The following is a 57,210-nucleotide window of genomic DNA, read 5'->3' as shown; positions in this document are numbered from 1 at the left end:
TTTCACTTTTGTCTCATATGCAGGCCAACCATACAGAGAAGGCCGAAAGAAAAAGGCCGGGGGGGGCTTTGGAAATCTTGAAGCGAGAAATGCTTAAGGAGAGGTGAGCGAAAGGAAACGGGACTCCGAAGGGACTATTTACGACGGCGGGGGTCACTTTTGCCGGAAATATTTCTAGCCGATTGTCGCCGCGCGATGGTCGGCTTTTTCATTAGCCGTTGACCAACCGACATCGATCTACCATTCCAGCCACAGAAGGAGAACGAACATGAACGACACCTCGTAGCCCGGAACCACACCCCCCACAACAGTCGTCATACCGTCAACACGAGAGGCACTTTCCATACCGGAGGGTGCCTTTCGTCGTTTCATCAAAGGAGGCAATAAAATGGACATCTATCAGACCGTTACCGACCGCATTCTCCAACTGCTCGAAGCCGGAACCTGTCCCTGGCGTAAGTCCTGGTCGGGAGGCAGCGGAATCGCACGCAACCTCGTAAGCAAGAAGCCTTACCGGGGAATCAATCCTTTCCTCCTGGCAGCATCTCCGTATTCGTCGCCATATTGGCTCACCTACCGCCAAGCTGTTTCCCTCGGTGGACACGTGAAGCGTGGCGAGAAGTCTTCGATGGTCGTCTTCTGGAAGATGCTGGACAAGAAGACTGCGGACCAGGAGGCCGAGGAGACAACGAAGCACGGGAAAATCCCCATGTTGAAGTTCTACAACGTTTTCTCAGTGGAGCAGTGCGAGGGCCTTTCCGTGCCACCGGAGCCAGAGGAGGTCGTTAACGAGTTCACCCCCATTGAGAAGGCTGCGCAAGTCCCGAAAGGATACAGAGGAGCACCGACTATCCGCCACGGAGGCAACAGAGCCTTCTACCGACCTGCCGATGACATCGTACAGATGCCCCACCCGCATACGTTCGACCAGAGCGAGTCTTATTTTTCAGTTCTCTACCACGAATTAGGCCACAGCACAGGTGCTGCACATCGTCTTGCCAGAAAGGAGGTAGTGGACCTGAACGGGTTCGATTTACATGACCGGCAGGTCGAGGAACTCGTGGCGGAGTTCACTGCATCGTATCTCTGTGCCCATGCGGGGATCAGCCCCCAGACAATAGACCTGAGCGCAGCGTACATCGACAGTTGGATGAAGGTGCTTCGGTCGAAGGAAAACAAGAAGATGCTCGTGATCGCAGCAGCGAGGGCACAGGCAGCCACAGACCACATCCTTGGGAAGCAGTTTGGATCCGAGGAGACAGACCCGGAATAGCCACACTCACCATCTCGGACAGACGATTGCGACGAATAGGACGGCGGCCACCAGGCCAAAGTCCTTTCACCGTTTAAGGAGGACACATGCAACAGCTTACCAACCCAATCATCAATCTCCACACCATTAACAGGTACGAGGGGGCATATATCAGCGCCTTGGTGCTTACCCACGGAGACAACAAGTACCACATCCAGGGTGCCACTTCCGACACCATTCACGTATTCACTCAAGGCGTCGCCATCTACATACTGGTCACGAACAAGGGCCGTGGCTACATCGGAATGCACAGTTTCATGGCCCCAGAGAGTGACCCGATCAACACCGTGATTTTCCACACCCCCCAGGAGCTAATAAGGGTTCTCGGAAAGACCTGGGAGAAGCTATCTCCTGTAACGATGGTCTCCAAGTTGATCGACTACCTGATTTAGGAGGGACTATGGCGCTTTTCAGATGTAACAGATGCTACCCGATTTACGAGGACTACTACCCGACAGACGATACCTGTCTCAAAGGTAAGAAGGGAACAGTAAGGATTATCCAGGAGGATGTATGCGGTGCAGATGTGAGAATTGTGGAAGGAAGATCGGAAGGATGGAGCTAGTTCACGGTATCAGACATGGGACGTTAGACCCTGCATCAGACATGTTCATACCAGCCAAAGATAGCGCCGCGACCATTCTTTGCAGCAAGTGTTCGGAGATGTTGTTAAATCTCGTCTACGCAAAGCTCAACAAGCCGGTTCAACTTAGCAAGCCACGTTACCACTACAGATAAACCAACTACTTACAATTAAAACGACCAGACAGAAGGGGCCAACCACAAGGCCCCTTTGCTCATTTCTGACAGGAGAAAGCACCATGACAGTAGACGGACTCTTCGGACCCATCGAGATAGCAGACCCCAAGCCACGTAGCATTAAGTTCAAGCAGATCAAGGCTGTATATGAAACCCTAACAGTTAATGAGGGAGCAGGTAACTATCTGTCACCAAAGATCCGGTTCACGTCGCCAACACAGATATTTGACACTTTCAGTTTCCTCAAGGACGAGACCAAGGAGTATTTTATCGCCTTGCACCTGGACGGTAAGAACAGAATATTGGCGGTGGACATATGCAGCGTTGGCAGTTTGAACCAGAGCATCGTCCATCCTCGTGAGGTATTCAAGACAGCACTGTTGTCATCTGCGGCGGCAGTGATCCTTATGCACAACCACCCAACGGGAGACCCGACACCCAGCACTGAAGATTTGGAAGTAACCAGACGGCTCAGAGAGGCGGGTGATCTTCTCGGTATAAAGGTGCTTGACCATATTATTGTCGGCTCAAGCTACTATTCGTTCGTGGAAAGGGGAGTCATCTGACTTGTGGCTAATTTGCACACCGGCAATCATGAGAGTGGTCCCGCAGGAAAGATGATTGCTGGAGATTCGTAAAATGGCGGGGGCGAAGGTGCCCTCGCTTTTTTTAGAGCTAACGACGCTGTGGGTACTGTGGCACTGCGTTTCTCGGGTTTTGGGTGTTGTTTCGGTTAATGTAATGGTAGGGGAATCGGTAGTCGGCGGTTGAGGAGTGAATCCGCAATCTGTATGCCAACGAAGTTGCCTGTAGCCTAACGCGCTTCGCTTGTTACCTCTGCTCCTCAAAGCAAACAATGAGGCCGTTTGCATTTCGTCGCCGAGGGTGATCTCCTGTGACCTTGACACGGAGGGGTTCCCGGCTCTATCGGGTTTTACGGGCCTCAATTGCCGCAATCTGCTACAATATTGCTACAAAAAAATAAAAAAGGCTAGCCAGAATCGGCTAACCTATTGTTTTTATGGAGCGGGAAACGGGATTCGAACCCGCGACCTTCAGCTTGGGAAGCTGACACTCTACCACTGAGTTATTCCCGCTTGATGGAGCGAACTTTATACCTCAGCATCGTGCAGCTGTCAATGATTTTGTACATTACCTCACAAGGGTGAGAGGGATGGATGCCGGCTCCCCTTCTACAAGGAGCTCGGCATCACTATCTTGGAAAGCATCTTCTCGGCAACGGCACGACCGGGTACCTGGTAGGTCCCCGCCCCTATCTGCGCCTTGAGATCTTCGATCTTGTTCACCCTCATGTCCTGGCGCTGACGTGAGCTCGCAACCGGCATATAGGGAGAGAGATCGACTTTGTCAGCGGTCGCCTGCTGCTTCGCGGCCCCGTCACGGTGAGTATCGGCAGTTTCCGGCTGCTTGTTGTCGACCCGCTGGGTACCAACGTATGCGACTGCCGCCTGCTGATTCACATCTTCAATTTTCATTTGCAATATCCCCCAGTAATAGCTTGTACCTTCCCCTAGTCGGCGTTTGCAACAATAACTTTAGGCCTTTTTCATGGCTCGGCGCATTTTTTCTTAGCAACCCCATCCTCACCCCCGCCCTCCCCTTGAAGGGGAGGGAGCAGTTCAGAGGGGAGGGAGGAGGTTATGGAAGGCTCTTAGCTCAAGACCGGAAGATTCAGCAGGGAGGGGAACTCCTCTACCTGGAAATCGGCTCCCGCCAGCTCAGACGCTTCTCCATAACCGTAACGGCATCCGATCGTTATCACTCCGGCCCCTTCGCCCGCGGCCATGTCGTTGATGCTGTCCCCGATCATCGCGCATTCGCGGGGATCGAGCTCGAACTTCTTGACCAGGGCCAGAACCGGCTCCGGGGACGGCTTCCTGAAGGGAAGCGAGTCGGCCCCCAGGACGGTCGGGAAGAAACGGTCCAGACCGAGCTTCGCGAGCACCTCGCGGCAGAGAGCCACGTTCTTGTTGGAAACGAGGGCCATGGTGAAGCCACGATCGTGGAGTGCCTGGAGCGTTTCGGCGACGCCCGGGTAGGGACGGGTTTTGTCGGCGATGTGGGCAAGGTTGTAGGCGAGAAAGATCTCCAGTCCCTCTTCGACCTGCGAATCGGAGGCGCCCGGAAGCGCCCGCTCGACGAGGGAGCGCGCCCCCTGCCCGACCAGCTTGCGGACATCGGGGATGGTGAAGGGGGAGAGCCCGAAGTGCTCGCGCATGCGGTTGGCGGCGTCGGTCAGGTCCGGGAGGGAGTCGATCAGGGTTCCGTCCAGGTCGAAGATGAGGAGTTTTAACGCGGGCATCTGGGTCCTTCTTAGTTCACCCCATCCTCACCCTGCCCCTCCCCTTGAAGGGGAGGGAACCGAGGCGGAAGGAGTTGCCGAGAGGATAAAAGAAAATCGCGGCGGCCGGTTGTACCGGCGCCGCGATTCGCACTGCAAAATGGGGTCCAAGGGAGGGGATATTTACCTATTCCCACTCGATGGTTGCGGGGGGCTTCTGGCTGATGTCGTAGGCCACCCGGTTGACGCCCTTCACTTCGTTGATGATTCGCGAGGAAATACTGCCGAGTATCTCGTAGGGGAGCTTGACCCAATCGGCGGTCATGCCGTCGAGGGAGTTCACGGCGCGCAGTACGCAGGTGTATTCGTAGGTCCTGGCGTCACCCATGACCCCCACGGTCTTGACCGGGAGGAGTACGGCAAATGACTGCCAGATCTCGCGATATAACCCTGCCTTGCGGATCTCTTCGATGACGATGGCGTCGGCCTCGCGGAGGATGTCGAGCTTCTCGGCGGAGAGTTCGCCTATGCAGCGGATGGCGAGGCCCGGTCCCGGGAACGGCTGACGGTAGACCATCTCGTCGGGCATGCCGAGCTCTTTGCCCAGAAGCCGCACCTCGTCCTTGAAGAGCTCGCGGACCGGCTCCAGGAGCTTCAGGTTCATCTTCTCGGGGAGGCCCCCCACGTTGTGGTGGCTCTTGATGACGGCGGAGGGGCCCTTGGTGGAAACCGACTCGATCACGTCGGGGTAAAGGGTACCCTGGGCGAGGTAGTCGACCTGGCCGAGCTTCTTGGCCTCTTCCTCGAAGAGGTAGATGAACTCGTTGCCGATTATCTTCCGCTTCTGCTCGGGATCGGAGATGCCGGTCAGCTTGTTCAGGAAGCGCTCCTCGGCCTCGACGTAGTCGAGGTTGATCTGGAAGTGCTTGGTGAAGAGGTTGACCACCTTCTCGGCCTCGCCTTTGCGTAAGAGGCCGTTATTGACGAAGACGCACTGGAGCTGGTCGCCGATCGCCTTGTGGATGAGGACGGCGACGACGGCGGAGTCGACCCCGCCGGAGAGGGCGCAGAGGACTTTGCCGGTGCCGACCTTGGCGCGGATGGCGGCGATCTCGGTCTCGATGAAGTTGGCCATGGTCCAGGTGGGCTTGGAGCCGCAGACGTTGAAGAGGAAGTTGCCGATCATCTCGTCGCCGCGCGGGGTGTGCACCACCTCGGGGTGGAACTGGACGCCGAAGAAGCGGCGTTTCTCGTCCTTCATGGCGGCTATGGGGCACCCTTCGGTGTGGGCCATCAGCTGGAAGCCGGCGGGCATCTCTTCGATCCGGTCGCCGTGGGACATCCAGACTTCGGCGCCCCCTTCGAAGCCGGTGAAGACGTCGCTCTTGCCGTCGAGGAGCAGGGTGGCGCGGCCGAACTCGCGCTTGTCGCATTTCTCGACCCGGCCGCCCAACTGCTGGGTCATGAGCTGCATGCCGTAGCAGATCCCGAGGATGGGGATGCCGAGGTCGTAGATGCCGAGATCGGAGTGCGGGGCATCCTTGTCGTAGACGCTGGAGGGGCCGCCGGAGAGGATGATCCCCTTGGGGGCGAACTCCTTGATCCTGGCAAGGGTCATGTTGAACGGGTGGATCTCGCAGTAGACGCTCTGCTCCCTCACCCGGCGGGCGATCAGCTGGGTCACCTGGGAGCCGAAGTCAAGGATCAGCACCTTTTCGGAATGGATGTCGATGGTCATCGTTTTTCCTCTATAAAAACGTTTGCCACGGAGACCTTTACCCCATCCTCACCCCTGCTCTCCCCTTGAAGGGGAGGGTGAAGTGGTAAAGTCTCCGTGGCTGATTAGGGCCTATTTCTCGACGCGGTAGTTCGGTGCTTCCTTGGTGATCATGACGTCGTGGACGTGGGACTCTTTCAGACCGGCGCCGGTGATGCGGACGAAACGGCCGTTTTCCTGCAGATCGGCGATGGTCCGGCTCCCGGTGTATCCCATGCCGGCCCTCAGGCCGCCCATCAGCTGATGGACGTTGGCGGAGAGCGGTCCGCGCAGCGGAACCATCCCCTCGATCCCTTCCGGTACGAGTTTCACGTCGGCATCGACGTCGCTCTGGAAGTAGCGGTCCTTGCTCCCCTGCTTCATGGCGCCGATGGAGCCCATGCCGCGGTACCCTTTGTAGGCGCGCCCCTGGTACAGGATGGTGTCGCCCGGGGACTCCTCGGTCCCTGCGAAGAGGGAGCCGATCATGATGACGTCGGCACCGGCGGCGACCGCCTTGGTGATGTCGCCGGAATACTTGATGCCGCCGTCGGCGATCATCGGGACGCCGTACTTCTTGGCGATCTTGGAGCAGTCGGCGATGGCGGTGATCTGCGGTACGCCGATGCCTGCCACCACGCGGGTGGTGCAGATGGAGCCCGGTCCGATGCCGACCTTGATGGCGCTGACGCCGGCCTTGATGAGGGCTTCGGCGGCGCCGGCGGTGGCGATGTTGCCGGCAATCAGTTCGAGATTCGGGAAGGAGCCCTTGATGCGGACGATGGCGTCGAGCACCCCCTGGGAGTGGCCGTGGGCGGTGTCGATGACCACCACGTCGACGCCGGCTTTCATGAGGGCGTCGATGCGGGCTTCGGCATCCGGGGTGGGGCCGACAGCGGCGCCGACCCTCAGACGGCCGAGGGCGTCCTTGCAGGCGTTCGGGTACTTCTTGATCTTCTCGATGTCCTTGATGGTGATGAGACCCTTGAGGTTCTTCTCCTCGTCGACCACCAGGAGCTTCTCGACGCGGGTGTGTTTCAGGTGTTCCTTGGCCTGCTCGAGCGTGGTGCCGACCGGGACGGTGACCAGGTTCTTCTTGGTCATCCTTTCGGAGATCGGGAGGTCGAGGTTGGTCTCGAAACGAAGATCGCGGTTGGTCAGGATCCCCACCAGCTTCCCGTTGGCCTTGGTGATCGGCACCCCGGAGATCCGGTACTTGGCCATCAGCTCGAGGGCCTCGCGGATCTTCTGGTTCGGGCGCATGGTGATCGGGTCGACGATCATCCCCGACTCGCTCTTCTTCACCTTGTCGATTTCCATGGCCTGTTCGGCGATGGTGAAGTTCTTATGGATGAAACCGAGTCCCCCTTCGCGAGCCATGCAGATGGCCGCCCGTGACTCCGTTACCGTGTCCATGGCAGCGCTCACAAGCGGTATGTTCAGATGGATGTTGCCGGTGAGCCTGGTGGTGAGATCTACATCGCGGGGGAGGATGAGGGAGTGGGCGGGGAGGAGCAAAACGTCGTCGAACGTGAGCCCTTCGGGGATGCTGCTTTCTAACATAAGGGAGACTCCTTTTGTTTGTGCCGCAAAGGATATTAACCGGAAAACCTAATACAGGGGGATCGCCAAGTCAACTAAAAATAGACTCATTGGAGAGCGCGCAGTGACGGGAAGTGGTTGATATGTATACAAAACAGCGTTACACGCCCCTCGCCCTACGGGAAGAGTGGCCGAAGGCCCACACCCCATCCCCTCTCCCTTCGGGAGAGGGTGGCCGAAGGCCGGGTGAGGGTGGTTCTATATCTTCCCGCACCCCCGCCCCTCTCCCGGAGGGCGAGGGGGGGGGGGTGTTAAGGGCGGGGAAACGCTAATCAGCTCGGGATGAAGGCCTCTTTGTTGGTGATCCGCGACAGGGTGAAGACGATCAGCTTGACGGCGTTTTCCAGGTCGGAGAGGGACAGTGTCTCGACCGGGGTGTGCATGTAACGAAGCGGGATCTTCACCAGCGCGGTGGCAACCCCTCCCCGTGAGATCTGCATGACGTTGGCGTCGGTGCCGGTGGCCCGGGCGATGCCGGTGTACTGGACCGGGATCTCTTCGCTCTGCGCGGTGTCGGAGAGGAGATCGAAGAGCACCGGGTTGATGTTGGCGCCGCGCGGAAGGATCGGCCCCTTGCCAAGGCCGACCTCGCCGTTATGCTTCTTCTCCACGTCCGGCTGGTCGGTGGCGAAGTCCACCTCGACGCAGATGCCGACGTCGGGATTGACCGAGTAGGCGCTGGTGGTGCCGCCCCGCAGGCCGACCTCCTCCTGGACGGAAGAGACGCCGTAGAGGTCGATGGGAAGCCTGTCGGGGAGCGCGGACACGCAGCGGAGCACCTCGGCGACCACGAAGCTTCCGGCCTTGTCGTCGAGCCCCCGGGAGGTGACGCGGTCGCCGGCCAGGCGCTCCAGCGACAGGGCGAAGGTGATCGGATCTCCCACCCGTACCATCTCCAGGGCCTCTTTCTTGTCGGCGGCACCGATGTCGATGTACTGCTTGTCGAGCTTGATGACGCTATCACGCTCCTTGGGCTCGATCAGGTGGATCGGCCGTTTGCCGATCACGCCGTTGATGCTCCCTTTGGAGGTGTGGATGTGGACGCGGGTGCCTGGGGTGATGTGGGGGTCGACCCCCCCGATGGGGGCGAAGTAGATAAAGCCGTTGTCGTCGATGTAGCGGACCTGGAGGCCGATCTCGTCGGAATGGCCGACCAGCATCACTCTCGGGCGGTTCTCCCCTTCCCCCTGGATCATGCCGAACACGTTGCCCATGACGTCGGTGCCGACTTGGGCGAAGGAGGAAATGTAGGAGCGGAAGACCCGCTGGGCCGGCTGTTCGTACCCCGAGGGGCTGGGCGCGGCCAGAAGCTGCTGAAGGAATTCGAAGGAAGCTTCGCGCATGATTGTCACTCCGTATGGATTAAATAGAAATAGAGCAGAGTCTATGACTCTACCCTACCCTGTAAAGCGATCGAGTTCAATACTACCCAAAAAACAATGGAACACGGATGACACGGATAAAGGCGGATTAATCTAGAACCTGTCAAATCTTAAAATCTAAAAACCTTAGAACGCGGATGACGCGGATTGAACGGATTTACACGGATCAATCAAAGGCCAAGCCTTTGGGGTAACCCCAAAACCTTAAAAACAAAACCTGAACCTTGGAACGCGGATGACGCGGATTTGACGGATGAACGCGGATTGATCAAATACTAAGTCTTCGGGTTAACCCTAAAAGGCTTAAAGACTTTAAGGTTAATCCGTGTAAATCCGTTCAATCCGCGTCATCCGCGTTCTATTGCTTTTGATTTACATGGGATACTTTCCCATGTCGGAGGGATCGAGCTGGTCGAGGAAGTCAACGAATCGGCGGGCGTTGTTCTCCTGGTTCAATCCCTCCTCGGTCAGATCCAGGCTGGAAACCTGGGTCATCAGGTCGCTGTTGACCATGACCGGGATCCGATACTTAAGCGACATGAGCATCGCTTCGCTCACGTGGAGATCGACGGTGATCTGCTCGCCGTCGGCGGAGAGAAGCGAGACGTAGGAGGCAAAGACGCCGTCCTTGAGGCTCTCGATCACCACACTGGTGAGCTTCATCCCGAGCTTGTCGACCAGTAGACTGAAGGCGTCCTTGCGGCCGTTTTTGAGGGAGAGTTCACGGCCGACGAACTCGGCGGCGAAGGAGACCGACTCGTTGGTGCTGATCCAGACGGGCACCGCGTTCTTCTCCTCGGCGTCCTTCAGAATGATCACCGGCATCTGGGCGATGCCGTCCAGGGCGAACCCGAATACCTTCATCTCAATGTACATGTCTCATTCCCTCCCCGGGGGGTCAAGGATCTCACCCTTTAGAAGCGTCTGCAAACCTTCTACGATCTTCACGGGGACCACCTTCCCCGCACCCGCCTTCGCCAAGGCTACGGTGGGTTCACCCGCCGAAGCCTTGGCGAAGGTGGGTGCACCCGCCGAAGCCTTGGCGAAGGTGGGCGCATCCGCGATAATGACGCCACGGTTGCCACCGGTCCTGCCGAAGAGGGAATCCTTGCTGTCGCTTAAGCCCTCGATCAAGACTTCCTGGATCGTCCCGACCATCTCCTGGTTACGCTCCAGGGTGGTCTTCTTCTGCGCCGTCTGGAGCCGCTCCAGCCGCGCCTGCTTCTCCTCTTTCCCGGTGAGGTCGGTGAACTCGGCGGCCTTGGTACCGGGACGGGCCGAGTAGATGAAGGAGAAGAGGTCGGCGTAGCCGACTTCCTTCATGAGCGCCAGGGTCTCCTCGAAATCGGACGCCTCTTCACCCGGGAAGCCGACGATCATGTCTCCGGTGATCTGGATCCCGGGGCAGGCGGCCTTGAGGGCGGCTACCTTGGAGAGGTACTCGGCGCTGGTGTAGCCACGGTTCATCGCCTTGAGCACCCGGTCGCTCCCCGACTGGGCGGGAAGGTGGATGTGAGGCGCCAGCTTCGGTATCTCGGCGAAGCAGGCGATCAGCCGCTCCGAGATGTCCTTCGGGTGCGACGTGGTGAAGCGGAGCCGCTCGATGCCTTCCACCTCGGCTACCATCCTCAGGAGATCGGGAAAATCGGGCTCGCCGGGACTTTTCGAGCTGTACGAGTTCACGTTCTGACCAAGGAGCGTCACCTCGGTGACACCGGCGGCGGCCAAGGCGGCGACCTCCTCGACGATCTTGCCGGCGCTCCTGCTGATTTCGCGGCCGCGCACGTGGGGAACGATGCAGTAGGCGCAGAAATTGTCGCACCCCTGCATGACGGTCACGAAGCGGGTGACGCCGCTGTCGGTGTCGGCCGCGCCGTAGAGATCGAAGCGCTTCTCGTCGTCGAGGAAGTCGGTCTCGATCCGGCGCTTGCCGGTTTCCGCGGCGGCGACCATCTCCTGCAACAGGTGCAGATTATGAGTGCCAAAGACCAGGTTGACAAAGGGAGCCTTCTCGAGGAGCCGCTCGCCTTCCTGCTGGGCGACGCACCCCCCTACCCCGATGATGAGGTGGGGCCTTTTGCGCTTGATCGACTTGAACTTCCCCAGGTGGCCGTAGACTTTCTGCTCGGCCTTCGCCCTGATGCTGCAGGTATTCAACAGTATGAGGTCAGCGTGGGTGGGGTCCGGCGTCTGCTGGTACCCTATCCCTTTCATCAGTCCTACGATCTTCTCGGAATCGCTCACGTTCATCTGGCAGCCGAACGTTTCGAGATAGAGCTTTTTTTCCTGTATCACAACTTTCTTCCCGTTCTTTAAATGGTTGGATAATACGTGACTCAGCCGGTAGACGTCAATGCATATTAAATGAATGATTTTTCGGAGAAGCTGGCGGCGGGATGAGAGACAATCTCCCACCGGAGGTGACTTCTTGCTGGAAGACCAGCGGGCGCCTTGTCAGTGGGTGCGCGGTCTGGTATAAGAAAAAAATTCTTTTTATACTCTAACAGAGAATTGAGAGGGAGGGATTGCCATGTTCGGAATCGGGATGCCGGAACTGATTGTGATTCTGGTGGTGATAGTACTGGTGGTGGGACCGGGGAAACTGCCGCAGCTGGGGGCTTCGCTCGGTGAGACCCTGAAGAGCTTCCGCAAAGGCGTCAAGGACGAGCCCCGGGTGATCAATCCGAAGGAGGAGAAAGAGGGGAAATAAGGTCCGGTGCCGTCTTGACTATACCCTCGCCCTTCAGAGGGTAGCCGAAGGCTCTCTTACTATACCCTCGCCCCCTTGGGGGAGAGGGTATAAAGGAATGGTGAATCCCCGTTATCTCTTTCCGACGCAGAGGACGACCGGATAGCGGCGGATGGTGCCGTCGGCCTGGGGCTTTTCGATTTCTGCCGCCGTGACGGTCCGGACCTCGCTCAGGCCGTTTTTCGCGAACCCGCCGGACAGGAAAGCGGGATCGAAGCCGTGGTGGAAGACGCCGGTGGTGTCGTCGTGGAAACTGCCGTCTTCGCTCTGCAGGTCGGCCAGGGCCAGCCAGCCACCCGGCTTGAGCGAGGCGGCCAGCGACTCGATCAGCTTGGCGACGTCTTCCACGTGGTGCATGGTCATGCTGCTGACGATCAGGTCGTACCGCTTCTCAAGCTTCACCTCTACTTCCAGGTCGAGCAGCATGCCGTCCACGTTGGTCAGGCCCGCCGCTTTCACCTTCCCGTCCAGGACTTCCAGCATTCCCTTCGAGCTGTCACCGCCGGTGATGTGCTGTACGTACGGTTGAAGGCCAAGGGTAACCAGACCGCTACCGCAGCCATAGTCGAGGGCGACCATCCGGCTGTCGAGAGGGACTTCCTTCCTGATGGTTTCCACAATATCCCTGCCGAGTTTCACCCGCCGCGGCTGCTCGTCCCATTGGGCGGCGGCTGCATCGAAGTCGCGTCTTCCTTCCTTGGACACCGGAAACCTCCTGAAAAGCAGTTCTAGGTTCTACGTTCTACGTTCTAGGTTAACAGCCGAAACCGCGACGCCTAGCAAGCTCGCCAGAGGTTTTCAACATAGAACGTAGAACCTAGAACGTGCTTCACACAATAGTATTCAGGAATATGAATGTCAAGGTAACGGAGGCGGAGGGGGAGAAAAAATTCCGCAAGGGGGGCGACGCTGACCTGATCATCCTGTTTTGTACGGGGTCAGGATGATCTGCCAAAGGAGATGCTCATTCTTCTTCGGCACAGGGTAGATTGCTTGCGTCGGGAGGGAATCCCCCTTGCGGCATTGCAACTCTATTTTGGCAAGAACTGCCCCTCCCCTTCATCGGGAGGGAGCTAGGGGAACTGTCTCAGTTGATCAGGACTCCAGGGCGAGATACTCCTGGACGGTGTTGATGTTGCGGAAGGCGCGCAGGGAAGGATCGTGCCGGGCAGTCTGCTCCATCGGGAAGACCTTCACCCGCACCTGGTCAAAGAAGGAGACCACCCTTCTTCTCTCCTGCTGCAGCATCGCTTCGATGGCGGGGAGGCAGTCGCGGGAGTAGAGCGCGTGCAGAGGCTCCATGCCGTGGTCTCCTTCCGGAATGACGACGTCCCAGCCGCGGGCCTCGCGGGCCAGCGCCCGGAAGAGCGCGGGGCTGATCCAGGGCATGTCGCAGGCGACGGTCAGGATGTAACGGGTACGGCTGTGGGTAAGGGCGGCGTGGATGCCTGCCAGGGGCCCCATCCCCGGGTAGAGGTCCTTCACCTTCGGGCAGGGAAGGAAAGGATAGAGCTCCGGCGTGTTGGTCACCACCACGGTGTCGGCGCAAAGTTCGTTGACCTGGCGGTAGATCCTCTCGATGAGGGGGACGCCACCATAGGGAAGGACGGCCTTGTTTCGCCCCATCCGGCGCGACTGCCCGCCGGCCAGGATGACGGCGGTGACGTCGGGGAGAAGGGCGGGCTGGCCTCCAACGTGAAGTGGGGCGGCTACGTTCTCTGCAAACAAGCTCTCGTCTATCAGATTTGCGATTGCTTTCATCGGTTCTCTCTCGATTGGCGCCCTTGTAGCCGGAGGCCATCCTCATTTTACCCTCGCCCCTTCAGGGGAGAGCATGGCCGGAGGCTTCCCACTATACCCTCGCCCCTTCAGGGGAGAGGGTGGCCGGAGGCCGGGTGAGGGTGGATTTAAAAACCTCCCTCACCCCTGCCCCTCTCCCCTAAAGGGGCGAGGGGATATGGAATGGCAGCCCCTCTCCCCTAAAGGGGCGAGGGGATATGGAGTGGCTGCCCCTCCCCCTCGAGGGGGAGGGAACTTAATATTACGCGCTCGCCTCGCTGCCGGCGGGCTGCTTGGTGCCGTGGTCGATCCGGCGCATGCGGTCGGGGATGCTGTAGTCGACGGTCTCCGGATGGTGCTCGAAGATCGGGAAGTACTTCGCGATGAGCACGAAGAACAGGATGTGGGCGGCGATGATCCCGATGGTAACCAGCGACTCGATCAGCGACGGGGCGTAGATCATGTTGCCGGGCTGCTCCATCCCGAACATGGAGACGTTGAAGCGGTTCATCACCAGGCCGAAGATGACAAGACTGGCGGCTCGCAGCTGAAGCTTCTTGTCGGTCTTGATCTTCTTGGTGAAGTACATGCAGAGCGGGGTCACCACGCCCAGGCCGACTTCCAGCACGAACAGGGCCAAGAGCACCGGACGGTCGAAGAGCGGGCCGTTGGTGAGGAAGGCCAGGGCGGAGAACTTCACGCAGAGGTAGACGACCATGATCCAGGGGATGATCTTGGTCAGGGTCGCAAGAAGCTCCGACTCGTCCGGCTGCCCCATGTACTTGTGCACCAGGCTCGCCTCGAAGATGACGATGGAGAGGCCGGTGAAGATCGCCGAGAGCCAGAACTGCAGCGGCAGCAGCGGGTTGTACCACAGGCTGTGCAGCTTGTCGACCGCGATCAGGAAGAAGGTCCCCAGGGTGGACTGGTGCAGGGTGGAGATCATGGCCGCCAGGATGGCGAACGGGAGCTCCAGGGTACGGAGAAGCCTCAGCGGCAGGTGCCAGCCGAACTTCTCGGCCACCGGGTGGAGGAACTCCAGGGTGAGCACGGTGGTGTAGGCCATGACGCACATGGAGACCTCGAACATCGGGGAATGGATGTTCCAGTAGCGGAGCACGTTGATGCCGCGCTGCGGCTGGCCGAGGTCGAGGAGGAGGCCGACGCAGACGAGCGAATAGCCGAGGAAACCGGTCACGATGGCGGGACGGACCAGGGGCTCCAGCTTCTTGATGTGGAAGACGTGGGCCACGATGCCGATGGTGAAGGCGCCGGCAGCGAGCGGTACGGCGGTCACGACGTCGAAGGAGATCCAGAGTCCCCACGGATAGGTGTCGTTCAGGTTGGTGGTGACACCCAGGCCGAAGATGAAGCGGACCAGGGAGGCCAGGGCGCCCAGGCCCACGAGGACCATCATGAACTTGATGAACCGGTGGTACCCCTTGATTTCATTGATGACGATCTTGGCGGCGGTCATTGGTGGTCCTCCTTCCTGGTATCCTCCGGCCGCTTACCGGCGCAGAGTGCCTGCTCCTGTTCCTCCCTCGCGATCCGGTCTTTCCTTTGCTGGAACCAGGAGACCATGGAGAGGGTGCCCCCCACGCCCAGGAAGATCCCCGGGACGAAGCGGAGCGCCTGCCAGGTGTAGGAGGGGAGCGCACGCTTGGTGACCGGCTTGAAGCCGAGCTCGTCCAGCGGCTGGTGGGTCAGGTAGAGGACGCTGGTGCCGCCCGCCTCTTCCTTGCCGTAGATCGCCTTGTAGTAGCGGTCGGGGCGGTTGGCCAGGCGCTTCTCGGCTTCCTTGAGCATATCCTCCCGGGTGCCGTACGCTATGGCGGTCGGGCAGGCGGTGGCGCAGGCGGGCTTCATCCCTTCCTTCACCCTCGAGTAGCAGCCGGTGCATTTGCGGACCAGCGGGAAGGCCTTGCTCCACTCGTACTTGGGAACGCCGAACGGGCAGGCCATCATGCAGAAACGGCAGCCGATGCAGCGCTTGGAGTCGTAGACGACCGGCCCTTCGGCGGTCTTGTGGAAGGCGCCGACCGGGCAGACCGAGGCGCAGGCCGGGTCGTTGCAGTGCATGCACATCTCTTTGTAGAAGGCGAACTCGTTCTGGCCGTGCTTCTGGTAGTCCTTGAACTTGATCCTGGTGAAGGTGTACTCGCTCATGGCCGGCGGGTTCTGGTACCCTTCCCCGCTGAAGAAGTGGGTGGTCTCACCCTTCAGCTGGTTCCACTGCTTGCACGCCACCTGACAGCCGCGGCAGCCGGTGCATTTCGTGGTGTCGATCAGGAAGGTCTTGGTCTTGTTGAAATCGATCTTCTCGCTGCTCATCCCTTACGCCCCCCTTTCTCGATGTTGCACAGGAATGCCTTGAATTCGGGAATGGCGGTGTTGGCGCATCCCACGGTGGGGGTCAGGACGTTCGCGCTGTCCCCGGTGACCATGCCGGCGTAGCCGAAGTGCCACGGCATGCCGACCTGCTCCACCAGCTTTCCTTCCACATGGAGCGGCTTGAGGCGAGCGGTGACCAGGGCCACAGCCTCGATGGTGCCGCGCACGGTGACCACGCGGACCTTGTCGCCTTTCTTGATCCCCTTCTCTTTGGCGAGGGTCTCGCTGATCTCGACGAACATGTCGGGAACCAGCTCGGCGAGCCACGGGAGGCTCCGGGTCATGGCGCCTGCCTGCCAGTGCTCGGTCATCCGGTAGGTGGTGCCGATGTACGGGAACTTGCCGAGGTCGCTCGAGACGTTCTTGGGAACCGCGACCGCCGGGTTGTTCTGGCGGGTGGACATCTGGTTCTTGACCGGGCTCTCCATCGGCTCGTAGTGCTCGGGGAACGGGCCGTCCTTGAGGTCGAGCGCGTAGAGGCGCGCATGCCCTTCCGGCAGCATGATGAAGGGGTACTTCCCTTCCTTGGCATCGGACATCGGCGGCCAGGGACCGTCGGGCACGTCGCCCACCCACTTCTTCTCCAGCGCGTTCCAGGCGATGACCGGACGCTTCGGGTTGAACGGGGTGCCGTCCTTCTGTACCGAGGCGCGGTTGTAGATGATGCGGCGGTTGATCGGCCAGCACCAGGCCCATTTCGGGAACATCCCCAGCCCGGTCGGGTCGCTTGCGTCGCGGCGTGCCATCAGGTTCCCGTCCTTCGTGTAGGAGCCGGTGTAGATCCAGCACCCGGAGGTGGTGGAGCCGTCGTCGGCGAGGAACTTGAAGAGCGGCACCGGGTCGCCGGCCTTGAACTCCAGCACCTTGTCCTTGTCCTTGATGGTGGTGTCCTTAAGGAAGTAGCCGTTGATCTCCTTGGCCACCAGGTGGACGTCCGGCTCCTCGCCGTTGCCGTAGTTCCAGGCGAGCTTGGTGATCGGCTCCGGGAAGACCCCCTTGTCCTTCTTGTAGAGGGCGGAGACCCGCTTGTAGAACTGGTCGATGATCCAGAGGTCGCTCTTGGAATCCCCGACCGGCTCGACGGCGCGGTAACGCCACTGGGCCCAGCGGCCGGAGTTGGAAATGGAACCTTCCTTCTCTACCGAGGAGGCGGCCGGCAGCATGAAGACCTCGGTCTGGATGTCCTTCGGGTTCACCCCGGGGCGCTTCCAGAAGATGGAGGTCTCGGTCTCCCATAGATCGACGGTGACGAGCCACTTGAGCTTGCCGAGCGCGTCGCGGGCGGCACCCGAGTCAGGGCCGCCCATGGCGGGGTTCATCCCCATGCAGACGAGGCCTTCGAGCCCCCCCTTGCCCATCTTCTCCATGATCTTGCCGTAGGCATAGCTCCCCATCCTTTTCGGGAGGTAGGAGTAGCAGAAGTCGTTCTCCTTGGTGGCGTTGTCGCCGTACCAGGCCTTCAGGAGGCTGGTGATGTACTTCGGCGTATTCCCCCACCAGTTGGCGCTCTTGGGGTCCTTGGTCTTGGGAGTCCACTTCTCGTTGTAGGCCTTGAGATCGACGTTATCGAACTCGGGGGACTTCAGGTAGCCCGGCAAAAGGTGGAAGAGCAGACCGTAGTCGGTGGAACCCTGGACGTTGGACTCGCCCCTGAGGGCGTTGACCCCGCCGCCGGCGATGCCGATGTTGCCCAGGAGCATCTGCAGCATGGCCACCGCGCGGACGTTCTGGGTGCCGTGGGTTGACTGGGTGATCCCCATCGCGTAGAGGATGGTCCCCGACTTGTCGGCGCGCCCGGTTGAGCAGAAGGCCTGGACGGCCTTGAGGTACGCTTCCTTGGGGGTCCCGGTGATGTTGCAGACCGTGTCGACGTCGTAGCGGGAGTAATGCTTCTTCAGGAGCTGGTAGACGCAGCGCGGGTCCTTCATGCTCGGGTCGGTCTTGGGGTTCCCGGCGCCGTCGAGCTCGTAGGCCCACGCCTTCAGGTCGTAGCTCTTCTCCTGGTCGTCGAAGGCGCAGAAGAGACCGTCCTGGAAATCGTACTTGGCGTTGACGATGAACGCGGCGTTGGTGTAGTCGCGCACGTAATCGTGGTGGATCATGTCGTGCTTGAGCGCGTAGTTGATCATGCCGCCCAAAAAGGCGATGTCGGTGCCCGGACGGAGCTGGGCGTAGATGTCCGACTTGGAGGCGGAGCGGGTGTAGCGGGGATCCGCCACGATCACCTGGCCGCCGTTCTCCATCGCCTTCTCGATCCACTTGAACGAGATGGGATGGTTCTCGGCCGGGTTGCAGCCGATGATGAAGATGCAGTCACTGTTTTTCAGGTCAACCCAATGGTTGGTCATGGCACCACGACCGAACGAAGCCGCCAGACCGGCGACTGTGGAGGAGTGTCATAATCGGGCTTGATGTTCGAGCTGACCAATCCCCATGGCACGGGAGAACTTGGTCCAGAGGTAGCACTCCTCGTTGTCGAGGCCGGCGCCGCCGAAGAAGGCCATCCCTTCGGTGCGGTTCACCACGTACTCCTTGTTGTCCTTCTTGTTGAGCTCGGAGACCTTGAAGCTCTTGTCGCGGGTATCCTTCATCCGCTGGGCGATGGTGGCCAGCGCCCAGTCCCACGACTTCTCGACGAACTTGTCGGAGCCGGGGGCGCGGTACATCACCTTCTGCAGGCGGCGCTCGTTGTTGGCCACCTGGAAGAGCGAGCTCCCTTTCGAGCAGAGCGCACCCTCGTTGATCGGATGGTTGGGGTCACCCTCGATGTTGATGATCTTGCCGTTTTTGGTGTGGACCAGCAGGCCGCATCCAACCGCGCAATAGGGGCAGATGGTCGTACTCGACTTTACCCCTTTGATCCTGGTTTCCGGCGCGTCCGCACTCGCTTCGGCAGGGGTGTTGTTGAGCGCCACGGCACCTGCCGCGAAGGCTCCCCCCTTCAGAAACGCCCTTCTTGAAATTGCCATAAAATCTCCTTTTCCTTCCCTATTACAGGCTAATTGCCGTATGATGGTCCGGGTTTTGCCGGGGTGTATACAGCAACGGGTGTGCCACCGTTTACAGGAAGGTGGAGGAGATGGACCCGGGGCGGGTGAAACCGGCGCGATTGCTGGAAGTGGCGGGGATAGTGGTGTTTGCGGCCAATTATTAAAAGCCGGACGAAATTGTGCATTGCTGACGAGAGGTGCGTCATTCTGGCCGGGTTGTTGGTTACATCTAATCTTTCCCTCTGTATCCCCTCGCCCCTTTAGGGGAGAGGGGCGGGGGTGAGGGAGGTTTTAAAATCTACCCTCACCCGGCCTTCGGCCACCCTCTCCCCCAAAGGGGGCGAGGGGATATAAGAGGAAGCCTTCCAGCATGCCTCCTATCCGGAGGCGAGGGCATAACTCTCGTTGATAATTCCTTCTTGGCGAGGAGATGCATGGATACTAAACCGACGGTGCTGGTCTGCGACGACGAGGTCGAGATCCTCCGGTACCTGAAGAAGATTCTTTCGGCGGCCGGGGTGGAGGCGGGCATTTTCAGTTCCGGACAGTCGCTCCTGGACTACCTGGAGAAGACTCCGCCGGTGAGCTGCAACCTCATCCTGTTGGACGTAAAGATGCCCGACCTGGATGGGATCGAGATCCTGAAACGGGTGAAGAAGAGTTTTCCGGAGCTGCCGGTAGTGATCATGACCGCCTTCGGTTCGATCGGTGCGGCGGTGGAGGCGATAAAGCTCGGGGCGTACGACTACGTCCTGAAGCCGTTCCCGAAGGAAAAGGTGCTCGGCCTCATCGACAAGGTGATGGAGAGGGAGCGGCTTCTCAAGGAGAACACCGCCCTCAAGGAGGCACTCGGCCAGGGGATGGGAACCATCGTTTATTCCTCCCCGAACTTCGGCAAGGTCCTCGAACTCGCCCACCGGGTCGCGGCCAGCGAGGCAACCTCCCTCATCATCGGGGAGTCCGGGACCGGGAAGGAGCTGGTGGCCCGCCTCATCCACTACGAAAGCCCCAGGAAGGGGAAGCCCTTCGTGTCGCTTAACTGCGCCGCCCTTCCCGACAGCCTCCTCGAGAGCCAGCTCTTCGGCCACGTCCGCGGGGCCTTCACCGGCGCCCTCACCAACCACCGCGGCCTGCTCGACGAGGCGGACGGCGGGACGCTCTTTTTGGACGAGATCGGGGACATAAGCCCGGCCACCCAGGCGAAGCTTTTGCGGGTGCTCCAGGAGCGCGACTTCATCCCGGTGGGGGGTACCAAGCCGAAGTCGGTCGATATCCGGATCATCGCCGCCACCAACAAGGACCTGGAGTCGGAGGCCCGGCAGGGCAACTTCCGCGAGGACCTCTTCTTCCGCCTCAACGTCATTACCCTCCACCTCCCGCCGCTTCGCGAGCGCAAGGAGGACATCGCTCCCCTCGCCCGCCATTTCCTCAAGAAGTACGCGAAACGGATGGGCCGCGAGCTCACCGACTTCGCCCCCGAGGCTCTGAAGGTGATGGAATCCTACGATTGGCCGGGGAACGTCAGGGAGCTGCAAAACGCCGTGGAGCGCGCCACCATTCTCGCCCAGGGACACCTGGTTACCGCCGACGTGCTGCCGGGTTGGAAGCGGGAGTCGAGCGAGGAGCCGGCGCCGCAGGGGCGCATGGTGTCGCTGGAGAGCGTGGAGAAGGACCATATCCGCTTCGTCCTGAAGCAGACCGGCAACAACAAGAGCCGGGCCGCCCAGGTGCTCGGGATCGCCCGCCGCACGCTGGACCGCAAGATCGAGGAGTACCTGATCGAGACCCCAACCAGCTACCCCCGGGAGATCTGATCCAATGCCCCGCCGCCGCTTTTCCATCCGCGCCAAGATGACCATCGCCTCCCTGATCCCCCTTATCGAGGTGATCATCCTGGTCTCGTTGGCTGGCCTTTGGGCCGGTTACGAGAAGATCGCCACCCAGGCCCAGGAGAAGGTGCGTACCGACCTTAACTCCGCCCGCGAGGTGTATCGCAACCAATTGAAGCAGATGGCCGACCTGGTGGAGTATGCCGCCAGCACGCCGATCGCCGGTACCGCCATCGCCACCGGCAGTCAGCCGACCATGGCGGGACTGCTTGATCCGCTCAAGATACGGAACCAGCTTGACCTGCTGGCGGCAGTCGACCTCAAGGGGCACCCCCTCTACCGGGCCCACGCCTCCCGCTCCAAAGAGCCGGGGCGGTCGCTGCTGACGGCGGTCCGGATGGCCCTGGCGGGGAAAACCGTTTCCGGCACCGAGGTGGTTCCCGAGGAGGCCCTGATTGCCGAGGGGGGGGATCTCGCCCGGCGGGCGGTGATCGCCATCACCCCTACCCCGCATGCGCACCCCGAGCCCTCCCAGGTCGAGCGCTCCGGGATGATGCTGGTGTCGGCGGCGCCGGTCCGAAACGCCGCAGGCAAAGTCGTGGGGGCCATTTACGGCGGCATCCTCCTCAACAACAACAACGCCCTGGTGGACCGGATCAAGGAACTGGTCTACGAGGGGATACGCTACGATGCACAAGACCTCGGAAGCGCCACCCTTTTCATCGGGGGGACACGCATCGCCACCAACGTGCGAGACAGCGAGGGGAAGCGGGCCATCGGCACCCAGATCTCGGACGAGGTCTACCAGCGGGTGATCGGCGAGGGGAAGAAATGGGTGGGTAGGGCCTTCGTGGTCAACGACTGGTACCTGACCGCCTACGACCCCATCTTCGACATCAACGGTAAGGCGGTGGGGTCCCTCTACGTAGGGATGCTGGAGAGGCCGTACACCGCCTTGAAGCAGCAGGCGCTGATGATCTTCGCCGCGGTGCTGGCGCTCGGCACGCTGCTCGGGTTCCTGGTTTCTTCGTTCATAGCGGAGAGGCTTTCGCGCCCGATCAAGCAGCTGGAGACCTTCGCCCGCCGGGTCGCCGTGGGGGAGCGGGACCTCACCGTCCCGGTGCAGACTGCGGACGAGGTCGGGGACCTGGCGGCCGAGTTCAACGCCATGAGTGCCGCGCTCTCCCAGCGGGAGGCGGAGATCCAGACCCTGAACCGCAACCTCGAGCAGAAGGTGAAGGAGCGGACGGCGGAGCTGGAGGTAAAGAGCCGCCAGCTCTTGGCCGCCCACGAAGAGTTGGCCCGGGCCGAAAAGCTCGCCGACCTGGGCGTGGTGGCGGCCGGTGTCGCCCACGAGATGAACAACCCGCTGGCCATCATCCGCGGCAATACCGAGCTGCTCGACATGTACATCCCCGAGGGGGGAGAGGGGCGCGAGGAGGTCGAGGTGATCGTCAGCCAGATCGACCGGATGGCCAAGATCGTCTCCAACCTCCTCACCTTCGCACGCCAGCGGCCGATGAGGCTCGAAGAGGTGGTGATCCCGCGCCTTTTGGACGACATCGTGGAACAGGCCGGCCACCAGGTGGACCTGGGGCGGATCAAGGTGGAGCGCTCCTACGCGGATGACCTTCCTCCGCTGGCCGGGGACCCGGACAAGCTCAGGCAGGTCTTCATCAACCTCATCGTGAACGCGGTGCAGGCCATGCCGGAGGGCGGGGTGCTGACGCTGACCGCGAAGGCGACGGAGGACGGCGAGAGCTGCGAAGTGATGGTGGGAGACACCGGCAAGGGGATCAAGCCCGAGCACCTGGACAAACTGTTCACCCCGTTCTTCACCACCAAGGAGCAGGGGACCGGACTCGGCCTCTCGGTCTCCTACGGGATCGTCAAGGATCACAAGGGGACCATCAAGCCGCAGAGCGTGCTGGGAAAAGGGACCGTATTCCGGGTGATCCTGCCGACCCGAGGAGAAGTCGGAGAGTAGATCCCCGCGCGGTCCTGCCGCCCACCATTTATACCCTCTCCCTTGAAGGGGCGAGGGGTATATGGAGTGCGTTCCAAGCTTTTGACTTCTAGAAAAAAAGGCTGGCATTGGCGCGTGGGGCGTGGTAATGTGGGCGGCTCGCTGGAGTTGTCCACTTTTTTTGGACACCGGCCGTATTTTGGCTTGACACCTCCGGAATTCCGGTGGTATAAGTTCTACTTTCCGAAAAAACTCTCAAAGCTCTATTTATACATACTCGGAGGTGCAGTTTGGCAAATCATAAATCGGCAATCAAAAGGATCAAGCAGACCGCGAAAAGGACCGAGCGCAACAAGCACGACCGCTCCACCCTGCGCACCTTTATCAAGCGCGTCCGCGAAGCCGTGGCCGCTAAAGACCAGGCTGCCGCCCAGGCTGCCCTGGCTTCCGCTATCCCGGTCATCGACGGCGCAGCCACCAAGGGGATCATCCACTCCTCCAACGCTTCCAGGAACGTCTCCAGGCTGACCAAACTGGTCAACACCCTCGCCTAATTAGTCAGAGGGTAGGCATCAATCAAGAAAGGGGAACCCGTATTTCGGGCTCCCCTTTTTTGCGTCGTCTCGTCTCCCCTCCAAGGAGTAGGTTGCGTTGAGCAGCTTCACCGTGAAACGCAACAATTGCCATGATTGCCGGACAGCGTCGCGTTTCGTGCCTCAACGCGACCTACGGGTCTCCCGGCAGGAGAGAGGAAATGGATCTGAAGTGAGATGGGCTACCGCCGGCAGGCGTCGATGACGAAGCGCTCGAAGAGGGCGGCTTCCTGTCCGCCGGATTTGAAGGCCAGGTCGAGCTCGACCATCCCCTCGAAGACCTTCTTCAACTCGCGGGCCTGGTAATTTCTGGCCTGGGCGGTCACCTTCTGCAGGAAGTACGGGGCGATGCCGGCAGACTTCGCCAGCTCGGAGGACGGCACCTTCTTGTCCAAGAGGGCCCGGACCTGCCACAGCTGCCGGTAGTGCCTCGCCACCGCTCCCAGCACCCTCAGCGGGGCCTCCCCATCGGAGAGGATGGTGGTCAGCATCCTCAGCGCCGTCTTCAGATCCTTCATCCCCAAGGCGTCGGTGAACTCGAAGACGCTCTCCACCTTGGTGTCGGAAACGATGGCCTTCACGTCGGCCACCTCCACCACTTCCTTCTTCCCACAGTACAGACAGAGCTTCTCGATCTGGGAGACCAGCTCCTGCAGATGGGTCCCCACCAGGAAGGCCAAAAGCTCGGCTGCGGCCGGCTCGATCTTTTTGCCGAGCGCCTTCACCTCGTCCCGCACGAAGGGCCCCAGCTGCGACTCGTAGGGGCGCTTGAACTCGACAACCTCCCCCTTCTTCTTCAAGTCGGCGTAAAACTTCTTCCTGCCGTCGACCTTTTCCGCCTGCAGGATGAAACAGGTGGAAGGCGAGGGGTCCTGGATGTACCCCAGCAGGATCTCCATGGCGGCGGCGGAAAGGTCCCCCCCCTTCTTGATGAGCACCACGCGGCGCTCGGCGAACATGGGGAGGGTCTGGGCCACGCTGAAGACCTCGTCCCCTTTCACCTCGTTGCCGTAGAAGACGTTCAGGTTGAAGTCGCGGAAGCCCGGGTCGACGGTGCGGTCCATCAGCTTCTTCACCGCGCGCTCGACCAGGTAGGACTCTTCCCCGAATAAAAGATACAGCGGGGCGATCTCTCCCTTCTCCACGGCTCTGGCGAACTCTTCCGGCTTCATTGGGGTACCTCGGTCGGCAGCTTATTACTGATGGTGCAAAACAGTTCGTGAAGCAGGTAAAAGTACTTTTCTCGAATCAGGGTGTCTATCCGGCTCGCTATCGCTTCGTCGTGAATGCGCAGGGTCAGCTTACGGCTTTCCAGAGCAGCCAGCCAGTCCTGCTCTTGGCTCAGGAAACCTCTTTGGCAAGCAAGGCTGATCCCATGCCGAGGACTCTGCACAGAGGATCCCTCTGCTTCCCCGTAATCCTTGATCAACTTGCAGGACTGCTCCAAGCACCTCTCATAGAAGTTCACAAGTCCGGCACGCTCTATGACTGATGGGTTTTCGATGCCTACTGCTTGCTTCAGAAGGAGGCATGCTCGTTTGAAGTGAAGGAAGCGCTGCTGCCAACGAATGTCCAGATCGGTCATCGTCTCACCTCTAACAAAACACGCCCACCAGCCGATGCTGAATGGGCGGTAAAAAGAACCCCATCCTCACCCTGTCCCTCCCCTTGAAGGGGAGGGCACCCTGGTGGGGAGGAGTCAGTAGGCCTCGGTCAGCTTGCGCCAGATGTCCTGGGAGAGGAGGTGGCAGATGCGGGCGGCGGCTACTTCTTCGGCGTTTTGCTGCAGGGCGATGTTGGCGTTGACCGGGAAGGTCTGGTCCTCGGTCAGCTCCCCCTTCCAGAGCACCTTCTTGGTCTGCTGCTCCCTGAGGATCACCTGGGCGGTGATGACGGCCCGGTATTCCTTGATGGTGTCGAGCGCGGTGTAGGAAACCGGGGTGGTGCTGTAGCTGGTGATGGTCCCGGTCAGTTCGAGCTGGGCCCGGTCGGCCGGTAACACCTGCCCGCCGCTTCTCAGCGCCAGCTCGTCGATCAGGTCGCGGGCCAGCACACCCTCCAGTCCTGCCCGGTAGCTCTTGTTGGCGAAGAGGATGACGTTGACGCCGCGATCGGCGGCCAGCGGGCCGCGGCTGCCGACCACGTGATACCCGCAACCGGCGAGCAGGAGAAGCGCCAAGAGCGCTCCTCCCACCCACCTCCACGATAGCTTCATCATCGGGTGACGGATCACCTAGGCGGCCACGATGTTGACGAGCTTGCCGGGAACGTAGACCACCTTGCGGACGGTCTTCCCTTCCGTGAACGGCTTGACCTTCTCGTCGGCCAGGGCCATCGCCTTGACCTCTTCCTCGCCCAGGTCCGGGGCCACCATCAGCTTGCTCCGAAGCTTGCCGTTGACCTGGATGACCACGGTGATCTCCTCGTCGACGGCGGCCTCGGCGTCATACCCCGGCCAGCCGTACTTTTCGAGGTTCTCGGCGTGCCCGAGCTCGGTCCAGAGTTCGGCGGCGAAGTGCGGGACGAAAGGAGCCAGCATCCTTACCACCGATTCGACCGCCTCGCGGACGACGGCGGCGTTTTCCGGAGCCCCCTTCTTGTCGAAGGCCTGGATGGCGTTGACGAGCTCCATGACGGCGGCGATGGCGGTGTTGAAGTGGAAGCGGCCGTCGATATCCTCGGTCACCTTGCGGATGGTCTTGTGGACGGCGCGGCGGAGGTTCTTGGCCTCGCCGGAGAGCTCCTCCGGTTTCACATCGCCGGCATTCTTGAGGTACGGGAGCACCTCGAAGACCAGGCGCCAGACGCGGTTCAGGAAGCGGTAGCTCCCGTCCACACCCTGGTCGCTCCAGTCGAGGTCCTTCTCGGGGGGAGCGGCGAAGAGCGAGAAGAGACGGGCCGTATCGGCGCCGTAGCGATCGATCAGGGCGTTGGGGTCGACCACGTTCCCCTTGGACTTCGACATCTTCGCGCCGTCCTTGATCACCATCCCCTGGGTGAGGAGATTGGAGAACGGCTCGTCGACGTTGCAGTAGCCCAAGTCGCGCAGCACCTTGGTGAAGAAGCGGGCGTAGAGGAGGTGCAAGACGGCGTGCTCGATCCCGCCGATGTACTGGTCGACCGGCATCCAGGACTCCACCTTCTCGCGGTCCAGGGGACCGTTGGCGAAGCGGGGCGAGCAGTAGCGGAGGAAGTACCAGGAGGACTGCACGAAGGTGTCCATGGTGTCGGTCTCACGCCGGGCGGCGCCGCCGCACTGCGGGCAGGTGCAGTTCACGAAGCTCTCCACCTTGGCGAGCGGGTTGCCGCCCTCGCCGGTGAAGGCGGCGTCCATCGGGAGCACCACCGGGAGATCCTTGTCGGGGACCGGCACCACGCCGCAGATGTCGCAGTTGATGACCGGGATCGGGTTGCCCCAGTAGCGCTGGCGGGAGATACCCCAGTCACGCAGGCGGAAGTTGATGGTCTTCTTGCCGATCCCTTCCTTCTCCAGGAAGTCGGCGATGGCCTCCTTGGCGTCGGTGTTGGACATCCCGTCGAAGCGGCCGGAGTTGACCATGACGCCTTCGGTGGTGAAGGCCTCGGTCATGGTGGCGGGGTCGAGGTTCTCGCCTGCCGGGTTGATGACCACCTTCAAGGGGAGATCGTACTTCTTGGCGAACTCGAAGTCGCGCTGGTCGTGGGTCGGGACCGCCATGACCGCGCCGGTGCCGTAGTCCATCAGGACGAAGTTGGCGAGGTAGATCGGCATCTTCACGTTGGTGAGCGGGTTGATGCAGTAGGAGCCGGTGAAGACCCCTTCCTTCTCGAGGTCGTCGGCGCCCCGCTTGATCCGGTCGGTCTTCTTCACCTTGTCGATGAAGGCCTCCACCTCGGCCTGGCGGTCGGCGGTGGTGAGCTGCTGCGCCATCGGGTGCTCGGCGGCCAGCGACATGAAGGTGGCGCCGAAGAGGGTGTCCTGGCGGGTGGTGAAGACCCGGATGGAGGACATGCCGTTTTCCAGCGGGAAGTCCACTTCGCAACCGGTGGAGCGGCCGATCCAGTTACGCTGCATGGTGAGCACGCGCTCGGGCCAGCCGGTCAGCTTGTAGGTGTCGTCCAAAAGCTCCTGGGCGTAGTTGGTGATCCTGAAGGACCAGGAGTCGAGCTCCTTCGATTCGACGGTCGAGTCGCAGCGCCAGCAGCAGCCGTCCTCGACCTGCTCGTTGGCGAGCACGGTCTCGCACTTGGGGCACCAGTTGACGTTGGCGACCTTCTTGTAGGCGAGCCCCTTCTGGTACATCTCCAGGAAGATCTTCTGCTCCCACTTGTAGTAGTCGACGTGGCAGGTCGCGATCTCGCGCTCCCAGTCGTAGGAGAAACCCATGCGCTTCAACTGCCCGCGCATGTAGTCGATGTTCTCGTAGGTCCACTTGGCGGGGTGGCTCTTGTTCTGGATGGCGGCGTTCTCGGCGGGCATGCCGAAGGCGTCCCACCCCATCGGGTGCAGCACGTTGAAGCCCTGCATTCTCTTGAAGCGGGCGATGACGTCGCCGATGGAGTAGTTCCTCACGTGCCCCATGTGGATCTTGCCGGAGGGGTACGGGAACATCTCGAGGAGGTAATACTTCTTGCCGGGGGCACTCTCGTCGGCCTTGAAGCTCTTTTTATCCTCCCAGACTCCCTGCCATTTATCTTCAACAACTTTGGGGTTGTACTTTTCTTCCATGGAAACCACCTTCCGCGCGCCGGTCTCGACGCGTCTGTTGGATTTTAGAAAAACGAAGCGCCCCCCATCCTCACCCTGTCCCTCCCCTTGAAGGGGAGGGTAGGTAGGGAAGCGGAGGGCGATTAATATTCGAATGCCCAAGGTGCGGCCAGGTAAACAGCCCCCCTCCCACCTCAGCAGGCTCTCCCTCCCCTTCAAGGGGAGGGCTGGGGTGAGGATGGGGTAGCCCAGTGGCGGCAGACGAAGGAAGAAGCCGCGCTGTGTCTAGGCGATCTTCAAAAGGCTCTTCGCCACGTCCAGGATCTTGGTCGGCTGGATCGGCTTCGTGATGTAGTCGTTGGCCCCCAAGGCCAAAGCCCGCTCACGATCCTCCTGCGCCCCCTCGGTGGTGATCACCACGATCGGGATCGACTTGTAGTTGCCGTCGTTTCTCACCAGGCTCACGAGCTTCAACCCGTCCATGATCGGCATGTTGATGTCGGTCAGGATCAGGTCGAAACGCTCGGAGGAGAGCTTCTTCAGCCCGTCGACACCGTCGTTGGCCTCAACGATCCTGACCCCCCTGATCCGTTTCAGGGCGAAGGCGATCAACTGCCTCATGGTCGGAGAATCTTCAACTATCAAAACGTTATATTCGGACATCACACCAAATCCCCCATGTGTTGCGGCTGCTTATTTCGTCAAAAGGTCGATGAACCCCTGGATGGTCGAGAGCTTTCTTTCGGAGTCGCTGTAGAGCCTCGAGCTGAAGATGGCGGTGGCGGCGTGCCCCGCCAGGAGGGTGAAGAGCTCGTAGTCCACTGCGGCAAACTCGGTCTTTTGCATCAGGAGCTTGTAGATGACCAGCACCCCGATCACGTGTTCCTTGATCTTCAAGGGGATGCAGACCATCGGCGCGGTGAAGTCGCGCTGGTAGTCGGCCACGTTTTCGGTGAAGTAGTTCTCGCCCGAGGAGGCCACCTCGCCGATGATCCCCTTCCCGAGCCGCGCCGTCGGGATGTCGCTCCGTTCCAGCCCTTCGGTGGCCACCGCCTGCAGCTCGTCGCTCTTTTCGTCGAGCAGCATGATGGCGAACTCCTCGGCACCGACCAGGTTGATGATGATCTCGGTGATGATCTGGAGCACTTCCCTGAAATCGAGGGTGGAGTGGAGCTGGTAGCTCGCGATGTACAGGTTGGCGAGGTTGTTGTTCTCGTCCTCGATCTCGATGTAGCGGGCGGCGAAATCCTGGTTCTCGGCCTCGACCTGCTTAATGCGGTCCAGGATCTCCTGCTTCTCGTGCTCGAGGTTGGCGATCTTCTCCACCAGCTTACTGACCTCCGGGGCGGCTGCCGCCTCGCTGGCCGGCTGCTGGCTCTTCTCCAGCTCGAGGACCCGGAAGCGGAGCCGCTCGTTCTCCCTCAAAAGCTCCTGGGTGAACTCGGCCCCCTTCTTGAAGACCTGCAGGAACTCTTCGCCCCGGTGGACCAACTTCTCATCTTCTTTTTGCATAGACACCCCGGTTTTCTCGTTGTTGGTCATACAAAGCGCGGCACCAGTCCGCTACGGGCAACGATCTCCCGCACCATCGAATCCATCGGGACCACCCGGTCGACCACCCCGGTGGCGATCGCCTCGCGTGGCATGCCGAACACCACCGAGGACTCCTCGGCCTCGGCCACCACCTGGGCGCCGAGCCGCTTGGCCTCCCTGACGCCCTGGGCGCCGTCGTTCCCCATCCCGGTCAAGACCACCGCCAGCATCCGCTCCCGGTACAGCTCGGCGCAGGAGCAGAACATGGCGTCCACCGACGGGACGTAGCGGTCGGCGGCGGTCGGCTCGACCACGCGGGCCAGGATCTTGTCGCCACGCCTCATGAAGAGGAGGTTCTTCCCGCCGGGAGCGATGAGGACCCGCCCCGGGCGCACCTCGTCGCCGTCCTTGGCCTCCCTGATCTCGAAGCCGGAGCTGCGGTCGAGGCGGTCGGCGAAGGCGCGGGTGAAGCCGGCCGGCATGTGCTGGGAGACCACCACCGCGAAGGGGAGCGGCTCCCTGAAGGAGGAGAAGATCCGCTGCAGGGCGGGCGGCCCCCCGGTGGAGGAGCCGATGGCCACCACGTCGAGGGCGGCGGTTTCCACCCGGCGCGGGACCTCCGGCACCGGTTCCTCGACCGGCTTGGGGGCCTCGTAGCGCTTCTGGACGCGGGCCATGTTGAGCTTGAAGACCGCCTGGACCTTCCGGTGCAGGTCCTCCTGGATTTTAAGGAGCTCCTCGGAGATGACGGTGGTCGGCTTGGCGATGAATTCCACCGCGCCGAGCTCCAGCGCCTTGAAGACCTTCTCGTCGCCGGAGGTCGAGCTGATCACGATGACCGGCACCGGGTTGGAGGCCATCAGGATGCGGAGCATGGTGAAGCCGTCCATGCGGGGCATCTCGAGGTCCAGGGTGACCAGGTCCGGGGAGAGGTCGATCACCCTCCGGATCCCTTCCTCGCCGTTGGTCGCGAATCCCACCACCTCCACGCCGGGAATCTCCTCGAGCATCTTGGTGATGGCGCGGCGGTTGTAGGCGGAATCGTCTACCACTACTACCCGTACTCGTTTCACCAGAGCCCCCCCGCCGGCGCGGGCGCCGTCTTTTGGTACACCATGTCGTTTTTAAGATGCTTCAGGGCGAAGGCGGTCGATATGTTCATGAGCGATTCGGAGTGGCCGAGCAGGAGGTAGCCGCCACTTCTCAGGGTATTGTGGAAAGATTCGATGACCTTCTTCTTGGAGGCCTCGTCGAAGTAGATGATCACGTTGCGGCAAAAGATCACGTCCATCTTCCCCAACAGTGCCAGCCGGTTGGCGTCGAAGAGGTTCATATGGGTGATGGTGACCAGTTCCCGCACCTCGTCGTTGATCCGGTAGGAGCCGTCCATCTCGGTGAAGAAGCGGCGGAGGTAGCGCTCGTCGGTGCAGCGGAAGGAGCTCCTGGTGTAGACCCCCTTGCGCGCGTGCTGGACGACCCGCTGGCTGATGTCGCTCCCCACGATCTCGATCCGCCACCCCTTGAAGCGCTCCATCTCCAGCATCAGCATGGCGATGGTGTACGGCTCCTCGCCGGTGGAGCAGCCGGCGCTCCAGATCCGCAAGGTCCTCTCCCGCTCCTTGGTCTGGATGAGCTCAGGGAGGATCTCGTCGGTGAAGGCACGGAGCTGGAAGGCCTCCCGGAAGAAGTAGGTCTCGTTGGTGGTGAGGATGTCCATGATATCGGCGATTTCCTCGTCCTTCCTCCGATCGTACTTCAGGAACTGGTAGTACTCCCGAAAACCGGCCAGCCCGTGGTGGACCACCCGGCGCCCGAGGCGGCGGTCCAAGAGGTACTTGCTGTCGGCATCGAAGTAGAGTCCGCAGTGATTGTAGATCAGGTCCCTGATCAGGCGGAACTCCTCCTCGGTCAGCTGTTGAGTGGGCTCATTGAATAGCATGGCTCAGCCTGCCTATCAGCCCGACGATCTCACCCCTGACGAGGGAGTCGGATTCTCCCTCCAGGGCGCGCTCCAAAAGCGGGAGCGACTGGGCGCCCCTCAACTGGGCCAGGGTCTTCACGAACGAACGGCGTACCCCCCAATGGGCATGGGAGATCAGCTTGTCGAGGTGGGTGTCGATCCAGGCATCGCCGAAGGCGGACATGATGCCGATGGCCGCCTCCACCACCTCCTCGTCGGAATCGGAGAGCGCCACCTCGATGGCGGGAAGCTCGTCGGCCCCCCCCACGGTGGCCAGGGTGGTGAGCCCGGTGATCAGCACCGGCCCGTGCGCCTTAAGTAAAAGCGCCCGCACGCCGGGGAGCGCCCCGCGGTCGCCCAGGGCCGAGAGCCCCTTAAGAGCGGCGGTCTGCACCCACGGGTCGGGATCCGAGAGGGCCACCAAAAGCGGCTCCAGCACGTCGGGGCTCCCGATCTCGGAAAGCGCCTGGGCGGCGGAGACCCGCACCTCGGGGTCCTCGTCGGAAAGGGCCATGGAGAGGTGCCCCACGGTCTGGGGGAGCCTCACGCGGGCAAGCGACGAGACCGCGGCCCGCCGGACGGCAGGGTCCTCGTCCTTGGCCAAAAGCGAGAGGCGGTCGGCGTCGGCCAGCCCCCAGAGGAGGAGGGCGGCCTGGCGGCGCTGGTCCGGGGAGGGGGACTGGACGAACTCGGCGCAGATCTCCTCCACCGTTTCGCCGTCGCTCAGGGTCAAAAACTGCAGCGCCTGCAGGGCGGCGTCGCGCACCTGCGGCTCGGAGTCCTCCAGGAGCCGGGCCACGGCACGGGAAACGCCGCGGGAGGCGAGCCTGCCGAGCGCCAGCGCGCACGAGGCGCGCAGCCCCGGGAAGTCGTCGGCGAGCCCCCCCACCAAGAGCGGGGTAGCCTCCGAGCAGCCGAGCTCACCCAGCAGGAAGGCGACGATGGTCTTCTCCTGGTAATCGGCGGCGCTGAAGTGTTCGAGGAGCCTGGGGATGGCGATGGAGCCGATCTGCCGCAGCGCGTCGAGGCAGCTCGTTCTCAGCCGCTCTTCGCCGGCCAGTTTCAGGAGGGGCACGGTGGCGCGTTCGTCGCCGATCCCCCCGGTCAGCCGCACCAGCGGCTCGAGCTGCGCCGGATCGGCACCGTTTAGCGCGGCAATCATAGCCTCGGCGGTCTTGGAGCCGCGCAGAAGGCGCAAGGGGAGATCGACCTCGGTCTGGGCATCGTCCTCCGAGAGGCGGTCGCGGACCCGGATGAGGGCGACGCCGGCCGACTGGCGGGCGCTCCGGGCGTTTTCCCCGAGCCCCTTGAAGAGAATGGGGAGGCAATCGCCGTCTCCCAAAACGGCCAGGCAGTCGTAGACCGCCCGCTTGAGGAGGCGCTCCTCGAGGAGCGGCTCCAGGGCCGAAAGGGGAACCGGGGCGCCGATCTGGGCCAGCGCGTCGAGCACGGTGAACTTGAGCCAGACCTCCTCGCGCTCGAGCACCTGCAGGAGGTAGGGGAGGGCCGACTGGTCGCCGATCTTGCCGAGGTTTTCCGCCGCCGCCACCCGCACGTTGGGGTCGGTGTCTTCGAGGGAACGGACCAGCAGCGAGACGCAGGAGGCGCAGCCGATGGAGCCCAAGACGTCGATCACGAACTTCCGCAGGTCGTGGTCGGGGTCCTCCAGGTAGCGGCAGAGGGGGGTGATGGCGACCTGTCCGAGCCGCTCCAGCGATTCGACCGCGGAGTTGCGCAGCCCCGCGTTGTCTGAGGAGCGTAAGAGGTCGATCAGCCGCTCGACCACCTCGTCGCCGGTCGGATTGGCCGCGGCGAGGACGGCGACGGCCTCCTTACGGACCCTCCAGCTTTCGTCGCCCATGGCGATGAAGAGGAACTCCATGGCGGACTCGAAGGGGCGCCTGGAGAGTTCGACGACGGCAAGCCGCCGGACCTCTTCGTCCGGAGAGCGGAGTTCGGATGAGATTGTGTCAAGATCCATAGGCAAGGGGGCTCTCCTGCGTTTTACACGTTCAACTCTGCGCGCTTCTTGGCCAGCAGGTCATCGAAGGCCGCGGTAAGAAAATCTGTCTGCTCCCTGAGCTCTTCCGGGACGCGCTGGCGGTAGAGACGCTCGCCTTCACGGATGTCGTCGGCCAGGAGGTCGAAGAAGTTGCCGTCGCGGACTCCCTGCTCGACCTTGCCCTGGTTGTAGAGGACGATGTCGGAGACGATGATGCGGGCCAGGCGCTTGGCTTTGACTTCGGCCTCGGTGAGCGGGCGCTCCACCGCGTGAGCAGGCGGGGCTGGCGGGGCTGGCGGGGCCTCGGAAACCTCCCTCACCCGCCCTTCGGGCACCCTCTCCCCTGAAGGGGCGAGGGTTGGCCGGGCTGCAGGGGCCGGCTGCACGGTCTGACTGGTCTGACTGGTCTGACTGGTCTGACTGGTCTGACTGGTCTGACTGGTCTGACTGGTCTGACTGGTCTGACTGGTCTGACTGGTCTGACTGGTCTGACTGGTCTGACTGGTCTGACTGGTCTGACTGGCGCTGTGGGTGGCCACCTCGTCGAAGGGGTTTATCTCCTGTAGGGCCACCGCCTCGGCGGCTGCCGGGAAGGAGGCGGCTGCACTCTCGCTGCGGGGGGCGTTGGGACCCAGCAGGTACCGGTTCTCTTCCAGCCCGCCGACGATCTCCACCGGGGGCTGCTGGGGGACGGCCACCGGGGTCGTCGTCTCGCGCTCCTCGGCCTCTCTCAGCTCTGCCCTGGTCTGCTCGCGGGCCTCCAGCTCTCCTTCGCTCGGAAGGGCGGCGGAAAGGGGCAGCGCCCCGGAGGTCAGCCGGTAGATCATGGGGACCAGGGAGTCGGGGATATGGTGCTTCTCGATGTAGTCGTCGGCGCCGTAGAGGGAATTCGGCGAACGCTTGTAACGGGTCTTGTCGTAGATCGAGGCAATCAGCACGATCTTGACGCCGGCCAGCTGCGGGTTCTGACGGATCCGCTCGCAGACCTCGAAGCCGAACATGGTCGGGAGCGCCACGTCCAAAAGGAGAAGGTTCGGCTGCATCGACTCCACGGTCTCCAGGGCAACCTTGCCGTCATTGCAGAAGGCTACCTGGAAAGGCTCGGAAGCCAGGACCTTCTTGACGGCATCGCAGAAGGCGACGCTCTCGTTGGCCACCACGACCTTGATCTGGCCACCGGCAGCGGCAGCGGCCCCGGAAACCTCCCTCACCCGCCCTTCGGGCACCCTCTCCCCTGAAGGGGCGAGGGTAGGCGCGGCAGCCGGGGCAGCCGCGGTCGGAGGCGGCGGTACGGCACCAGCCTGGGCGGCAGCAGGCGGCGCGGGCGCGGCCGCGGGGGCCGGAGGGGCAACCGGCGGAGTGGACGGAGCGGCAGCGGCAGCGGCGGCCGGGCGCCTCACCACCCGGAAAACGGCACGGCAGTTCGAGCAGCGGAGCTTCTTCGCCTCCTCGCCGCTGGCGAACTCGACATCGTATCTCTTCTTGCAGTTGGGGCAGACTATCAGCATGTAGTGCTCTTTTCGGTGGCGAGTGCCCCCTGGGGGGTGAGATAGCCAAGCTCGACCTTCTCCTTGAAGGTCAACAGGTCATCAATGTTCAAAAGCATGACCGGGGACTCCTGGACCAGGAAGAGGCCGACCATGTACTCGGCCCCGACCAGACGCACGCCGCGCGGCGGAGGCTTGAGCTCCCGAAGCGGCACGGTGATCATCTCGGTCACCTCGTCGACGATCAAACCCAGCGGCTGGCCCGGCATGGAAAGGACCAAAAGCCGGCAGGTCTCCTGGTTCTGCAGCGGGGGGAGACCGAAACGCTTCCGGAGGTCCATCACCGGGATGACCGAGCCGCGCAGGTTGATCACCCCCTCCACGAAGGGGAGCGCCCGGGGGAGCGGGGCCAGCTTGGGGAGCCGGATGATCTCCTTGATCCGCATGATGTCGACGGCATAGAGACCCTCCTCCATCCGGAGGCAGGCCACCTGGATTTCCTGCAGTTCCTGCTTCACTCCTCGCCTCCCTTGTCGCCCTGCTGCAACAGCCCCTCGATCACCTCCAGCACCTTCACCGACTTGAACGGCTTGGTGATGTAGGCGTCGGCGCCGGCCTTCTTGCCGCGTTCCAGATCCATCCCGCTCTTCTTGGCGGTCAGCATGACCACCGGTATCGCACAGGTGCGGGGGTCGTCCTTCAAGGCCCGGCAGACCTCGAAGCCGTCCAGCCCCGGGAGCATGACGTCCAGCACCACCAGGTCCGGAGGGTTGCCGGTGGCCTCCTCCAGGGCGGAATGGCCGTCCCGGGCCCCGGTCACCTCGTACCCCTTGGAGGTGAAAAGGATGGTCTCCAGCCTCAAGAGGCTCTCCTCGTCCTCAACCACCAGGATCCTGTTCTTCGCCATGTGCGCTCCCGCCCTACAGCAGACTTACGTCCAGCACCTTCATCATGTCGAGCAGGATCAGCATCCTGCCGCCGACCCGGCCGATCCCCTGCACGAACTCGCGGTCGATCCCTTCCAGCACCACGGGAGGGGGCTCGATGCTCCCTTCTCCCACCCGTACCACCTGGACCACCTCGTCCACCAGCACCCCGCAGAACCCTTCGCTGCGGTTCACCACGATGACCCGCTCACGCTCGGAGTGGACCGCGGCGGGGAGCCCCAGGCGGAGGCGGATGTCGAAGATCGGGATGATGATGCCGCGCAGGGAGAGAATCCCCCGCACGAAGGCCGGCACCCTCGGCACCTCGGTAACCTCCCGCGGCTTGATGATCTCCTTGATGTCCATGATGCTGATGGCGTATTCCTCATCCGCCACCCGGAAGCAGAGGAGCTCCAGCGTGGCGCTGGCCGCCTCCTCCCCCAGCAGGCCATCATCGTCCTCGGCGGCGGTTTCGCGCCCCTTGAGGATGACCGAGGCGGGATCGAAGCGCTCGGGGCGGCGGGCCTTGCTGAAGTCGCTCGGGAGCAGATCTTCCAGCGCCTCGGGCTGCCAGTCGAAGGTCTCCGCCGGGGAGTTCTCCTGGTAGACCGGCGGCTGGTAGACGGGGGGAGCTTCGAAGGCCACCGGCGGCTGAACCGCCTTGGGGGCCGGCGCGGGCTCCGGCTGGTACGCGGGCTCAGGCTCCGACTCGTACATGGAGGCCGGTTCCGGCTCGTAGGACGCTTCTTCTTCGTACACCGGCTCGGGCTCGGCGGCCGGGGTCACGGCGGGGTGATCAATGGCAAAAGGAGCGAACTCCTCCGGCTCCGGGGAGACCTCCGCGAAAGGAACGATCTCCTGCATGGCCACGGCCTCGGCGGCGGCGCCAAAAGTGAGGGCCGGCTCCGGGGGGGTCGCGGCGGCGGCGACCTGGGGCTGGGGAACCGCGGCTAAGGGGGCCGGTCCGGCGGCACGCTGTTGCCCCTCCGCCTCTGCGCGCTGCGCCTTCCTTCTGATCTCCGCAAGATTCATCTTCGACTCCTTCAACTCCCGCTACTTTGTTACTCGTTGCGGCCAAACGTAGGTCGTGTTGAACGGCTTTACCGTGAAACGCGACGATACCCTCGACCGGCTCGCGATGATGTCGCGTTTCGTTCCTCAACGCGACCTACCGGGTTGCGGCTTTATCAAGGGGGGACCCGTGGCCGCTTACGGCAAAAGCTCCTCGGCGGCTTCCTCGACCACCGATGAGTCGATCCAGGAGGCGTCCCGGCCGTAGCCGACCAGAAGCGCATTGGTGGCCAGCGAGTTGATCCGCCGCGGCACCCCGGCGGTGATCTCGTAGATCCTCTGCACGGCGTCGGGGGAGAAGAGCCCCGGGGAGCCCCCCGCCGCGGAGATCCTGAAATCGAGGTACTCCATGGTCTCGTCGAGCCCCAGGGGGGCCAGGTGGAAGTTCAGCGAGATCCGCTGCCGAAACGGCTCGTACACCGGGGAGGCCAGCATCCCCCGCAGTTCCGGCTGCCCCATCAGGATCACGCTCACCAGGTTCTGGTCGTCCAGCTGGAAGTTGGTCAACAGCCGGATCTCGTCGAAGAGCTCACGGTCCGGGATCATCTGGGCCTCGTCGATCACCACCACCGGCACCCTCCCCTCGCGGTGGAGGGCGTAGAGGGCGGTGGTGATCTCCTTCAAGAGCTCGTCTTTGGCGTGCGAGGGGCTTCCCACCTCGAGCCCCGAGGCGATCACCCGCAAGAGCTCGTCGGCGGTCAGCCGCGGGTTGAAGACGAACAGGAAATGGTAGCGGTCCCCCATCCGGTCCATGAGGGCGCGCGAGATGGTGGTCTTGCCGCAGCCGATGTCCCCGGTCAAAAGGGCCAGTTCGCACTCCTCCACCGCGTACTCGAGCCGGGCGAGCGCCTCCCGGTGTCCCCGGCTCATGTAGAGAAAACGCGGGTCGGGTGTTTTGCTGAAGGGCTTTTCGGTGAGCCCGTAGAACGACTTGTACATCAGCCGGCACTCCCGCGAGTCGCCTCGCTGATCACGCTCCCCACGTCAAGCACCAGGATGGTCCGCTGGTCGCCCAGGTCGGCCGCACCGGAGATCCCCTTGAAGCCCGCGAAGGTCTCGCCGATCGACTTGATGACGATGTCCTGCTGCCCGAGGAGATCGTCCACCACGAGACCGAGCCTCTTTTCGGCCACCCCGACCACCACGACGTAGAAGGACTCGGGGATCTCTCCCGCCCCTTTGAGCTCGAAGAAATCGGAGAGGCGCAAAAGCGGCAGGGTCGCCTCCCTGAGCTGGATGACCTCCTTGCGCTCGACCGTCTTGATCTCCTTGCGGTCGACGATGATGCTCTCGAGAACCGAGGTGATGGGAAGCGCGTAGGTGCGGCCGGCGGTGGTGATGATGAGCGCCTTGATGATGGCCAGCGTGATGGGGAGGGTGATGGTGACCCGGGTGCCGCGGCCGGGGAAGGTCTCCAGGTCGATCATCCCGGACAGGGCGGCGATGTTGGTCCTCACCACGTCCATGCCCACCCCGCGGCCGGAGATCTCGCTCACCTGCTCGGAGGTGGAGAAACCGGGGAGGAAGATGAACTCCAGCGCCTCCTTGTCGGAGACCTCGAAGGGGGAGCCGATCACGCCGCGCTCGACCGCCTTCTGCCGGACCCTGCCGAGATCGATGCCGGCGCCGTCGTCCTCGATCTGGATGACCACGTGGTTTCCCTTCTGGAAGGACGACAGGACGATGGTACCCTTCTCGTCCTTGCCGGCCGCCAGGCGCGCCGCCGGGGTCTCCAGGCCGTGGTCGATGGCGTTTCTGACGATGTGCATGACCGGGTCGGAGATGTCCTCGATGATCAGCTTGTCGAGCTCGGTCTCCGCCCCGAAGAGCTTCAGGTCGACCTTCTTACCCTGCTCGCGGGAGATCTTTCTGATGATGCGGGTCATCTTCTCGAAGAGCTGCCCGACCGGGATCATCCTGATCTCCATGACCCCCTTCTGCAGCTCGGCGAGCTTCTTCTCGAGCCCCTTGGCGGCCTTGGCCACCTGCTGCCCGGGGAGGACCAGCCCGTCGCGCCGCATCTTGGCCGCCACCTCGGCGATCATGGAGTGGGAGAGGACCAGCTCGCCCACGATGTTCATGAGGAGGTCGAGCTTGCCGATGTCCACCCGGACGGTGCGGCTCATGCTCTTGGCGCTCACCCCCTGGTCGGCCGGGTTCACCGGCTGCGGCTCGGGCTCGCTCTCGAGAAGGGCGGGGGCCGGGGCGGCCGCCGGGGCCTCCACGAAAGCGGCCTTGGGTGCTGCGGGAGCGGGAGCGGCCTTCTTCTCCTGCTTGCCGAAGCTGGTGACGGTCAGGTGGTCGCGCTCGATGAGCGGGGTGAGCTCGTCGGTGGCCAGATCGGAGCCGAAGAGGATCTCGAAGTCGATACCGGCGTCGATACCGCTGGAGGCGGAGGGGAGGGTGCTGATCACCTCGCCGACCTGCTTCAGCTGGTCGGTCAGCTCCATCAGCTCGGAATCGAAGTTGGTCAAGAGGAGGGAGACCCGGATCGAGTAGATGCGCCGCCCCTTCTTGACGTTCTCCAAGAGGCGGTGCTCCTCGTACTCGGTCATCGAGCCCAGTACGCGTTCGGGGATGTTGAGGGCGGCCAGGGGGGAGTCCTTGGCGGCCTTGGGTTTGTTGGTGAGGCAGTCGTTGATGCGCTCCATGGCGCCGGTGAGGTCGACCGGCTCGCCGCCACCCTGGCCGGCGTTTCTCACCAGGGCGGTCAGAAGCTCGGTGGATTCGAAGAGGGCGCTTACCACCCCCTGGTCGAGCTCCACCTTGCCGAGCCTCAGAGCGTCGAGGAGGTTTTCCAGATGATGGCCGAGCTCGGCGATCTCGGTCAGCCCGAACATGCCGGCGAGCCCCTTCAGCGAGTGGGCGGCGCGGAAGACGGAGTTGACCAGGTCGGGGTTGCACTCCCCGCCGTCGGCGCAATCGCTCAATGCCACCAGGTCCAGGCTGAGCTGGTCCAGGATCTCCTCGGCCTCGGCCAGGAAGTCCTTGACCGCTTTTGCTATGTTCTCCTCAGCGCTCATGACTACCTCATCGCAGTAGAATCGGCCCCGACCTTAGGGTTCGAGGTATTTGGAGATGAGCTCCTGCAGCTTCGCCGGATCGAACGGCTTCACCAGGTACTCGTTGGCGCCCAGGGCGCGCCCCTTTTCGAGATCCTTGTCGCCGCTCTCGGTGGAGACGATGAAGAGCGGGATCGAGGCGTAGTTGGGGTTGTTCCGCACGTAGCTGATCAGTTCCAGGCCGTTTATGTCCGGCATGTTGATGTCGGTGATGATCAGGTCCACCTTCTCGCGCGGCAAAAGGCGCAGCGCCTCGAATCCGCTGGCGGCCTCGACGATGGAGTACTTCTCGAGCTCGTCGATGGTGGAGACCAGCATGGAGCGCATGGTGTTGGAATCTTCGGCAATCAGTATCCTTTTCACGTCAATTCTCCCCCCGGCCCTGGTCCTGCAGCCTCCGCTGCAAAAGGGCCTTCTCCATTGCTATGCCGGCCTGGCTGAGGAATATCTCCAGCGACTCGGTATCGCCGATGGCTTTTTGTTCGGGGAGGTTATCGCCGTAGAGGATGGCGACCACCTTCCCTTCGCTTACTATCGGCCCCAGGAAGACCTCCTGGGGACGTTCCTCCCCGAGCTGCTCGAGGAAGAAGCGGTTCCAGACCGAGTCCTCGATGGTCCCCTTGATGGGGAACTTGGCCTCCAGCACGGTGCCGAAGAGCGAGGGCTCCTCCCGGGGGATCCGCAAATTGCGCACCCGGGAGTCGGCGGAGCCGTCCCGGTCGTCGAGGCCGAACTGGCCAAGCCCCTGGATCACGTCCTTCTTGACCAGCATGACCACGGCCCGGTTCACGAACTCGGAGGCGAAGCGGAGCACCAAGAGGATGATCCCTCCGCCCAGCTGCGGGTTGTTCAATTCTTCCAGCATCCCCCTCAGGTGGGAGACGCCGATGCTCTGGTTGATCTGGGGAGCCGGCAGTGCGGGTTCCTCGCCCATCTCGAGCCTCAGCTCGTCGCCGATGTTGATCCGGCTGTCGGTCCCGCCGGCCGAAGGCGAAGCGGCCAGGGAGGCGACGAGGTGCGGCACGAAGCCTCCCGCCGCCTGGGCGATCTCCCCCTGCCCCGGCTTGACCAGGATGGGTACCCCCAGGCCGCGGCAGCGCTTTTGCCCCTCTTCGTTGGGGAAGTCGGTGACCGCCAAAACGGAGAGTTCGGGGAAGTTGGCCTTGAGAAGCTCGAGGAGTTCCAGGCCGCCGACGATGCCGGTGCCGTCCATCCGCGGCATGACGAGGTCGACCACCACCGCCGGACGCTCGCCGTCGCGGTAGAGGGTGTCGACCCGGATCAGGGCGTCCTCGCTGCGGCCGACCGGGTAGACCCGGTACCCCTGGCGGCCCAGAAGCGGGGCGAGCGCCTCCAGGGTGCCGGGATCGTCGTCCACCAGCACGAGCGGCTCCCCACCTTGCGCGAACGCGGCGGCGGGCTCCGGCGCCTCTTCCGTCGGGGTGAAATCGAGGGAGCCGCCGCCGGGATGGGCGGCGAAGGGATCCACCACCGCCTCGGCGGCCGCGGGTCGTGCCATCGGCTCGGGAAAGGGGACGTCGATAGGGGGGAGTTTGGGGGTGGCAGCCGCCTTCTCCTCCGGGACGCTCTTCTCCTGCAGGAGATCGAAGGCGAAGTCGACGTTCTCCTCGGATCCTCCCGAAACGTCCTCTTCACCCTCCCCCGACTCCTCGCGGTGGCGCTGCTCGTCGATGATGCGGGACCCCTCCATCGCCAGGTACTGGGGGTTGAGGCCCTGCTTCAACATGAACTGCAAGGTGTCGACCGCGGCGTCGCGCTCGGCAACCTCCTGCAGCTCGAACTCGAAAGTCCCCTCGGCCCACGCGAAAAGGGAGTAGACCACGTTCTCGATCTGCTCCCTGACCACCGCCTCAATGGCGTCGTGGGGAATCCCGAAGCGGTCGATCAGCAGGACCCCCAAAAGCTGGGTAAACCCCTCCTCGGCCTGGATGCTCAAGGCGCGCTTCAAGGTGGGGAGGTCGATGACCCCTTTCTGGATCAGCGCCTCGCCGAGGTTCTGCTGAAACGTAGTGGAGATGGCGCGGATGACCTGCCCGTTGCGGAAGATGACCCGTGCCTCCCGTCCACGGCTTTGGAGGGAGAGCACGCCCGACCTTCTGCTCAGGCTGACGATCTGCAGGATCTCGCCGAGCCCCAGGTCTTCCAGATTACCGACGAGACTCATGGTTGCTGCTCTCTCATGTGGATGGTAGGTCTAAAATTCTCATCATACTAACTTATCGTATCCGCTAAGTAAAGAATGATTTAGGACTCTTTCTTGTCCCTGCCGCGGAAAATAAGTTTCAGCGGAGTGCCGGTAAATCCGAACGCTTCGCGAAACCGGTTCATGATGTAGCGCTCATAGGAGAAGTGGATTCCCTCCGGCTGATTGGTGAAGATCACGAAGGAGGGGGGCTTGGTCCCGACCTGGGTGGCGAAGTAGAATTTAACCCTTCTTCCCTGGGAAAGCGGCGCGTGGTTCTCCTCGGTCGCCTTGGAGAAGACACGGTTGAGTTCGGCGGTGGAGACCCTTTTGGCGTACTGCGCCATGACCAGGTCGACCTCGGGGATGATCTTCCCGGTCCTTTGCCCGGAGGTGGCCGAGATGAACAGGATGGGGGCGAAGGGGAGGTACTTGAAGTTTCTGCGGATCTCCTCCACGAATTTCCCCATCGAGGCGTTGTCCTTGGTGAGGGTGTCCCACTTGTTGACCACGAAGATGCAGGCGCGCCCCGCCTCGTAGGCGTAGCCGGCGATCTTGGAGTCCTGCTCGGTGACCCCGTCCTCGGCGGAGAGCACGATGAGCACCACGTCGGCCCGCTCGATGGAGCGCAAGGCGTCCATGACCGAGTACTTCTCGATCTTCTGCACCGTCTTTCCCTTGCGGCGGATGCCGGCGGTGTCGATCAAGAGGTACGGCTTCTTGTTGACGGTGAAGCGGGTGTCGACCGAGTCGCGGGTGGTTCCCGCGGTGGGGTTGGCGACCACGCGCTCGTAGCCGACCAGGCGGTTGACCAGGGTGGACTTGCCGACGTTGGGGCGTCCCACCACGGCGATCCTGGTGATCTCCTCGTCGGCCGCTTTGCCGGTGTCCTGGGGAAGCGCCGCGATGACGTCGTCCATGAGGTCGCCCACGCCGCGGTTGTGCTCGGCGGAGATGGTGTAGATCTGGTCGATGCCCAGCGAGTAGAAGTCGCCGGCAGCGGCCTCCTGGCGGTCACCGTCCACCTTGTTGATGATGTAGAAGACCGGCTTGTCGATCCGCCTGAGCATCTCCACCACGTCGCTGTCGGCCGGGGTGAGGCCGTCGCGGGCGTCCATCACGAAGAGGATCAGGTCCGCCTCGTCCATGGCGAAGCGGGACTGCTCGCGCATCTGCTGGAGCATGCGGTCGTTGGTCTCGGGCTCGAAGCCGCCGGTGTCCACCAGGATGAAGGGGACGTCGAAGCGGTTCACCTCCGCGTAGTTGCGGTCCCGGGTGACCCCCGGCATGTCGTCGACCATCGCCTTGCGGCGCCCGACCAGACGGTTGAAAAGGGTGGACTTCCCCACGTTGGGGCGCCCGACGATGGCAATGATTGGTTTCATAGTTCCTACTCGTAATGCGACACTTCTAAAAGCTAAAAGGGCAACATTTTCTTTCTTAAGATTGCAGACAGTAACCTGCATGTTTAACATTTTGTGCGACAATAAGCAAGATAAGTCGCGCAATTACAGTGACCGGTTAGCTGCACCTAATTATCACACATCTAATGACTGTCCTCTCCTCAGCGAATGTCTCCCTCCCCCTTAAAGGAAGGGTCTGGGTGAGGATGGGATGAACGCAGGTACTTCCGGCGAAAGTGCGGGAGACACGCGGGAGAGCGAGGAGGCTGGCTGTGGAACGGGAACTACGGGGGAGCGCCCGAGGTGGGGACGAGGCACCGGTCCTTATCGGGGTCATCTCCGACACGCACGGGCTCTTGAGGCCGGAGGCGGTGGAGGCGCTGGCCGGGGTTGAGCTGATCATCCATGCCGGGGACATCGGGAAAGAGGAGGTCATCGACGAGCTGCGGGAGCTGGCCCGGGTGGTGGCGGTGCGCGGCAACGTCGATCGCGATGGGTGGGCAGCCAACCTCCCATTCGTGGAGAGAATGACGGTCCGAGGGGTTTCCCTGCTGATGATCCACAACCGGAAGGAGCTAAACGTGCGGGCGCCCGGCGAGCGCCCCCGGGTGATCGTCTACGGCCACACGCACAAGCCGTTGATCGATGAGAAGGACGGCGTGCTCTACCTCAACCCCGGCAGCGCCGGGAAACGGAGGTTCGACCTCCCGGTGACGGTGGCCCGGTTGATGATCGAAGGAGGGCAAGTGACGGCGGAGATCGTCGAGCTGGAGAGGAGGTGAACTTTCCCTCACCCCTGCCCCTCTCCCGGAGGGCGAGGGGATATGGTTAGTGATGCCCTCTCCCGGAGGGCGAGGGTGGCCGAAGGCCGGGTGAGGGAGTTTTTGAAGTCCTACCTGCTACGTCCCGTGTACCCGCCCCCTTCGGCGGCAACGAGCTCCAGGTGGTTGGCGATGCAGGGGATGTCGTCTTCGGCGTGGTGGGTGACGTAGAGAAGTTGGGTCTTGCCGGTACTCCCCAGGTGGTCGATCAGCTTCAGCACCATTTCACGGTTGACGTCGTCGAGCCCCTGGCACGGCTCGTCCAGGATCAGGAGGTCCGGCTGCTTGACCATGGCGCGGGCCAAAAGGACCAGGCGCTGCTCCCCGTAGGAGAGGTTCCGGAAGGGCGCCTCGGCCAGCTCCTCGAGCCGGAGCATCTTGAGCCAGTCGAGGGCGATCTCCTGCTGCTTCTTGGTATAGTCGCCATAGACGCCGATGGAGTCGAAGAATCCGGAAATCACCGCCACCCTGACGGGCACCCCGACCCGGTAGTCCTGCTGCAGGGCCGTGGAAACCAGGCCGAGACGCTTCTTGATGTCCCAGACACTCTCCCCCGACCCTTTCCGTATGCCGAAGAGCGTGATGTCGTTGGCGAAGGCCTGCGGGTGGTCGCCGCTCACCATGGCGAGGAGGGTCGATTTTCCCGCCCCGTTGGGTCCTGAGATCTTCCAGTGCTCCCCCGGCTTGACCGACCAGTCCAGGCCGCTCAAAATCGCCTTCTCCCCGTAGCGGACCTTCACCCCTTTCATCTCGATGAGCGGCTGCCCGGCGGGAAGCGGCGGGTTGACCGTGGCCGCATCGACCTCCGGGAGCTCGGGGGGAAGCGTGTAGTGGAAGGCGTGGAGCCTTCTCAGCGCCTCCGAGGCGATCATCTCCTCCTTGGCTCCGGTCATGATGATCCGCCGGTTCTTGATATAGGCGACGTGGGTGATCTCGGGGAGGAGCTCGGAGAAGCGGTTCAAGAGGAGCACCACCCGGATGCCGCTGTCCACGCAGCCGGAGATCACCTTCTTGAGCGCCGCGCAGGAGGCGGCGTCGAGGCCATCGAACGGCTCGTCCAGCACCAGGATCTCCGGGTCCTGCATGAGGGCCTTGCAGATGACGATCTTCCGCATCTCGCCGGTGGAGAGGTACTTGATGCCTCGGTCGAGGATGCCGGTAAAATTCAGCACGCGGGACAGGTCGTTGAGCTTTCTCCCCCCGGTCGGCTCCCCTTCCAGGATGAAGTCGCGAACGAGAGTCCCCTCGTCGATGTAATCGAGGAAGTCCGAGTCGTCGTTGTACCTTTCGATCTCGAGGATCTCGTTGACCCGCTCGAAGGAAACGTAGCCGGTGCGCTGCGGGAGGCGGCAGGTGCCGGAGACCACCGGCAGGCGGTTACCGAGAAGCTTCCCCAGCGCCGACTTCCCGGAGCCGTTGGCCCCTACGATCCCCCACTGCTCGCCCGGTCCCATGGCGAGAGTGATCCCTTCCAGCCTGATGTCATCCTTGATGACTGCCGTTACCTGGTCGAGTAGAACTTCGGACAAACCTCTTCTCCTTGCGTGGTGATGCCGGGGCGAAAGCTACCCCAGCTTGCGGGCGAAAAAGCCGGTCATGCCAGCCGCCTCGACACGCTCTGCTATTTCGCCAGCATCGGTACTGTCGAGGGACCTCTCCCTCTGGTGACCGAAGAGCGCCCACCCCGAGAAGGTGTAGGTCTCGTCAAACCCACCGGACGCCCCCCTGTGCTCCAGTCCCCAGGCAATGCCGTCTCCGCAGGCCAGGACCGTGGGGAGGGCGACAGGATCAAGTCCCCAGGCCAGCCGCGCCGCATTGTGTCCGGCCAGCGTCCCGGTGAGGATGGCCTCGCTCTGGCCGTGAAGAAATCCGGCCCTGTCGCCGGCGCAGCAGACATTGGAGAGCCCGGCTACCCGCAAGGCGTGGTCACACGGGAGCATGTCCACCCTTTCGTCGACGCCTGCCAAGGCGGCGACCCCCAAAGGCGCGCCGAAGGTGGGGCAGCGGTTGATGCACCTGGCGCAGTCCATACCGAGAGTGGGGCAGTTGCCGTCAGGACCGGCGGTGCCTGAGGCGTCCACGAAGGCATCGGCCGCCGCTTCAATCCGCTTCGGTCCTCCTGAAAGGGTAGCCGTGATGCCGGTGATCCTCCGCTGTTTGACCTCCGCCGCAACCACACGGGCCTGAAGATGCACCACGACTCCCGCCAGGAGCAGAGAGCGCCTCACCGCAGGCTCAACGGTGGCGAGGTCATGGCCGGGGAGCTCGGCCTGGCAATGACGGTCGATCACCTGGAAGAGCGCTCCGCCTCCCATGGCAATCAACTCCTCGGCCACCGCAAACCGGCCGTTCTCCCGGACGCCACCGTCCACGACCCCGGTCCCGAGCAGCAGGTCGGTCCGCTCGAAGAGACGAACGTCGCACCCCGCCTGCCGGGCCGCCAGGGCCGCCGCCGTACCGGCCCATCCGCCGCCGACGATAACCACTTTTTTGGACATGCATTCTCCTGGGACGGGTGAAAGCAGGGAGGTAACTTTCGAGGACCTGGGCGGGTCTTGGCTTCGAAGGGGGGGATCTCGTGAGTCTCACTGCTAACTGCTTGAAATTACAGAGTAGGTAATCGACTATAGATTAATGCAAAGGGCAAAGTCAAGTTAGAAACCGCTCGTTCACTTCATCCAGTAGACGAGTCCATTCAGGGCAATGGCGTAGACGCGAGAAGGTTTTGGGCCGACAAAGGCTTTGCCGTTGACAAAAACGGTGGGGGTACCGAAGAAATTGGTCTTCAGCGCCTCTTCCGCCTGGCTGTCCACCCCATCCCGGGTGGCAGGGGAATCGAGGCAGCGGCTGATCTCTCCCCAGTCGAGGCCGAGCTTCTCAGTGATGGCCCGGGCACCCTCCAGGGTATCGAGGGTGGGGAGCTGCGCGGTGAAGAGCGTCTCGTTCAGCTTCCAGTACCGGTCCGGGTCGTGCTGATAGACACAGTAACCCAGCCGGGTCATCAGGTTGGTCTTCACTTTGACCGGGTAGTCGATGAAGGTGAAGCTGGCGCCGTTCCTGTTCGCCAGCTCTTTCAACGAGTCGTAGACCCGCCGGGTGTAGGCGCACCCGTAACAGCCGATGACGACGATGCGCCCCTTCCCTTTACCTTTGATGGTCGGGAAACTGCGAAGATCGACCTCCTTGAGGGTGAGATCCTCGACCGTTGTCGGCTTTTCCCGGCACCCCGCGTCCACAGCCGATACCTTGCTGTTTTCTCCGGAGGGATCGAGCAGGCAGAAGCTCGTCTCGTTCAGCCCGCTGCAACTCCCCGTGACATAGAAGAGATAGAGCCCGCGAACGGCGTAGACACTGCTCGCCGTGACGATCAGGAACATCACCCACGCGATCGGTTCGAAGTTGCGGTTGAGCAGGCGCGCCGCGGTTTCCGAGCGGTTGATGACGCTCCCGAGGATGCGGCTCTTGATCTTTTCGTCGAACCCGGTCGTGCAGGGCCTGAAGGTCACCCGCCGGAAGACGCACCCCCAGGCCTCCCTGGCCAACTCACGGCTCCCCGCGCTGAAGATGCCGAAGATGGCCAGAATTATGAAGGCGACGATGCAGAACATGGCTAGAGCACCCGATCGATCTTCCGCAGGCTGTTGAGGAAGATGTCGGCCTCTTCGATGGTGTTGTAAAAGTAGACGGATGCACGGAGGGAACCGGGGAGCCCGTGGGCGTTGAACCAGGAGTGGACGCAGTGCTGGCCGGAACGGACCATGACGCCGGCCATCTGGTCTAGCATCAGGGCGATCCGGTGCGGGTCGCCCCCTTCTACGGCGAGGGAGAGGATCCCCCCGCGCTTTTCGGGATCGGCGGGGCCGAGGATGCGGAACCTTTTGAGGCCCTCGAGGCCGGCGGTCAAGTGGCTGTTGAGGAGGAGGTCCTGGCGCTGGATGTTCTTGAAGCCGATCTCCTCCAGGTACTCGATGGCGGCGCCGAGACCGATGACCCCGGCATAGTCGGCGAGACCGGCCTCGAACTTTTCGGGCGGCGGCAGGAATTCGCAGCCGTCATAGCTCGACGAGGAGACCGTACCGCCGCCGACCATGAAGGGCGGCATCTCCTCCAGGAGCTTATATTTCCCGTAGAGAACGCCCGTTCCGGAGGGGCCGAGCAACTTGTGGCCGGAGAAGGCTACGAAATCGACGTCGAGGGATTTGACGTCCAGACGCTGATGGGGAGCGGTCTGGGCGGCGTCGAGGAGAACGAGGGAGCCGTTGGCGCGGGCTTTGCGGATGATATCGGCCGCGGGGATAGTGACACCGTCGAGGTTGGAGGAACACCCGAGCGCCACCAGCTTGACCCGTTCGTCCAGCAGCGTGGAGAGGCGGTCGAGGTCGAAGGTGTTGTCCTCGCGGGAGCGGGTGAACCTGATCTCGATGCCGCGCCTCTTGGCGAGCATCTGCCAGGGGAGGAGGTTTGAGTTGTGTTCCTTGTCGCCGATAAGGACGACGTCCCCTTTGCCCAGGGGGAGGGAATTGGCGACCAGGTTGATCCCTTCGGTGGTGTTGCGGGTGAAGATGATCTCCTCTTTGCGGGAGGCGTTGAGGAAACGAGCGACCGACGCGCGGGCGGCCTCGTACTGGCGGGCGACCTCGTTGGCGAGGCGGTGCATGCTGCGGCCGCCGCAGGCCGAGGTCTCCCGGTAGTACCGGTCCATGACCTCGATGACCTTGGCCGGGCGCAGCGTCTGGCAAGCGTTGTCGAGATAGACGACGGGGCGCTGGCCCTTCTTCGCCTGAAGCATGGGAAAGTCCTGCCGAATGGCTTCGAGGTCCATGGCCGATCCTTTCGTACTTCATGTTCGGATGCAGTACGATTAACTTTCCCACACGGTCTATGCCGCGTCAAATGAGGAAGTGAGTTCTCGGGGGCTAATGGCGCCTTCCCGCAGTTGCCGCGGTGCCGATGCCACCCCTTCAACGGGAGGGACTGGTGAGGATGGGGAGTGGCCTACTCTGCGTAGGCCAGTCCCAGCTGGCGCTCGCGCAGGCGCTTGACCGACAGCGGCAGCACCACCGCGCCGAAGATCAACGCGCAGCCGAACAATTCGCCGGGGGAGAGCCGTTCGCCCAGGATCAGCATCCCGCCCACCATGCTCCAGACGGGATCAAGGGTATAGATGAGCCCCGCCTTGGTGGGGGTGGTGAAGCGCTGGTAGGTATTCATGAGGGTGAAGGCGACTACCGTCGGGAAGATGGCGCAATAGACGAGACTGCCACCGGAGGCTGCCGTGATGGCGAAAGGTTCCGCCGGCAGGATGGCGTACAGGATTCCTCCGACCGCCGCCACGGTGGCGAACTGCACCAGGCTGACGAGGTAGATGTCCTCGTCGGTCAGAAGCTTGGAGACGGAGATGATGTGGAAGGCGATGAAGAAGGCGCAGAGGGTGGAAATCACGTCTCCCCGGTTGAATCCTTCCAGCCCGCCATAGGCGAGTTGCCAGAGGCCGGCCATGGCCATGAAGAGCCCGGCCACCGTCCACCGGTCCATCTTCTCACGCCAGAAAAGGAAGCAGCACAAGGGGTTGATAAGGACGAATAGGTTGTTGAGAAACCCGGCCCGCGACGCCGAAGTGCCGCTGACACCCAGTACGAAGGAGACATTGGTGGCGGCCAGCGCAAAGCCGACCAGCACACCGCTTTTCATCGTGGCCAGGTTCAGCTTCCTCAGGCGCGGAAGGCAGACAAGCGCCATGACGAGAGCGGCAATGGTAAAGCGGAAAAAAAGGAAGGTCACCGGGGGGATGTCACGAAAGCCGATCTTGTTGAAGACGAAGCTCCCACCCCAGAAAAAGGTGGATAGCACCAGTCCGAAGGTGGCTTTGGATGAACCGATCTGATTACTGTCTGTGAGCATTGCCTATTAAAAGCAGCCCCGCCGTCATAAGTCAACCCCATTCCCTCACTAGATACAATGTCCAAAGTGAAGTTAATCCCCTCGCCCCTTTAGGGGAGAGGGTGCCCGAAAGGCGGGTGAGGGAGGTTTTACTCTCCCCCCAAGCCACGAGCAACCAGCAACGCAGGCTCCGTAGCTGCACGGACCTCCTCCACAGACAATCCGGGTGCCACCTCCTGCAAGACCAGCCCATCCCGAGTGACGTCTATGACGGCACGATCCGTGATGATCCTATTCACCACCCGCTTCCCGGTGAGCGGGAGCGAACACCGGTTGACGATCTTCGGGCGCCCCTCCTTGTCCAGATGGTCCATGAGGATCACGACCCGCTTGGCCCCGTGCACGAGGTCCATCGCGCCCCCCATCCCCTTCACCATTTTCCCGGGGATTACCCAGTTGGCCAGATCCCCCTCCGCCGAGACCTCCATGCCCCCCAGGATCGCAAGGTCGATATGCCCTCCGCGGATCATGGCGAAGGACTCGGCACTATCGAAGAGGGCTGCGCCGGGGATCATGGTGATGGTCTCCTTGCCGGCGTTGACGAGATCGGCGTCCACCTCCTCCTCGCGCGGGCAGGGGCCGATCCCGAGCAGACCGTTCTCCGATTGGAGCACCACCCGCTTTCCCTTCGGGAGGCAATTGGCGATAAGGGTGGGGATCCCGATGCCGAGGTTGACGTAGAAGCCATCTTCGATCTCCTGTGCCGCCCGCCGCGCAATCTCTTCCCGTGTCCAGGTCATATCTCGGCTCCCTTGGAGACCATCCGCTTCTCGATCCTCTTCTCGTAGCGAGGGCCCTGCACGATACGCTGCACGTAGATGCTCGGGGTATGGATCTCTTCCGGCACCAGATCCCCGATCTCCGCGAGGATCTCGACTTCGGCAATGGTGACCTTGCCGGCGGCGGCCATCATCGGATTGAAGTTCCTGGCCGTGCGCCGGTACTGGAGGTTGCCCAGCCCGTCCCCGCGCCACGCCTTCACGAGGGCGAAGTCGGCCCGCATCCCACGCTCGAGCAGGTACTCCTTCCCTTCGAAGACCCGGGTCTCCCTCCCTTCACCGATGGGGGTTCCCACCCCGGCCGGGGTGTAGAATGCCGGGATTCCCGCCCCACCCGCGCGGATCCGTTCCGCCAGCGTCCCCTGCGGGACCAGCTCCACCTCCAGTTCTCCCGAGAGGTACTGCTCCTCGAACTGGCGGTTCTCGCCAACGTAAGAGGCCACCATCCGCCGGATCTGCCGGTTGGCAAGCAGCAGGCCGAGCCCCCAATCCTCGACGCCGCAGTTGTTGGAGATTAACGTGAGGTCCTTGACCCCGAGCTCCCTCACCCCGAGGATCAGGTTCTCCGGAATGCCTACCAGTCCGAAGCCGCCTACCATGATGGTGGCCCCGTCAGTTATGCCGGCCAAAGCCTCGGGAATCGACGCACAGATCATGGCCATTCCTCCAGATGTCCCCTCCCCCCGCGAGGGGGAACAACAGTAGGGTGGGCACCACGTGCCCACGCGACTCCGACGCAACGTAGCCTCCCCTTCAAGAGGAGGGACAGGGTGAGGATGGGGTAAAAGAACCGCTCCTTAAGGGAACAGTTAAATACTATCGTGCACATCCGTGGAGTCATTAGCCCTGCCAACAAAAAACGGCACCGTGTGAGGGTGCCGTCAGCTCGTTCAGCATGGCGGGAAGCGAATTCAGGGGAGACGCCAGTCGATAGGGACGCCCCCGTGCCGGACGAGGTAATCGTTAGCCTTAGAGAAGTGACGGCATCCGAGGAAGCCGCGGTGGGCCGAGAGCGGGGACGGATGCGGAGCCTGCAGGACCAGGTGCCGGTCGCGGTCGATGACGGCGCCCTTTTTCTGGGCATAGGCCCCCCAGAGCATGAAGACCACGTGCTCACGCTGCTCATTCAGGACCTCGATCGCCCGGTCGGTGAACTGCTCCCATCCCTTCCCCTGGTGAGAGGCGGCCCGGTGAGCCTCGACGGTGAGGACACTGTTGAGCAGCAGCACTCCCTGCCGGGCCCAGCTCTCCAGGTTTCCGTGGCGAAAATCCTCGGGCTTGAGCCCCAGGTCGGCCTGCAGCTCCTTGAAGATGTTGATGAGCGACGGTGGGGAATCCACCCCGGCCGGGACGGAAAAACAGAGACCGTGCGCCTGCCCCGGGCCGTGGTAGGGATCCTGCCCGAGGATCACCACCTTCACTTCATCGAGCGGGGTCGTGTTGAAGGCGTTGAAGTACTGGCTCCCCTTCGGAAAGATGGTCTTCCGGCCGGCGATCTCCTTGCGCAGGAAATCCTTCAGGGCCGCCATGTAAGGCTTGCCGAACTCCCCGACCAGATGCTGCTTCCAGCTTTGTTCCAGTTGAACCTGTACTTCAGTAGTCATCACGCAGTCCCCGAAATGGTCTTGATGCGGAAAAATAGCACATCGACTTTGCCACCTCCAAGGTCTTTTTCATCTCCGGCAGGACGGTGAAATGCCGGGCATGCTGCCGCCATTTTAAGCAGCTGACCGGGCAGCTTAGGGCAGAACGCCCAGGAAATACTATCCCTTTTTTACTGGCCGATTTTATGCAAAGCTGAGGACAGGTCGCGAAACGGCCATCCGGGAGCAATCAGCCGACCGGAAGAGGGGAACCGGTGGCGGGAGGCACGCAGCGCCGGAAGTGGCAGGTGCCGGCGAAGGAGCGAGGTAATGGTGAAAAGGATTCCCGGAGGGACCACCGTGTCCGTCCATTACATCGGAACCCTCGACAACGGCAGGATCTTCCACTCCACCCCTGACGACGAACCGCTCGTCTTTACCCTCGGATGCGGAGAGATCTTTCCCGCGCTGGAGGCCGAGATCGCTGGGATGGAAGTCGGCGAGGTGCGTAACGTAGTCATTCCCTCGGCGGAAGCCTATGGGCCGCGCCTGGACGCCAACATCCTCACGCTGGCACGGAGTGCTTTTCCGGCAGGGCGGGAAATCAAGGCAGGACAGAAACTGGCCATCGAGTTCGGCGGGAACAACGCGCGTACCATGATGGTCACCGAGGTGACCGAAGGTGCGGTAACTCTCGATGGAAATCACCCGCTGGCCGGCCTGGACCTCACCTTCGCGATCAAGCTGCACGGCATCCATTGACAGTGAATTCGAACACTGGCAGAATGCGTTTTTTGTTGCAGAGGCTCACCTTGCAGAGTATTAGGTTGTACTAATCACCACCGCCCCGACGCTTAATCGGGGCTGATCATCGTAATGAAGTGAGGAGCACCATGGATACCTATACCATCGACATTGAAATCGAACACTACTACGGCGACCGCATGGCCACATCCAACCGCGAGGCCTGCCGCAGGCTGTACCTCCGCGCCGTCAGCCGTTTTAACGGCCCCGACCTCGACCACTACCTCGACGTCATCCGCGGGCATGCCGCTGTCTATGCATCCCTCAGCAAGGCAATGCAGTCCCCGATGAAGCACGTGGAGATGCCGCTGTTTCTTTCCAGCCTCGTGCTTTTCATCGCCAGCATCGTGACCGCCATCAACGGCGAAGCCACCCCGTTGGTCGCTGCCGGGATGTCCGGCGCCGCCGTCGGCATGCTCAACTGCATCCGGAAGCTCGCCGGTTACTGGCAGGAATACTCGGTGCGTGAGGCGGTATTCGTCGAGCTAGCGGAAAACGCGGAACACCTCCAGCACTAGTAGCCGTCACTACCAATTGGTAACGAGGGGGCCGGTCAACCGATCGGCCCTCTTCCATTCTCCGCTTCCCGCGCCACCGCTTTTATCCTTATCCATGCCAACCATTCTCAGTCCTCCCGCTCCCGCTCCAGCCGCTCCCACTTATTTCCGCTTCTAGCATTCTCATCCCTCTCCGTGCCAGCCATGCTCATCCCTCCCCCTGAACCGGCGCGATCACCTCATGGATTCGCTCCTCACTACTTCGTTGAACTTTGCCGCTCTTCTTTGCTGCTGTCTCTCAAGGTGAATTGAATGGGGAGAGGTTGACACTGAAGGATCTCGTGCTTAGGTTACAGTAAATCCTCCTAAATCTTCCCAGGAGCACAATCATGAGCGCACAAGATACTGAAACGGTTGTCGAGGCCGAAGTAAACGGCCACCCTGAAGGGGAATCCGGCGGTCTGGTTCTGGCCTCCGAGGTGCTTCCCCCTTCCCTTCCCATCATTCCGCTGCGTCCCCGGCCGGCGTTTCCTAACCTGCTGGTTCCGATGGTCCTTACCGACCCGCACGAGATCCAGGCGGCCAAGATTGCCATGGAATCCTCCTCCCACGCCATCGGCCTGGTGCTGGCGAAAGAGTACGATCACCATGATGCCCCGGACAATCTCCACCCGGTGGGGGTCGCCGGCAAGATCGTCCGGGTCATGCATTCCGACGAGAACTCACTGCAGTTCCTGGTCAACACCCTCCAACGCTTCACCATTGAAGAGGTCACCCAGACCGGCGGCGTATTGTTCGGCAAGGTGCAGTACCTCTTCGACACCGAGCTCTCGGTGAATCCCGAGCTGAAGGCCTATTCGATGGCGGTAGTCAGCACGCTCAAGGAACTGGTGCAGATCAACCCGCTCTACTCTGAAGAGATCAAGCTCTTCCTCGGCCGCTCCAGCCTGGACGATCCCGGAAGGCTGGCCGATTTCGCCGCCAACCTCACCTCTGCCGACGGCAAGGAACTCCAGCAGGTCCTGGAGAGCTTCGATGTCCGCAAGCGCATCGACCTGGTGCTGGTCCTTTTGAAGAAGGAGCTGGAGGTCTCCCGTCTGCAGAGCAAGATCTCCAAGCAGATCGAGGAGAAGGTCAGCCAGCAGCAGCGCGAGTTTTTCCTGAGGGAGCAACTGAAGGCGATCAAAAAGGAGCTTGGCCTCGAGAAAGAGGGAAAGACCTCCGAGCTGGAAAAATTCGAGGAGCGTCTCAAGGGGCTGAAACTGAACATCGAGGCCCAGCGGACGGTCGACGACGAGCTGGAGAAATTGAAACTCCTGGAGCCTGCCTCCGCCGAATACCACGTCACGAGAAACTATCTCGACTGGCTCACCATCCTGCCGTGGGGTAAATTCAGCAAGGACTCCTACAACCTCGACCGGGCCCGCCGCATCCTCGACCGCGACCACCACGGCCTGGCCGACGTCAAAGACCGCATCCTCGAGTTCATCTCGGTCGGGAAGATGAAGGGGGATATCTCCGGCTCCATCATCTGCCTGGTCGGCCCTCCGGGCGTAGGCAAGACATCCATCGGCAAGAGCATCGCCGACGCACTCGGCCGCACCTTCTACCGCTTCTCGCTGGGAGGAATGCGGGACGAGGCCGAGATCAAGGGGCACCGCCGCACCTACATCGGCGCCATGCCGGGCAAGTTCATCCAGGCCATGAAGAGCGCGGGGAGCGCCAACCCCGTCCTCATGCTGGACGAGATCGACAAGATCGGCGCCAGCTACCAGGGGGATCCCGCCTCGGCACTGCTCGAGGTTCTCGATCCGGAGCAGAACTCCTCCTTCCGGGACCATTACCTGGACGTTCCCTTCGACCTCTCCAACGTCCTCTTCATCGCCACCGCCAACCAGTTGGACACCATCCCCGGCCCGCTATTGGACCGCATGGAGGTGATCCGTCTCTCCGGCTACGTGCTCGAAGAGAAGATGGAGATCGCAAAGAAGTACCTGATTCCCAAGGCGCTCAAGAACGCCGGGCTCAAGGCCGGGCAGGTGAGCATCAGGAAGGCGGCCCTGGCAACCCTCATCGATGGCTGGGCCCGGGAGGCGGGGGTCCGCACCCTGGAAAACCGAATCAAGAAGCTGATGCGCAAGGCGGCCAGGGAATTCGCCACCGGGAGAATGGCGCCCGTGGTGATCGGACCCAACGACCTGGCCAACTACCTCGGGCAACCGGTATTCACCACCGAGGAGGTTTTCGAGCATGTACCCGGCGTGGTCACCGGACTCGCCTGGACCAGCATGGGAGGCGCGACGCTGCCGATCGAGGCAGCCGCCATGCCGAGCAAGAGCAAGGGGTTCAAACAGACCGGGCAGCTTGGCAACGTCATGATCGAGAGCTCCGAGATCGCCTACTCATATGTCATGGCCCATCTCACCGAGTATGGGGCCCCCGAGGATTATTTCGACACCCACTTCGTCCATCTCCACGTCCCGGCCGGTGCCACCCCGAAGGACGGCCCCTCGGCAGGTGTCACCATGGCTACCGCCCTGATCTCCATGATGCGCGGGAAAGCCGTCAGGCCCAAGCTCGGGATGACCGGGGAGCTCACGTTGACCGGCCGGGTGCTCCCGATCGGCGGAGTGAAGGAGAAGACCATCGCCGCCCGTCGTGCCGGCCTCAGAGCGTTGATCTTCCCGGAAGCCAACCGTAAGGACTTCGCCGAACTGGACGACTATCTGAAGGAGGGGCTCGAGGTGCACTTCGCCGAGGAGTACCGGGATGTCTACGAAGTGGCATTCGGCGAGAAGAACTTGCCGGCGTTAAGGCCGAAGAAGGAGTTGGTGAAGAGGTAGAAAAACAAAAGCCCCGCCGGGAGGTGTCCTGGTGGGGCTTTTTATCTGGCAGTTGGTGCACAAAGCAAAAGCCCCGCGCTGGATAACCAGGCGGGGCTTTCTATTAAATTCCCTGCGGCGACCTACTCTCCCACACCGTTACCAGTGCAGTACCATCGGCCCTGAGAGGCTTAACTTCCGTGTTCGGGATGGGAAC

General features: G+C 62.1%; 49 protein-coding genes, 1 tRNA gene, 1 rRNA gene and 1 pseudogene. 12 read left to right on the top strand and 40 right to left on the bottom strand.

What is annotated here, in order from left to right; translation table 11 throughout:
* The first annotated feature begins 388 nt into the window (after window positions 1-388).
* From ACYVL5_RS18745 to ACYVL5_RS18730, 4 genes and pseudogenes are all read left to right on the top strand, one after another.
* Window positions 389-1,273, top strand: a complete 885-nt coding sequence (locus ACYVL5_RS18745; protein ID WP_460597100.1) for an ArdC family protein — start codon at window positions 389-391, stop codon at window positions 1,271-1,273.
* 86 nt (window positions 1,274-1,359) lie between these two features.
* Window positions 1,360-1,704 (top strand): hypothetical protein, encoded by a 345-nt coding sequence (locus ACYVL5_RS18740; protein ID WP_460597099.1) that lies wholly within the window; start codon window positions 1,360-1,362, stop codon window positions 1,702-1,704.
* 8 nt (window positions 1,705-1,712) lie between these two features.
* Window positions 1,713-1,877: a hypothetical protein gene (locus tag ACYVL5_RS18735; RefSeq protein ID WP_460597098.1), complete on the top strand. Its 165-nt coding sequence runs from the start codon at window positions 1,713-1,715 to the stop codon at window positions 1,875-1,877.
* Between the two features lie 394 nt (window positions 1,878-2,271).
* A pseudogene (locus tag ACYVL5_RS18730) lies at window positions 2,272-2,637 on the top strand (JAB domain-containing protein); the annotation flags it as partial.
* 456 nt (window positions 2,638-3,093) lie between these two features.
* On the opposite strand, the gene ACYVL5_RS18725 reads toward ACYVL5_RS18730, so the two are convergent.
* The 8 genes from ACYVL5_RS18725 to miaB form a co-directional block, all read right to left on the bottom strand.
* Window positions 3,094-3,168 (bottom strand) — tRNA-Gly (locus tag ACYVL5_RS18725).
* 96 nt (window positions 3,169-3,264) lie between these two features.
* Entirely contained in the window at window positions 3,265-3,567 is a 303-nt protein-coding gene (gene flgM / locus ACYVL5_RS18720) for a flagellar biosynthesis anti-sigma factor FlgM (protein WP_460597097.1), read from the bottom strand.
* Window positions 3,568-3,743: 176 nt separating this feature from the next.
* Entirely contained in the window at window positions 3,744-4,394 is a 651-nt protein-coding gene (locus ACYVL5_RS18715; protein WP_460597096.1) for an HAD family hydrolase, read from the bottom strand.
* Between the two features lie 166 nt (window positions 4,395-4,560).
* The gene (gene guaA, locus ACYVL5_RS18710) at window positions 4,561-6,111 is read right to left on the bottom strand and encodes a glutamine-hydrolyzing GMP synthase (RefSeq protein WP_460597095.1); all 1,551 of its coding nucleotides are present in this window, start codon (window positions 6,109-6,111) and stop codon (window positions 4,561-4,563) included.
* A gap of 111 nt (window positions 6,112-6,222) precedes the next feature.
* The gene (gene guaB / locus ACYVL5_RS18705) at window positions 6,223-7,692 is read right to left on the bottom strand and encodes an IMP dehydrogenase (protein WP_460597094.1); all 1,470 of its coding nucleotides are present in this window, start codon (window positions 7,690-7,692) and stop codon (window positions 6,223-6,225) included.
* 311 nt (window positions 7,693-8,003) lie between these two features.
* On the bottom strand, window positions 8,004-9,074 hold the full coding sequence (locus ACYVL5_RS18700) for a M42 family metallopeptidase (protein WP_460597093.1): 1,071 nt from the start codon (window positions 9,072-9,074) through the stop codon (window positions 8,004-8,006).
* Between the two features lie 411 nt (window positions 9,075-9,485).
* Entirely contained in the window at window positions 9,486-9,989 is a 504-nt protein-coding gene (locus ACYVL5_RS18695) for a bifunctional nuclease family protein (RefSeq protein WP_460597092.1), read from the bottom strand.
* Window positions 9,990-9,992: 3 nt separating this feature from the next.
* Window positions 9,993-11,408, bottom strand: a complete 1,416-nt coding sequence (gene miaB, locus ACYVL5_RS18690; protein WP_460597091.1) for a MiaB/RimO family radical SAM methylthiotransferase — start codon at window positions 11,406-11,408, stop codon at window positions 9,993-9,995.
* Between the two features lie 235 nt (window positions 11,409-11,643).
* Between miaB and tatA the strand changes: the two genes are divergently transcribed.
* Entirely contained in the window at window positions 11,644-11,823 is a 180-nt protein-coding gene (gene tatA / locus ACYVL5_RS18685) for a Sec-independent protein translocase family protein (protein WP_460597090.1), read from the top strand.
* 111 nt (window positions 11,824-11,934) lie between these two features.
* Here tatA and ACYVL5_RS18680 read toward each other — a convergent pair whose 3' ends face one another.
* From ACYVL5_RS18680 to fdnG, 5 genes are all read right to left on the bottom strand, one after another.
* Window positions 11,935-12,567 (bottom strand): class I SAM-dependent DNA methyltransferase, encoded by a 633-nt coding sequence (locus tag ACYVL5_RS18680; protein ID WP_460597089.1) that lies wholly within the window; start codon window positions 12,565-12,567, stop codon window positions 11,935-11,937.
* A 390-nt stretch (window positions 12,568-12,957) separates the two neighbouring features.
* Window positions 12,958-13,623, bottom strand: coding sequence for a molybdenum cofactor guanylyltransferase (mobA, locus tag ACYVL5_RS18675; protein WP_460597088.1), 666 nt, complete (start codon window positions 13,621-13,623; stop codon window positions 12,958-12,960).
* Window positions 13,624-13,903: 280 nt separating this feature from the next.
* Window positions 13,904-15,118 carry a polysulfide reductase NrfD family protein gene (nrfD, locus tag ACYVL5_RS18670; protein ID WP_460597087.1) on the bottom strand — a complete coding sequence of 405 codons (1,215 nt, stop codon included), beginning with the start codon at window positions 15,116-15,118 and terminating at the stop codon, window positions 13,904-13,906.
* Entirely contained in the window at window positions 15,115-15,975 is an 861-nt protein-coding gene (locus ACYVL5_RS18665; protein ID WP_460597086.1) for a 4Fe-4S dicluster domain-containing protein, read from the bottom strand. Before ACYVL5_RS18665 ends, nrfD begins: the two co-directional genes overlap by 4 nt.
* Window positions 15,972-19,004 (bottom strand): molybdopterin-binding domain-containing protein, encoded by a 3,033-nt coding sequence (fdnG, locus tag ACYVL5_RS18660; RefSeq protein ID WP_460597085.1) that lies wholly within the window; start codon window positions 19,002-19,004, stop codon window positions 15,972-15,974. The genes ACYVL5_RS18665 and fdnG overlap by 4 nt, the downstream gene beginning before the upstream one ends.
* 455 nt (window positions 19,005-19,459) lie before the next feature.
* Here fdnG and ACYVL5_RS18655 point away from each other — a divergent pair, with 455 nt between their 5' ends.
* From ACYVL5_RS18655 to rpsT, 3 genes are all read left to right on the top strand, one after another.
* Window positions 19,460-20,839 (top strand): sigma-54-dependent transcriptional regulator, encoded by a 1,380-nt coding sequence (locus ACYVL5_RS18655; RefSeq protein WP_460597084.1) that lies wholly within the window; start codon window positions 19,460-19,462, stop codon window positions 20,837-20,839.
* A gap of 4 nt (window positions 20,840-20,843) precedes the next feature.
* Window positions 20,844-22,841 carry a cache domain-containing protein gene (locus ACYVL5_RS18650; protein WP_460597083.1) on the top strand — a complete coding sequence of 666 codons (1,998 nt, stop codon included), beginning with the start codon at window positions 20,844-20,846 and terminating at the stop codon, window positions 22,839-22,841.
* A gap of 269 nt (window positions 22,842-23,110) precedes the next feature.
* On the top strand, window positions 23,111-23,374 hold the full coding sequence (rpsT, locus tag ACYVL5_RS18645; RefSeq protein ID WP_460597082.1) for a 30S ribosomal protein S20: 264 nt from the start codon (window positions 23,111-23,113) through the stop codon (window positions 23,372-23,374).
* A 221-nt stretch (window positions 23,375-23,595) separates the two neighbouring features.
* On the opposite strand, the gene holA is transcribed toward rpsT, so the two are convergent.
* The 18 genes from holA to der form a co-directional block, all read right to left on the bottom strand.
* Window positions 23,596-24,585: a DNA polymerase III subunit delta gene (gene holA / locus ACYVL5_RS18640; protein WP_460597081.1), complete on the bottom strand. Its 990-nt coding sequence runs from the start codon at window positions 24,583-24,585 to the stop codon at window positions 23,596-23,598.
* The gene (locus ACYVL5_RS18635) at window positions 24,582-24,998 is read right to left on the bottom strand and encodes a nucleotidyltransferase substrate binding protein (protein ID WP_460597080.1); all 417 of its coding nucleotides are present in this window, start codon (window positions 24,996-24,998) and stop codon (window positions 24,582-24,584) included. Before ACYVL5_RS18635 ends, holA begins: the two co-directional genes overlap by 4 nt.
* A gap of 114 nt (window positions 24,999-25,112) precedes the next feature.
* The gene (locus tag ACYVL5_RS18630) at window positions 25,113-25,631 is read right to left on the bottom strand and encodes an LptE family protein (RefSeq protein ID WP_460597079.1); all 519 of its coding nucleotides are present in this window, start codon (window positions 25,629-25,631) and stop codon (window positions 25,113-25,115) included.
* 15 nt (window positions 25,632-25,646) lie between these two features.
* On the bottom strand, window positions 25,647-28,121 hold the full coding sequence (gene leuS, locus ACYVL5_RS18625) for a leucine--tRNA ligase (protein ID WP_460597078.1): 2,475 nt from the start codon (window positions 28,119-28,121) through the stop codon (window positions 25,647-25,649).
* Window positions 28,122-28,385: 264 nt separating this feature from the next.
* Window positions 28,386-28,763, bottom strand: coding sequence for a response regulator (locus ACYVL5_RS18620; protein ID WP_460597077.1), 378 nt, complete (start codon window positions 28,761-28,763; stop codon window positions 28,386-28,388).
* Window positions 28,764-28,793: 30 nt separating this feature from the next.
* A complete protein-coding gene (locus ACYVL5_RS18615) occupies window positions 28,794-29,612 on the bottom strand; it encodes a GAF domain-containing protein (RefSeq protein ID WP_460597076.1) in 819 nt (272 codons plus the stop codon).
* A 26-nt stretch (window positions 29,613-29,638) separates the two neighbouring features.
* Entirely contained in the window at window positions 29,639-30,706 is a 1,068-nt protein-coding gene (gene cheB, locus ACYVL5_RS18610) for a chemotaxis-specific protein-glutamate methyltransferase CheB (RefSeq protein WP_460597075.1), read from the bottom strand.
* The gene (locus ACYVL5_RS18605) at window positions 30,703-31,572 is read right to left on the bottom strand and encodes a CheR family methyltransferase (protein ID WP_460597074.1); all 870 of its coding nucleotides are present in this window, start codon (window positions 31,570-31,572) and stop codon (window positions 30,703-30,705) included. The genes cheB and ACYVL5_RS18605 overlap by 4 nt, the downstream gene beginning before the upstream one ends.
* Window positions 31,559-33,574: a HEAT repeat domain-containing protein gene (locus ACYVL5_RS18600; RefSeq protein WP_460597073.1), complete on the bottom strand. Its 2,016-nt coding sequence runs from the start codon at window positions 33,572-33,574 to the stop codon at window positions 31,559-31,561. The genes ACYVL5_RS18605 and ACYVL5_RS18600 overlap by 14 nt, the downstream gene beginning before the upstream one ends.
* Before the next feature lie 23 nt (window positions 33,575-33,597).
* Window positions 33,598-35,103 carry a response regulator gene (locus tag ACYVL5_RS18595; RefSeq protein WP_460597072.1) on the bottom strand — a complete coding sequence of 502 codons (1,506 nt, stop codon included), beginning with the start codon at window positions 35,101-35,103 and terminating at the stop codon, window positions 33,598-33,600.
* Window positions 35,097-35,600, bottom strand: a complete 504-nt coding sequence (locus tag ACYVL5_RS18590) for a chemotaxis protein CheW (RefSeq protein WP_460597071.1) — start codon at window positions 35,598-35,600, stop codon at window positions 35,097-35,099. Before ACYVL5_RS18590 ends, ACYVL5_RS18595 begins: the two co-directional genes overlap by 7 nt.
* On the bottom strand, window positions 35,597-35,989 hold the full coding sequence (locus tag ACYVL5_RS18585; RefSeq protein WP_460597070.1) for a response regulator transcription factor: 393 nt from the start codon (window positions 35,987-35,989) through the stop codon (window positions 35,597-35,599). The genes ACYVL5_RS18590 and ACYVL5_RS18585 overlap by 4 nt, the downstream gene beginning before the upstream one ends.
* A 13-nt stretch (window positions 35,990-36,002) precedes the next feature.
* The gene (locus tag ACYVL5_RS18580) at window positions 36,003-37,040 is read right to left on the bottom strand and encodes a chemotaxis protein CheW (protein WP_460597069.1); all 1,038 of its coding nucleotides are present in this window, start codon (window positions 37,038-37,040) and stop codon (window positions 36,003-36,005) included.
* A gap of 177 nt (window positions 37,041-37,217) precedes the next feature.
* On the bottom strand, window positions 37,218-38,018 hold the full coding sequence (locus ACYVL5_RS18575) for an ExeA family protein (protein ID WP_460597068.1): 801 nt from the start codon (window positions 38,016-38,018) through the stop codon (window positions 37,218-37,220).
* Window positions 38,018-40,102, bottom strand: coding sequence for a chemotaxis protein CheA (locus ACYVL5_RS18570; protein ID WP_460597067.1), 2,085 nt, complete (start codon window positions 40,100-40,102; stop codon window positions 38,018-38,020). Before ACYVL5_RS18570 ends, ACYVL5_RS18575 begins: the two co-directional genes overlap by 1 nt.
* A gap of 33 nt (window positions 40,103-40,135) precedes the next feature.
* Window positions 40,136-40,504 carry a response regulator gene (locus ACYVL5_RS18565; protein WP_460597066.1) on the bottom strand — a complete coding sequence of 123 codons (369 nt, stop codon included), beginning with the start codon at window positions 40,502-40,504 and terminating at the stop codon, window positions 40,136-40,138.
* 1 nt (window position 40,505) lies between these two features.
* Window positions 40,506-42,326: a response regulator gene (locus tag ACYVL5_RS18560; RefSeq protein WP_460597065.1), complete on the bottom strand. Its 1,821-nt coding sequence runs from the start codon at window positions 42,324-42,326 to the stop codon at window positions 40,506-40,508.
* Window positions 42,327-42,406: 80 nt separating this feature from the next.
* Window positions 42,407-43,729, bottom strand: a complete 1,323-nt coding sequence (gene der, locus ACYVL5_RS18555; RefSeq protein ID WP_460597064.1) for a ribosome biogenesis GTPase Der — start codon at window positions 43,727-43,729, stop codon at window positions 42,407-42,409.
* 290 nt (window positions 43,730-44,019) lie between these two features.
* On the opposite strand from der, the gene ACYVL5_RS18550 reads away from it, so the two are divergent.
* Complete coding sequence (locus ACYVL5_RS18550; protein ID WP_460597063.1) at window positions 44,020-44,529, top strand: metallophosphoesterase family protein; 510 nt, start codon at window positions 44,020-44,022, stop codon at window positions 44,527-44,529.
* A gap of 110 nt (window positions 44,530-44,639) precedes the next feature.
* Here ACYVL5_RS18550 and modF read toward each other — a convergent pair whose 3' ends face one another.
* The 8 genes from modF to ung form a co-directional block, all read right to left on the bottom strand.
* A complete protein-coding gene (gene modF / locus ACYVL5_RS18545) occupies window positions 44,640-46,097 on the bottom strand; it encodes an ATP-binding cassette domain-containing protein (RefSeq protein WP_460597062.1) in 1,458 nt (485 codons plus the stop codon).
* A 36-nt stretch (window positions 46,098-46,133) separates the two neighbouring features.
* Complete coding sequence (locus ACYVL5_RS18540; RefSeq protein WP_460597061.1) at window positions 46,134-47,066, bottom strand: FAD-dependent oxidoreductase; 933 nt, start codon at window positions 47,064-47,066, stop codon at window positions 46,134-46,136.
* Window positions 47,067-47,237: 171 nt separating this feature from the next.
* Window positions 47,238-48,176 (bottom strand): DsbA family protein, encoded by a 939-nt coding sequence (locus ACYVL5_RS18535; protein ID WP_460597060.1) that lies wholly within the window; start codon window positions 48,174-48,176, stop codon window positions 47,238-47,240.
* A gap of 2 nt (window positions 48,177-48,178) precedes the next feature.
* Complete coding sequence (locus ACYVL5_RS18530; protein WP_460597059.1) at window positions 48,179-49,390, bottom strand: aminotransferase class V-fold PLP-dependent enzyme; 1,212 nt, start codon at window positions 49,388-49,390, stop codon at window positions 48,179-48,181.
* Between the two features lie 173 nt (window positions 49,391-49,563).
* The gene (locus ACYVL5_RS18525) at window positions 49,564-50,469 is read right to left on the bottom strand and encodes a DMT family transporter (RefSeq protein ID WP_460597058.1); all 906 of its coding nucleotides are present in this window, start codon (window positions 50,467-50,469) and stop codon (window positions 49,564-49,566) included.
* Between the two features lie 128 nt (window positions 50,470-50,597).
* Window positions 50,598-51,248 (bottom strand): CoA transferase subunit B, encoded by a 651-nt coding sequence (locus ACYVL5_RS18520; RefSeq protein WP_460597057.1) that lies wholly within the window; start codon window positions 51,246-51,248, stop codon window positions 50,598-50,600.
* A complete protein-coding gene (locus ACYVL5_RS18515; protein WP_460597056.1) occupies window positions 51,245-51,943 on the bottom strand; it encodes a CoA transferase subunit A in 699 nt (232 codons plus the stop codon). Before ACYVL5_RS18515 ends, ACYVL5_RS18520 begins: the two co-directional genes overlap by 4 nt.
* Window positions 51,944-52,198: 255 nt before the next feature.
* Window positions 52,199-52,891 (bottom strand): uracil-DNA glycosylase, encoded by a 693-nt coding sequence (gene ung, locus ACYVL5_RS18510; protein ID WP_460597055.1) that lies wholly within the window; start codon window positions 52,889-52,891, stop codon window positions 52,199-52,201.
* Window positions 52,892-53,200: 309 nt separating this feature from the next.
* Here ung and ACYVL5_RS18505 point away from each other — a divergent pair, with 309 nt between their 5' ends.
* From ACYVL5_RS18505 to lon, 3 genes are all read left to right on the top strand, one after another.
* Window positions 53,201-53,632, top strand: coding sequence for an FKBP-type peptidyl-prolyl cis-trans isomerase (locus tag ACYVL5_RS18505; protein ID WP_460597054.1), 432 nt, complete (start codon window positions 53,201-53,203; stop codon window positions 53,630-53,632).
* Between the two features lie 131 nt (window positions 53,633-53,763).
* A complete protein-coding gene (locus tag ACYVL5_RS18500; RefSeq protein ID WP_460597053.1) occupies window positions 53,764-54,192 on the top strand; it encodes a GSU0071 family protein in 429 nt (142 codons plus the stop codon).
* Window positions 54,193-54,560: 368 nt separating this feature from the next.
* Window positions 54,561-57,014, top strand: coding sequence for an endopeptidase La (lon, locus tag ACYVL5_RS18495; protein WP_460597052.1), 2,454 nt, complete (start codon window positions 54,561-54,563; stop codon window positions 57,012-57,014).
* Window positions 57,015-57,123: 109 nt separating this feature from the next.
* On the opposite strand, the gene rrf is transcribed toward lon, so the two are convergent.
* A 5S ribosomal RNA gene (rrf, locus tag ACYVL5_RS18490) occupies window positions 57,124-57,210 on the bottom strand; the annotation flags it as partial.

This window comes from Geomonas sp. Red276, assembly GCF_054784495.1.
Note: the sequence above shows the minus strand (reverse complement) of the source record. Positions and strands in the feature narration are given on the sequence as shown.

Coding starts and splice junctions, on each gene's coding strand:
- ACYVL5_RS18745 (WP_460597100.1), top strand. CDS start 389: ATGGACATCTATCAGACCGTTACCGACCGCATTCTCCAACTGCTCGAA.
- ACYVL5_RS18740 (WP_460597099.1), top strand. CDS start 1,360: ATGCAACAGCTTACCAACCCAATCATCAATCTCCACACCATTAACAGG.
- ACYVL5_RS18735 (WP_460597098.1), top strand. CDS start 1,713: ATGGCGCTTTTCAGATGTAACAGATGCTACCCGATTTACGAGGACTAC.
- flgM (WP_460597097.1), bottom strand. CDS start 3,567: ATGAAAATTGAAGATGTGAATCAGCAGGCGGCAGTCGCATACGTTGGT.
- ACYVL5_RS18715 (WP_460597096.1), bottom strand. CDS start 4,394: ATGCCCGCGTTAAAACTCCTCATCTTCGACCTGGACGGAACCCTGATC.
- guaA (WP_460597095.1), bottom strand. CDS start 6,111: ATGACCATCGACATCCATTCCGAAAAGGTGCTGATCCTTGACTTCGGC.
- guaB (WP_460597094.1), bottom strand. CDS start 7,692: ATGTTAGAAAGCAGCATCCCCGAAGGGCTCACGTTCGACGACGTTTTG.
- ACYVL5_RS18700 (WP_460597093.1), bottom strand. CDS start 9,074: ATGCGCGAAGCTTCCTTCGAATTCCTTCAGCAGCTTCTGGCCGCGCCC.
- ACYVL5_RS18695 (WP_460597092.1), bottom strand. CDS start 9,989: ATGTACATTGAGATGAAGGTATTCGGGTTCGCCCTGGACGGCATCGCC.
- tatA (WP_460597090.1), top strand. CDS start 11,644: ATGTTCGGAATCGGGATGCCGGAACTGATTGTGATTCTGGTGGTGATA.
- mobA (WP_460597088.1), bottom strand. CDS start 13,623: ATGAAAGCAATCGCAAATCTGATAGACGAGAGCTTGTTTGCAGAGAAC.
- nrfD (WP_460597087.1), bottom strand. CDS start 15,118: ATGACCGCCGCCAAGATCGTCATCAATGAAATCAAGGGGTACCACCGG.
- ACYVL5_RS18665 (WP_460597086.1), bottom strand. CDS start 15,975: ATGAGCAGCGAGAAGATCGATTTCAACAAGACCAAGACCTTCCTGATC.
- ACYVL5_RS18655 (WP_460597084.1), top strand. CDS start 19,460: ATGGATACTAAACCGACGGTGCTGGTCTGCGACGACGAGGTCGAGATC.
- ACYVL5_RS18650 (WP_460597083.1), top strand. CDS start 20,844: ATGCCCCGCCGCCGCTTTTCCATCCGCGCCAAGATGACCATCGCCTCC.
- holA (WP_460597081.1), bottom strand. CDS start 24,585: ATGAAGCCGGAAGAGTTCGCCAGAGCCGTGGAGAAGGGAGAGATCGCC.
- ACYVL5_RS18635 (WP_460597080.1), bottom strand. CDS start 24,998: ATGACCGATCTGGACATTCGTTGGCAGCAGCGCTTCCTTCACTTCAAA.
- ACYVL5_RS18630 (WP_460597079.1), bottom strand. CDS start 25,631: ATGATGAAGCTATCGTGGAGGTGGGTGGGAGGAGCGCTCTTGGCGCTT.
- leuS (WP_460597078.1), bottom strand. CDS start 28,121: ATGGAAGAAAAGTACAACCCCAAAGTTGTTGAAGATAAATGGCAGGGA.
- ACYVL5_RS18620 (WP_460597077.1), bottom strand. CDS start 28,763: ATGTCCGAATATAACGTTTTGATAGTTGAAGATTCTCCGACCATGAGG.
- ACYVL5_RS18615 (WP_460597076.1), bottom strand. CDS start 29,612: ATGCAAAAAGAAGATGAGAAGTTGGTCCACCGGGGCGAAGAGTTCCTG.
- ACYVL5_RS18605 (WP_460597074.1), bottom strand. CDS start 31,572: ATGCTATTCAATGAGCCCACTCAACAGCTGACCGAGGAGGAGTTCCGC.
- ACYVL5_RS18600 (WP_460597073.1), bottom strand. CDS start 33,574: ATGGATCTTGACACAATCTCATCCGAACTCCGCTCTCCGGACGAAGAG.
- ACYVL5_RS18595 (WP_460597072.1), bottom strand. CDS start 35,103: ATGCTGATAGTCTGCCCCAACTGCAAGAAGAGATACGATGTCGAGTTC.
- ACYVL5_RS18585 (WP_460597070.1), bottom strand. CDS start 35,989: ATGGCGAAGAACAGGATCCTGGTGGTTGAGGACGAGGAGAGCCTCTTG.
- ACYVL5_RS18580 (WP_460597069.1), bottom strand. CDS start 37,040: ATGAATCTTGCGGAGATCAGAAGGAAGGCGCAGCGCGCAGAGGCGGAG.
- ACYVL5_RS18575 (WP_460597068.1), bottom strand. CDS start 38,018: ATGTACAAGTCGTTCTACGGGCTCACCGAAAAGCCCTTCAGCAAAACA.
- ACYVL5_RS18570 (WP_460597067.1), bottom strand. CDS start 40,102: ATGAGCGCTGAGGAGAACATAGCAAAAGCGGTCAAGGACTTCCTGGCC.
- ACYVL5_RS18560 (WP_460597065.1), bottom strand. CDS start 42,326: ATGAGTCTCGTCGGTAATCTGGAAGACCTGGGGCTCGGCGAGATCCTG.
- der (WP_460597064.1), bottom strand. CDS start 43,729: ATGAAACCAATCATTGCCATCGTCGGGCGCCCCAACGTGGGGAAGTCC.
- ACYVL5_RS18540 (WP_460597061.1), bottom strand. CDS start 47,066: ATGTCCAAAAAAGTGGTTATCGTCGGCGGCGGATGGGCCGGTACGGCG.
- ACYVL5_RS18535 (WP_460597060.1), bottom strand. CDS start 48,176: ATGTTCTGCATCGTCGCCTTCATAATTCTGGCCATCTTCGGCATCTTC.
- ACYVL5_RS18530 (WP_460597059.1), bottom strand. CDS start 49,390: ATGGACCTCGAAGCCATTCGGCAGGACTTTCCCATGCTTCAGGCGAAG.
- ACYVL5_RS18525 (WP_460597058.1), bottom strand. CDS start 50,469: ATGCTCACAGACAGTAATCAGATCGGTTCATCCAAAGCCACCTTCGGA.
- ACYVL5_RS18520 (WP_460597057.1), bottom strand. CDS start 51,248: ATGACCTGGACACGGGAAGAGATTGCGCGGCGGGCGGCACAGGAGATC.
- ACYVL5_RS18515 (WP_460597056.1), bottom strand. CDS start 51,943: ATGATCTGTGCGTCGATTCCCGAGGCTTTGGCCGGCATAACTGACGGG.
- ung (WP_460597055.1), bottom strand. CDS start 52,891: ATGACTACTGAAGTACAGGTTCAACTGGAACAAAGCTGGAAGCAGCAT.
- ACYVL5_RS18505 (WP_460597054.1), top strand. CDS start 53,201: ATGGTGAAAAGGATTCCCGGAGGGACCACCGTGTCCGTCCATTACATC.
- ACYVL5_RS18500 (WP_460597053.1), top strand. CDS start 53,764: ATGGATACCTATACCATCGACATTGAAATCGAACACTACTACGGCGAC.
- lon (WP_460597052.1), top strand. CDS start 54,561: ATGAGCGCACAAGATACTGAAACGGTTGTCGAGGCCGAAGTAAACGGC.